The 57,671-nt window shown below is 55.9% G+C and carries 42 protein-coding genes (2 of these 42 only partly in view); 25 read left to right on the top strand and 17 right to left on the bottom strand.

The genetic code is table 11. The features are described 5' to 3' along the window. The 3 genes from VHE34_RS07325 to VHE34_RS07315 all read right to left on the bottom strand — a co-directional run. Nucleotides 1-68, bottom strand: the 5' portion of a protein-coding gene (locus VHE34_RS07325) for an ABC transporter ATP-binding protein (RefSeq protein WP_325586220.1). The gene continues 610 nt to the left of window position 1, outside the view; only the first 68 of its 678 coding nucleotides appear in the window; it begins with the start codon at nt 66-68; its stop codon lies off the left edge, out of view. A 39-nt stretch (nt 69-107) separates the two neighbouring features. Further along, the gene (locus VHE34_RS07320) at nt 108-278 is read right to left on the bottom strand and encodes a hypothetical protein (protein WP_325586218.1); all 171 of its coding nucleotides are present in this window, start codon (nt 276-278) and stop codon (nt 108-110) included. Nucleotides 279-340: 62 nt separating this feature from the next. Continuing rightward, nucleotides 341-1,609, bottom strand: coding sequence for an efflux RND transporter periplasmic adaptor subunit (locus tag VHE34_RS07315; RefSeq protein ID WP_325586216.1), 1,269 nt, complete (start codon nt 1,607-1,609; stop codon nt 341-343). 400 nt (nt 1,610-2,009) lie between these two features. On the opposite strand from VHE34_RS07315, the gene VHE34_RS07310 reads away from it, so the two are divergent. Next, nucleotides 2,010-3,365, top strand: a complete 1,356-nt coding sequence (locus VHE34_RS07310) for a sigma-54 dependent transcriptional regulator (RefSeq protein WP_325586214.1) — start codon at nt 2,010-2,012, stop codon at nt 3,363-3,365. A gap of 12 nt (nt 3,366-3,377) precedes the next feature. Further along, the gene (locus VHE34_RS07305; protein WP_325586212.1) at nt 3,378-4,727 is read left to right on the top strand and encodes a HAMP domain-containing sensor histidine kinase; all 1,350 of its coding nucleotides are present in this window, start codon (nt 3,378-3,380) and stop codon (nt 4,725-4,727) included. Nucleotides 4,728-4,734: 7 nt separating this feature from the next. On the opposite strand, the gene VHE34_RS07300 is transcribed toward VHE34_RS07305, so the two are convergent. Both VHE34_RS07300 and VHE34_RS07295 read right to left on the bottom strand, forming a co-directional pair. Beyond that, nucleotides 4,735-5,529 (bottom strand): LytTR family DNA-binding domain-containing protein, encoded by a 795-nt coding sequence (locus tag VHE34_RS07300; protein ID WP_325586210.1) that lies wholly within the window; start codon nt 5,527-5,529, stop codon nt 4,735-4,737. A gap of 133 nt (nt 5,530-5,662) precedes the next feature. Next, a complete protein-coding gene (locus VHE34_RS07295) occupies nt 5,663-6,697 on the bottom strand; it encodes a sensor histidine kinase (RefSeq protein ID WP_325586208.1) in 1,035 nt (344 codons plus the stop codon). A gap of 755 nt (nt 6,698-7,452) precedes the next feature. Between VHE34_RS07295 and VHE34_RS07290 the strand changes: the two genes are divergently transcribed. The 7 genes from VHE34_RS07290 (at nt 7,453) to VHE34_RS07260 (ending at nt 18,615) form a co-directional block, all read left to right on the top strand. Then, the gene (locus VHE34_RS07290) at nt 7,453-10,764 is read left to right on the top strand and encodes a SusC/RagA family TonB-linked outer membrane protein (protein ID WP_325586206.1); all 3,312 of its coding nucleotides are present in this window, start codon (nt 7,453-7,455) and stop codon (nt 10,762-10,764) included. A 21-nt stretch (nt 10,765-10,785) separates the two neighbouring features. Beyond that, nucleotides 10,786-12,144: a SusD/RagB family nutrient-binding outer membrane lipoprotein gene (locus tag VHE34_RS07285; RefSeq protein WP_325586204.1), complete on the top strand. Its 1,359-nt coding sequence runs from the start codon at nt 10,786-10,788 to the stop codon at nt 12,142-12,144. 379 nt (nt 12,145-12,523) lie between these two features. Further along, nucleotides 12,524-13,858 carry an ethanolamine permease gene (gene eat / locus VHE34_RS07280; protein ID WP_325586202.1) on the top strand — a complete coding sequence of 445 codons (1,335 nt, stop codon included), beginning with the start codon at nt 12,524-12,526 and terminating at the stop codon, nt 13,856-13,858. Continuing rightward, nucleotides 13,833-15,206 carry a glutamine synthetase gene (locus VHE34_RS07275; protein ID WP_325586200.1) on the top strand — a complete coding sequence of 458 codons (1,374 nt, stop codon included), beginning with the start codon at nt 13,833-13,835 and terminating at the stop codon, nt 15,204-15,206. The genes eat and VHE34_RS07275 overlap by 26 nt, the downstream gene beginning before the upstream one ends. Before the next feature lie 9 nt (nt 15,207-15,215). Continuing rightward, nucleotides 15,216-16,514 (top strand): iron-containing alcohol dehydrogenase, encoded by a 1,299-nt coding sequence (locus VHE34_RS07270; protein WP_325586198.1) that lies wholly within the window; start codon nt 15,216-15,218, stop codon nt 16,512-16,514. After that, entirely contained in the window at nt 16,511-17,248 is a 738-nt protein-coding gene (locus VHE34_RS07265; protein ID WP_325586196.1) for a gamma-glutamyl-gamma-aminobutyrate hydrolase family protein, read from the top strand. Before VHE34_RS07270 ends, VHE34_RS07265 begins: the two co-directional genes overlap by 4 nt. Nucleotides 17,249-17,250: 2 nt before the next feature. Beyond that, nucleotides 17,251-18,615, top strand: coding sequence for an aldehyde dehydrogenase family protein (locus VHE34_RS07260; protein ID WP_325586194.1), 1,365 nt, complete (start codon nt 17,251-17,253; stop codon nt 18,613-18,615). 506 nt (nt 18,616-19,121) lie between these two features. Here the strand turns inward: VHE34_RS07260 and VHE34_RS07255 are convergent. From VHE34_RS07255 to VHE34_RS07235, 5 genes are all read right to left on the bottom strand, one after another. Beyond that, complete coding sequence (locus VHE34_RS07255; RefSeq protein WP_325586191.1) at nt 19,122-19,829, bottom strand: NUDIX hydrolase; 708 nt, start codon at nt 19,827-19,829, stop codon at nt 19,122-19,124. A gap of 32 nt (nt 19,830-19,861) precedes the next feature. Continuing rightward, on the bottom strand, nt 19,862-21,568 hold the full coding sequence (locus VHE34_RS07250) for a sodium:solute symporter family transporter (protein WP_325586189.1): 1,707 nt from the start codon (nt 21,566-21,568) through the stop codon (nt 19,862-19,864). A 48-nt stretch (nt 21,569-21,616) separates the two neighbouring features. Then, nucleotides 21,617-23,113, bottom strand: coding sequence for an L-arabinose isomerase (gene araA / locus VHE34_RS07245; protein ID WP_325586187.1), 1,497 nt, complete (start codon nt 23,111-23,113; stop codon nt 21,617-21,619). Nucleotides 23,114-23,188: 75 nt separating this feature from the next. Next, nucleotides 23,189-23,887: an L-ribulose-5-phosphate 4-epimerase gene (locus tag VHE34_RS07240; protein WP_325586185.1), complete on the bottom strand. Its 699-nt coding sequence runs from the start codon at nt 23,885-23,887 to the stop codon at nt 23,189-23,191. 11 nt (nt 23,888-23,898) lie between these two features. After that, the gene (locus VHE34_RS07235; RefSeq protein ID WP_325586183.1) at nt 23,899-25,548 is read right to left on the bottom strand and encodes a ribulokinase; all 1,650 of its coding nucleotides are present in this window, start codon (nt 25,546-25,548) and stop codon (nt 23,899-23,901) included. A 576-nt stretch (nt 25,549-26,124) separates the two neighbouring features. Between VHE34_RS07235 and VHE34_RS07230 the strand changes: the two genes are divergently transcribed. The 8 genes from VHE34_RS07230 (at nt 26,125) to VHE34_RS07195 (ending at nt 41,390) form a co-directional block, all read left to right on the top strand. Next, entirely contained in the window at nt 26,125-26,352 is a 228-nt protein-coding gene (locus VHE34_RS07230; RefSeq protein WP_325586181.1) for a helix-turn-helix transcriptional regulator, read from the top strand. A gap of 156 nt (nt 26,353-26,508) precedes the next feature. Beyond that, the gene (locus VHE34_RS07225) at nt 26,509-28,254 is read left to right on the top strand and encodes a tetratricopeptide repeat protein (RefSeq protein WP_325586179.1); all 1,746 of its coding nucleotides are present in this window, start codon (nt 26,509-26,511) and stop codon (nt 28,252-28,254) included. Beyond that, the gene (locus tag VHE34_RS07220; RefSeq protein WP_325586177.1) at nt 28,251-29,156 is read left to right on the top strand and encodes an EamA family transporter; all 906 of its coding nucleotides are present in this window, start codon (nt 28,251-28,253) and stop codon (nt 29,154-29,156) included. The genes VHE34_RS07225 and VHE34_RS07220 overlap by 4 nt, the downstream gene beginning before the upstream one ends. A 64-nt stretch (nt 29,157-29,220) precedes the next feature. Then, nucleotides 29,221-30,468 carry a Pycsar system effector family protein gene (locus VHE34_RS07215; RefSeq protein WP_325586175.1) on the top strand — a complete coding sequence of 416 codons (1,248 nt, stop codon included), beginning with the start codon at nt 29,221-29,223 and terminating at the stop codon, nt 30,466-30,468. 10 nt (nt 30,469-30,478) lie between these two features. Further along, nucleotides 30,479-32,827 carry a GAF domain-containing protein gene (locus tag VHE34_RS07210; RefSeq protein WP_325586173.1) on the top strand — a complete coding sequence of 783 codons (2,349 nt, stop codon included), beginning with the start codon at nt 30,479-30,481 and terminating at the stop codon, nt 32,825-32,827. A 77-nt stretch (nt 32,828-32,904) separates the two neighbouring features. Then, nucleotides 32,905-33,786, top strand: a complete 882-nt coding sequence (locus tag VHE34_RS07205; RefSeq protein WP_325586171.1) for an SdiA-regulated family protein — start codon at nt 32,905-32,907, stop codon at nt 33,784-33,786. A gap of 13 nt (nt 33,787-33,799) precedes the next feature. Further along, the gene (locus tag VHE34_RS07200) at nt 33,800-37,462 is read left to right on the top strand and encodes a BamA/TamA family outer membrane protein (protein WP_325586169.1); all 3,663 of its coding nucleotides are present in this window, start codon (nt 33,800-33,802) and stop codon (nt 37,460-37,462) included. A 238-nt stretch (nt 37,463-37,700) separates the two neighbouring features. Beyond that, the gene (locus tag VHE34_RS07195) at nt 37,701-41,390 is read left to right on the top strand and encodes a two-component regulator propeller domain-containing protein (protein ID WP_325586167.1); all 3,690 of its coding nucleotides are present in this window, start codon (nt 37,701-37,703) and stop codon (nt 41,388-41,390) included. A 54-nt stretch (nt 41,391-41,444) separates the two neighbouring features. Here the strand turns inward: VHE34_RS07195 and VHE34_RS07190 are convergent, their stop codons facing one another. Continuing rightward, nucleotides 41,445-42,476 carry a LacI family DNA-binding transcriptional regulator gene (locus VHE34_RS07190; RefSeq protein ID WP_325586165.1) on the bottom strand — a complete coding sequence of 344 codons (1,032 nt, stop codon included), beginning with the start codon at nt 42,474-42,476 and terminating at the stop codon, nt 41,445-41,447. 163 nt (nt 42,477-42,639) lie between these two features. Here VHE34_RS07190 and VHE34_RS07185 point away from each other — a divergent pair, with 163 nt between their 5' ends. The 3 genes from VHE34_RS07185 to VHE34_RS07175 are packed head-to-tail and all read left to right on the top strand — an operon-like array spanning nt 42,640 to nt 47,193. Next, nucleotides 42,640-44,124 carry a xylulokinase gene (locus tag VHE34_RS07185; protein WP_325586163.1) on the top strand — a complete coding sequence of 495 codons (1,485 nt, stop codon included), beginning with the start codon at nt 42,640-42,642 and terminating at the stop codon, nt 44,122-44,124. Between the two features lie 18 nt (nt 44,125-44,142). Then, on the top strand, nt 44,143-45,450 hold the full coding sequence (xylA, locus tag VHE34_RS07180; RefSeq protein WP_325586161.1) for a xylose isomerase: 1,308 nt from the start codon (nt 44,143-44,145) through the stop codon (nt 45,448-45,450). Between the two features lie 51 nt (nt 45,451-45,501). Next, nucleotides 45,502-47,193 carry a sodium/sugar symporter gene (locus VHE34_RS07175; protein ID WP_325586159.1) on the top strand — a complete coding sequence of 564 codons (1,692 nt, stop codon included), beginning with the start codon at nt 45,502-45,504 and terminating at the stop codon, nt 47,191-47,193. 105 nt (nt 47,194-47,298) lie between these two features. On the opposite strand, the gene acpP is transcribed toward VHE34_RS07175, so the two are convergent. Further along, on the bottom strand, nt 47,299-47,559 hold the full coding sequence (gene acpP / locus VHE34_RS07170; protein WP_325586157.1) for an acyl carrier protein: 261 nt from the start codon (nt 47,557-47,559) through the stop codon (nt 47,299-47,301). Nucleotides 47,560-47,677: 118 nt separating this feature from the next. On the opposite strand from acpP, the gene VHE34_RS07165 reads away from it, so the two are divergent. From VHE34_RS07165 to VHE34_RS07155, 3 genes are all read left to right on the top strand, one after another. Then, nucleotides 47,678-50,554: an SNF2-related protein gene (locus VHE34_RS07165; RefSeq protein WP_325586155.1), complete on the top strand. Its 2,877-nt coding sequence runs from the start codon at nt 47,678-47,680 to the stop codon at nt 50,552-50,554. A gap of 73 nt (nt 50,555-50,627) precedes the next feature. Beyond that, entirely contained in the window at nt 50,628-51,614 is a 987-nt protein-coding gene (locus VHE34_RS07160) for an ankyrin repeat domain-containing protein (protein ID WP_325586153.1), read from the top strand. A 41-nt stretch (nt 51,615-51,655) separates the two neighbouring features. Further along, nucleotides 51,656-52,672, top strand: coding sequence for a prenyltransferase/squalene oxidase repeat-containing protein (locus tag VHE34_RS07155; protein ID WP_325586151.1), 1,017 nt, complete (start codon nt 51,656-51,658; stop codon nt 52,670-52,672). A 4-nt stretch (nt 52,673-52,676) separates the two neighbouring features. Here the strand turns inward: VHE34_RS07155 and VHE34_RS07150 are convergent, their stop codons facing one another. Then, a complete protein-coding gene (locus VHE34_RS07150) occupies nt 52,677-53,558 on the bottom strand; it encodes a CvfB family protein (protein ID WP_325586149.1) in 882 nt (293 codons plus the stop codon). Between the two features lie 5 nt (nt 53,559-53,563). Between VHE34_RS07150 and VHE34_RS07145 the strand changes: the two genes are divergently transcribed. Then, nucleotides 53,564-54,172, top strand: a complete 609-nt coding sequence (locus tag VHE34_RS07145) for a FecR family protein (protein ID WP_325586145.1) — start codon at nt 53,564-53,566, stop codon at nt 54,170-54,172. A gap of 49 nt (nt 54,173-54,221) precedes the next feature. Here the strand turns inward: VHE34_RS07145 and VHE34_RS07140 are convergent, their stop codons facing one another. The 4 genes from VHE34_RS07140 to VHE34_RS07125 all read right to left on the bottom strand — a co-directional run bounded on the left by VHE34_RS07140 (nt 54,222) and on the right by VHE34_RS07125 (nt 57,412). Beyond that, nucleotides 54,222-54,971, bottom strand: coding sequence for an intradiol ring-cleavage dioxygenase (locus tag VHE34_RS07140; RefSeq protein WP_325586143.1), 750 nt, complete (start codon nt 54,969-54,971; stop codon nt 54,222-54,224). A gap of 135 nt (nt 54,972-55,106) precedes the next feature. Then, nucleotides 55,107-55,802, bottom strand: coding sequence for a LytTR family DNA-binding domain-containing protein (locus tag VHE34_RS07135; protein WP_325586141.1), 696 nt, complete (start codon nt 55,800-55,802; stop codon nt 55,107-55,109). Next, a complete protein-coding gene (locus VHE34_RS07130; protein WP_325586139.1) occupies nt 55,799-56,893 on the bottom strand; it encodes a sensor histidine kinase in 1,095 nt (364 codons plus the stop codon). Before VHE34_RS07130 ends, VHE34_RS07135 begins: the two co-directional genes overlap by 4 nt. A gap of 126 nt (nt 56,894-57,019) precedes the next feature. After that, complete coding sequence (locus tag VHE34_RS07125) at nt 57,020-57,412, bottom strand: VOC family protein (protein WP_325586137.1); 393 nt, start codon at nt 57,410-57,412, stop codon at nt 57,020-57,022. 101 nt (nt 57,413-57,513) lie between these two features. On the opposite strand from VHE34_RS07125, the gene VHE34_RS07120 reads away from it, so the two are divergent. After that, a protein-coding gene (locus VHE34_RS07120) for an RMD1 family protein (RefSeq protein WP_325586135.1) crosses the window boundary here: on the top strand, nt 57,514-57,671 show its start. Its footprint extends 625 nt past the window's final position; 158 of the gene's 783 nt are visible here — the first part of the coding sequence; the start codon lies at nt 57,514-57,516; the stop codon falls past the right edge of the window.

Below are 57,671 nucleotides of genomic sequence, written 5' to 3'. Positions count from 1 at the left end.
TTGTTCAGGGCGATGGTCTCCACCTCTTCCGTGCGATATGATTTCTGGAGTTCAGTGATCTTGATCATACTATGAGCTGTTTAGAGTGTACTATTTTATGTGGCTTTTTAAATAATAAGCAGTTTGTTGACGAGCAGCGTTGAGTTCTCTACTATCACCGAGGAGGCTGGGGTCGGTTTGACCGCTGTCTTCCGGCAGTAGCGGGAGCACTCGTTGGAGGAGGCGATGGTCGCCATACAAAGCACGAGGCCGAGGGTGAGAAGCAGACGCAGGCGCATATAGTTGGTTTTTTGTAATAGACGCTTGTCAGCGGCGTCATGTTACAGTTTGGACAATATAGTTATTTTTTCAGCACTAATTCTTGCATATTTCCATAGTTCTCATAGCTGCTGGTGACGACTTTGTCGCCGGGTTTGAGGCCGGACAGGACCTCGTAATAATCCGTGTTCTGGCGGCCGAGCTGGATATCGACCCGATAGGCGACCTTGCCATCTTCGCTGAGCTTGAAGATCCAGTTGCCCCCGGTCTGTTGGTAGAATCCGCCTTTGGGTACGAGGACTGCCGTGGTCTCATCACTGAGCGCAAGGGTGATCTGGAGGGTCTGGCCTTTGCGGATGCCTTTGGGGACTCTTCCGACGAAGTTCATATCCACCATGAAGCGGCCGTTTGTGACCTGAGTGTATACCTTTACGATTTTGAGTTTATAGGTGGTATCGTTGCCTTGTCCCAGGGTAAAGGTGCCCGTCTGGCCGGTGAAGACGCGGTTGATATAGTGTTCATCCACGTCGGAGAGCCGAACTTTGAAGCCGTCGAGTACGTCGAGCTGGCCCAGGGGGGCGCCGGGGCTCTTCGACTGACCGATCTCGGCGTCGAGGGAAGTCAGCTGACCGTCGACCGGGGCGCGGATAATAAGGCCTTCAACCTTCTTTTTTACGATTTCGAGTGAGGCGCGGGCCCGTTCGAGATTCTGTTTATTCTGTTCGCTTTGCTGTTGCCGGGAGATCGAGTCCTGCCGGAGAATCTCCTGCTGCAGCCCGAGCTGGTATTTATAACTGTTATAGTTGTTCGTGGCCTGGGCCATTTCCTGGGAGCCGATGGCGTGTTGCGCGAACAGCTTCTTATCCAGGTTGTAGATACGCTCAGCCTCGCTGAACTGGAGCTGCATGGCGGCCAGGGAGTTCTGCTTATTAACCGTATTCTGGGCGGCCTGTACTTCGGCGTACTGCATGGTGGCGAGCATCTGCGAAACCTGGGTGGCCTGACCGGACATGGTGAGTTCAAGGTCGGTGTTGGCCAGTTTCAGGATCGGATCGCCTGCTTTCATGATGGCGCCGTCTTCTACAAATCTCTTTTCGACGCGTCCGCCGTCGGTGGTCACCAGGTAAATGGTGGTCAGGGGGAGCACCGTTCCGTTCTGGGGAATGGATTCCTGGAAGGGCGCCTTTGTTATCTCGGATACCGTAATCCGTTCAAGGTCAACATTTAGCCTGGATTTTCCAGAGGTGAAGTAAAAACTTCCAGCGATCAAGAGTACGAGGGCTAGGATGCCTGCAATGGTCATCAGGCGTTTGGTTGTCCATGTTTTTTTCGGTCTGACTATGTCTACCATAAAGAATTTAAATTTGAAGAGGTTCGTTCGTTTTAAAAAGCCCCCCAGTATAAAGATACCGGGAGGACTACACATGAGAAAATTCTTAAAAAATTCTTGTCAGTACAGTTACAAAGACATGCCAGAATATAAGACCAGTGATTTACAGATGGTTAGGTACGTCGGACGGAATTTGTAGTTCATTTTTGATACAAGAAGTGTCCGGTTTTGATACACTTCGGTTTTAGAGGGTTTTTATATAAAAAATTAATTGCCATACTTTTATATTTAAGGTATACTTGTGGGAGGCGGATGTTGCATGAATGGCAAAAAAAATTTGGCCATTCTGCAACATTGTTAATTGATGATGGCTGGCGCGGTCCGCCTGTGGGGGCCTCCGGCATCTGTAAACAAAAAAAATATGAATCTTAAAAATGCCAACATACTGGCTGTCGATGACGATCCGGATGTTTTGACGGCGGTGAGACTGTTATTAAAGACAGAAGCTGCGGACATCGTCACGGAGAAGAATCCTGAGAACATCCGGGCCCTGCTTGCGAAGCGGAATTTCGACCTTATCCTGTTGGATATGAATTTCAACAGCAGTATCAATACGGGGAACGAGGGTCTTTTCTGGCTACGGAAGATCAAGGAGTTCGGTTCTACGGCGGCGGTGATCATGATCACGGCCTACGGGGATATCGACCTGGCGGTGCGTTCCCTGAAGGAGGGTGCGGCGGATTTTGTGGTCAAGCCCTGGCACAATGAGCGATTGATCACGACCATCAAGGAGGCGTTGAAGAAGAACGACCCGAAGAAGGCGGGGTATGAGGCCTTGTCGGATTCGGTGATCGGGAGCGAGCTGCTGGGGGAGTCGGAGGTGATGCGGGATATCTTTTTTAAAATTTCAAAGATCGCGCCGACGGATGCGAATATTTTGATTCTTGGGGAGAACGGGACGGGGAAGGACCTTATCGCCAAGGCGATCCACCAGCATTCGTTGCGGGCGGAGAAGCCGTATATAAAAGTCGATGTCGGGGCCTTGACGGAGACGTTGTTCGAGAGCGAGCTTTTCGGGCATAAGAAAGGCGCCTTTACGGATGCCCGGGAGGACAGGATGGGGCGGTTCGAGTCGGGTAGCGGCGGGACCTTATTCCTCGATGAGATCGGGAATATCTCGCTGCACCAGCAGGCGAAGCTGTTGTCGGTGTTGCAGAACCGGGTGGTGACGAGGCTTGGGGCCAATCAGTCCGTGCCGATAGATATCCGGTTGATCTGTGCGACGAATGTGCCGATGTCCGAGTTGGCGAACGAGAGCCGGTTCCGGAAGGACCTGATCTACCGGATCAATACGGTGGAGATCGTGGTGCCGCCGCTGCGGAAGCGGGAGGAGGATATCGTGCTGCTGGCGCGGCATTTCGATAAGATCTATACGAACAAGTATATGAAGCCGATCCACGATTTCGATCCGAAGGCGGTGGAGAAGCTGAAGTCCTATCATTATCCGGGGAATGTGCGGGAGCTGCAATACACGATCGAGCGGGCGGTGATCATGGCCGAGGGGGATGTGCTGCAGGCGAAGGACCTGATCTTCTCGCCGATAGAATCGGCGCCGGTACAGGCGGATGAGCCGCAAGAGCTGAAGCTGAGCACGATCGAGAAGAATGCGATCCTGAAAGTGATCGAGAAACACAATGGGAATATTTCCAAGGCGGCCAAGGAGCTGGGGCTTACCCGAACGGCATTGTACCGGAGGCTGAGTAAATACGATATTTAATGATCTTTGCGTATGATATTTAAACGCTACCAGGAGAGGATCCTCATCCGGGTGCTCTTTATGTTCCTGACGTTGTCCTGTGCCTCTTTCCTGTTGGTGAAGGGGATGTATGAGAAGCTGGTGCCGGTGCTGGTAGTCGTGGTCTTCCAACTGATAGATTTTTATAATTTCCACCGGAAGGCGCAGCAGGAGGTGGAGCAGTTCGTGGAGTCGATCCATTACCGGGATTTCTCGCGTTATTTCGATGTCAAGGAGGCGCCGGTGGAGCTGCAGTCGCTACGACAGGGTTTTAATGAAATTAATTCCACTTTCAAACTGATCAGCCGGGAGCGGGAAACGCAGTTCCAGTACCTGCAAAAGATCCTGGAGCTGGTGAATACCGGCATTCTTTCGTATGAGCATAAGAGCGGAGAGATCGGGTGGATGAACGAGGCGATAAAGAATATGCTGGGGGTGCCTTATCTGAAGAGCATTTCGTCGCTGGAGCGGCGGGATGCGACGTTGTACCAGGAGATCATGAATCTGCGGCCAGGGGAAAGTAAGATCGTGTCGTTGACGCGGGACAAGCATGTGTTCAAGACCTTGCTGGCGGCGACGGCTTTTCAGACGGAAGGGCGGGTGTACAAGCTGGTTGCTTTCCAGGATGTGAACGAGGCGTTGGATGAGACGGAGGCCAAGGCCTGGCAGCGGCTGTTGAGTGTGATGACGCATGAAATCATGAACTCGGTGGCGCCGATCTCTTCGCTGGCCGAGACGATGTTGCTTAGGCTGCAGGAGTCTGCGAAGTTGTTGAAGGGTGAGGGGCAGGAGGGGGCGTTGGAGGACCTGGAGCTTGGGATCGGGACGATCCGGCGGCGGAGCGAGGGTTTGCTGAAATTTGCGGAGACGTACCGGTCGCTCAATAAGATCACCACCCTTAATCTGAAAAAGGTGTATGTGCGGGACTTGTTCGAGAACCTGCATGTGCTGATGGAGCCGACGCTGGAGCAGAAGCATATCGAGCTGGAGATCATTATGCTCGACCCGGATATTACGCTGGAGGCGGATTCGGCGCTGATCGAGCAGGTGTTGATCAACCTGGTGGTGAATGCCATCGATGCGGTAAAGGAGAAGGAGGAACCGACGATCACGTTGTCGGCGGTGACGGGGCCGAACGGGAAGGCGATCATCAAGGTGGCGGACAATGGGATGGGGATGTCGCCCGAGGTGATGGATAATATTTTTATCCCGTTCTTTAGTACTAAAAAGACGGGGAGTGGGATCGGGTTGAGTCTTTGTAAGCAGATCCTTTTACTGCATAAGGGCAATATACAGGTACAGTCTGTTGAAGGACTGGGGAGTTCTTTCCTCCTGCATTTTTAGGGGTGGTTCAGCTTTGTGCGATCCATTTCTTGAATGACGCGGCGTTCTCCTGGCTGATGATGATCTCTTCGTTGACGGGGAGGGTGAGTTCTACGCTGATCTTGCTACGTTCAAGGGGTTTAAACCGACGGATATAGTTTGCGTTGATGATGTATTTGCGGTTGGCGCGATAGAAGATGTTCTTGTCCAGTTCTTCCTCCAGCTCGCTGAGGTTGCTTTTCTCCGCCATGTATTTCCGGTTGTCTTTGTCTACCAAAAAGATCAGCTTATGTTCGGTGAAGAAATACCCGGTGTCCTCGACGCGGACGGCCTGGAATTCCACGCCTTTTCTGACGAGGATGCGGGACCTGACGCGGTCGGAGTGGTGGGCGGGGTAGGAGTCGCCGTTGAGTTGCGAGCCGTTGAAGGTATGTCCGTTGGGGTGTTCATGGGCTTGGACGAAATGGTTCCGGAGGTTCTTGTATTTCCGGATGGCGCTTTTCAACTTATCCTGGCTAATAGGTTTTAGCAAATAGTCGATGCTACTATATTCGAATGCTTGCGTGAGGTATTTGTCGTAGGCAGTGGTGAAAATGACGGGGCAGGTGATCTCGCAGGCTTTGAAGATATTAAAGGACAGGCCATCGGAGAGCTGGATATCCATGAGGATGAGATCGGGTGTGGGATTCCTGCTCAACCATTGAATGGTCTCATCCACGCTGTAACAATCGGCCACCACGTCAATTTTATCATCAATGGCCTGTAATTCTTCGATCAGGTTCTCTGATGCGGGCTTTTCGTCTTCCACGATGAGGACTTTCATTTGGCTAGGTTTTGATGATCAAAATTAGTCAGGATCTGTTCTTTTTCATTACCGTTTATCCTTCGATCATTCGGATAGACGCAATCCTGCTGGTAAATGTTGCACTTTGCGCTGGTGATTGATATGGCCGGTCTCAAAAGCGGACGATCGGCAACTTCACCGTAAAGGATTCGAAATTGTTTTCCACCTGGATATTTCTTTTTGTGATGAGTTTATAGCGGTTGTCGAGATTGCTCAGGCCGATCTTCGAGGTTTGCTGGGGGTTGCTGCGACGATGGATCACGTTGCGGACGATGACATAGTCGGAGGAGATGGAGACGTCGATGGAGAGCGGTTTCTTCTCACTGAATTCGTTGTGTTTTATGGCGTTCTCCACCAGGGCCTGGAGCGATATCGGGGGGATCAGGAAGTTCTCGGCGGAGAGGTCGGTTATTTCGATGGACATGCTGACGGCGTCGGCGAAGCGGATCTTCAGCAGGTAGAAATAGTTGCTGATGAACTCCACTTCTTCGCGGAGGAGGACGAGGTCCCGTTCTTTGTTGCTGAGGATATACCGGTAGACGCGGGCGAGGGTGTCGTTGTAGAGGCGGGCGCTCTTTGGGTCGCGGGTGATGAGAAAGGACAGGGTGTTGAGGGAGTTGAAGATGAAGTGGGGGTCGATCTGGTTCTTCAGGGCTTCGAGTTCGGCCTGCGCTTTGGCGACGTTGAGTTGTTCGACGCGGGTTTCGTTGTATTCTTTTTCGAGGTTGAGGAAGAGGATCTCATATATATTGGTGATGAAGCAGGCGGCGATGATGATGATCAGGATGGCGTTGATAAGGTGTTGATTTTCTCCCTGGGGTTCATGTGAACAATACTGCCAGAGGTGGAGGAGTACGCCGGAGAGGAGGCCGGAGTAGACGATGTTGGCGAAGAAGAGGGCGATGATGATCTTATAATAGGAGCGTTTGGACCAGGGGAACCGTTGGCGAATAAAGTACATGAGGCGGACGTTGCCTTCCCAGACGAGGAAGGCGACGACGATGAAGAAGAGGTAGCAGGCGGCGAGTTCGGAGTACGAATAGAGGCGATTTGTGATGAGTCCGGATAAATTAGGGATGAACAGGCCGAGGGCAGGGACGCCCACAGATTTTACGAGACGGTCGTTCAAAGCGATCTGATGGTTCATAGCAGGTTCAGGCCCGGTTTGGAGCCGGGTCGATGGTTTTAACTGTTCTGGGAAATGTAGTGACTGGTAAGCGGACTTCGTCGGTGGTGTAGTAGATTGGAATAACGGCAAGTAATTCAATTGTGCTGTATTGGAAAAGTTAATTTATTGCAAAAGGAATTATTGATACATACGAACGGGCGCGATGAGTGTTGAACGGCGCGCAACACGTTCAACCCTTTAATACGACCATTGGAACCGGAAATTTCCCGTTTGAGTCAGTTTACGCGGTTGCGGAATAGAATAGTATCTATTTTCGGGTGTGTGACTTAATAAAACTCATTCCGGGGGAAAGGTATTCTACTAACGGGCAACTTCCCCGGAAACACATACAAGTTGTCCTTAGAAGTTTTCTCATGTGACCCGCAGGTGGTTTCTACCACCTGCTCTTTTTTTTACAGGATACCCCACTTTGTTCATAGACTACTCTGTCTGCTTTTTGCCTGGCCGAATTTCAACGATCTCCCTGTTTTCTTCAATGGTTTTTCCGACACCGGTTATGGATGATCTTTCTTCATCCATTCTACTGGTTTGGTAGGGTGCTAATTCGTCGGATTATAACGTACTTAAAGTGACTATTTTCCTGTTTCGGTAAGAATGAAGGAAATGCGTGCCTCAGGCTCGTTATTTTTCTTGTCTTTTTTGAATTGCGGCAGGCCTATGCCTGTCAGCATTGAGTTAACCTACATTATTACCATTACAAAACCAAACAGCAAATGAGAAAGCTTATTCTGTTTCTTATGGCAGGCCTGCTGTTATCGGTGCTGGCGAAGGCACAATCCCGGGAGGTGACCGGGAAGGTGACCGATTCGGCCGGCAATCCGTTAACCGGAGCATCAATCAATGTTAAGGGGGCGCGTGGCGGGACCAGCGCCGGGCCGGACGGCAGTTTCCGGATAAATGTGCCCGCGGGTCGTACTACTCTTGTCGTCAGTGCGGTCGGGTTTTCGTCACAGGATGTGCCGATTGGGTCGGGCGGGGCATTATCGGTTACGATGATGCGGGACACGCGCAACCTGAATGAAGTGGTCGTGACGGCGCTTGGCATCCGCAAGGAGAAGCGATCGCTGACGACGGCGCAGCAGACGATCAATGGGGACGAGCTGAACAAGTCCGGGACGGGAAATCCGCTTGGCGAACTGGAAGGGAAGGCCTCGGGTCTGACGGTTATCCAGAGTACGGGTGATCCGGGCGGGGGCACTTATCTGCGGTTGCGGGGGGCTACCTCCATTACGGGTAACAACCAGCCTTTGCTGGTGGTCGACGGGATACCGATCGACAACTCCATCAACAATTTCGACGCCACGGCAGGGGCCGGGAATAATTCCAACGGCGCCAATGGCAACCTGATCGGCGGTCAGCAGCCCACCAACCGCGGGAATGACCTTAATCCGAATGATATCGAGTCGATCAACGTGCTGAAGGGGCCGGCCGCTACGGCGCTGTACGGTTTACAGGCCGCCAGCGGGGCGATCGTGATCACGACGAAGAAGGGCGGTGCGGGAAGAAGGACGGCGGTAACCTTTAATTCCTCGGTGACCATGGATAAGGTTGGATTGCTGCCGAAGCTGCAGAATCAATGGTCGCAGGGGAGCAACGGAAAATATTCGCCGCCGGAAGCCGGCGGTTCGACGTCCTGGGGCGCCAAGATCGATACGCTGGCCTGGGACGGGGCGACGGACTACCCGTTCGACAAGCATGGGAATATCGTCGGCAAGTCGAGCCCCAATGCCAAGATCCCGGTGACTCCCTATGACCGGTACAATTTCTTCAAGACCGGGCTGACCTATAATAATAATATCTCGCTTTCGGGTGGGAATGAGACCTCGGGTTACCGGTTGTCGCTGGGTAATGTGTCGCAGACGGGGATCATTCCCAGGGCCAAGTACGAGAAGACGACCCTTAGCCTGAGCGGATCCTCGAAGATCAGCAGCCGGCTGAGCACTTCGGCGAGCATCAACTATATCCACTCGACCAACTACAAGGTACAGCAGGGGTCCAACCTTTCCGGCGTGATGCTGGGTCTTGTCCGGACGCCGGCGACCTTTGATAACTCTGATGGATTCGGGACTGACGCCTACAAGCACCGGGAGTCTTATGAATTTCCTGACGGAACGCAGCGGAACTACCGTGGCGGCGGGGGCTATGACAACCCGTTCTGGGTCGTCAACAATATCCCCACACATTCCAACCTGGACCGGGTGTTTGGCTTTGGCCAGGCCGATTTCACCGTAGCGCCCTGGATCTCGCTGACCTACCGGGTGGGGGGTGATATCTACGCGCAAAACGATAAAACGGCGTATGATATCAATTCCGGCATTTCACCGGCCGGGGCGATCTACCTGAACAACTACAATGTCAACCAGTTCAACTCCGACTTTATCGTTACGTTGAAAAAGAATTTCGGCGACGACTGGCAGACGTCGTTGCTGGTGGGCCATAACTATTTCACTTCGCAGAACAACAACCAGCTGACGACCGGGAACGGCTTTAACGTAAGCGGGTTCTACGATATCTCAAATGCGTTGTCGTATCTCGCGGCGGAAACGGATATCCACAAGCGGACGATGGCCTTCTATGGCGACCTGGAAGTGAATTACAAGCGGATGTTGTTTCTGTCGGTGACGGCCCGGGATGAGGAATCGTCGACGTTGCCGGCCGCGCACAATACGTTCTTCTATCCGTCGGTGAGTGCGGGCTGGGTCTTTACCGAGCTGCCGGGGATGAAGGACAGCAGGCTGCTGTCCTACGGAAAGCTGAGAGCGTCGTTTGCGCAGGTGGGTAAGGATGCACCGCCTTATTCGCTCAACACGCCGTATACCACGGCGGTATTTAATGACGGGTTCACGGGTGGCATTCAGTTCCCGGCCAATGGCAGCGCGGGTTACCAGATAAGTTCGGGTATAGCGACGATCGGCAATACCGAACTGAAGCCTGAGAACACTTATTCCTACGAAGGTGGGGTCGATCTTGGTTTCCTTCGGAACCGGCTGACTTTTAATGCAACGGCCTATTACAGCCGGACGACGAACGGTATCATGCCGGTCTCGCTTCCATTCACGACAGGATTTGCGGGGAAGTTGCTGAATGCGACGACTATAACCAACAAGGGACTCGAGTTGACGTTGGATGGTACGCCTGTCCAGACCAGCTATGGATTGAAGTGGAATGTGATCGTGAACTGGAGCCGTAACATCAGCAAGGTCGTGCAACTTTACCCGGGCATCCAGACCTTCTTTATGGGTGGATTCGGATCGGGTGGCGAAGCGGGGATCTATGCGGTGCAGGGAGCGCCGTTTGGCGTGATCTATGGGAATACGACGCCACACTCGGTGCTCAACGATCTGAAGAGCCCGCTGCTGATTGACGACCGGACGGGATCAAGCAGCTATGCGCAGCCGATCCCGGGCGCGGTGGGTCCCAACCTGGTGCTTGGCAATCCCGCACCGGACTGGACGGGGAGCGTGATCAGCAATCTCTCCTATAAGGGATTTATGCTGGGCGCCCAGGTAGATGTGCGACATGGCGGTGCGATGTGGAACGGTACCCGGGGGGCATTGGCCAACAAGGGTACGGCAGAGGAAACGTCCAATCGCTATCAGCCGACGGTATTCAAGGGTCTTTTGGGCCATTTGGATGACAACGGCAACGTGGTGCACTTCGAGGGTGGCGTAGAGAAGCCCGGACCCGGCGCGGCGAATACCATCCAATCGTCCTTCAACCAGAATTACTGGCAGAATACCGGGAACAGCTTTGGCGGCGGCCAGGAGACGGATATCGAGAACGGTGGATTTACGCGGATCCGGCAACTCAGCCTGAGCTATGAGCTGCCGCGGGCGATGCTGAAGAAGGGTCCGTTCACCAGCTTGTCGCTGACGGTTTTTGCCAATAACCTGAAGGTGTGGACGAAGTATGACGGGGTCGACCCGGAGACGAGCCTTGGAGGTCCGAGCAATGTGCAAGGATTGGATTATTTCAATAACCCCAATACGAAGAGCTACGGACTGCGGCTGAATATGGGTCTTTAGTTAAAATTTAAAATGAGTAACATGAAACTACGATATAAAGCGGGGTTGATGGTGATGGTCTCCGGGCTGTTGGTCGCCACTTCCTGCAAAAAGAGCTTTTTTACCGATCAGAATGTCAATCCGAATGCATTGGCGACGGCGACGCCCGACCTGCTTCTGCCTACTGTAGAGGCCGCGTTGGCTTATACGCAGGGTGGGGATGAAAGCCGGTTCACTGCGCTGCTGACGCAACAGATGTTCGGCGCCAACAGCCAGTCGCAGACGTATTATAACTATGGTCTAAACCCGGGAGTGTTCGATAATCTCTGGCCGGACCTTTACACGTCCACGCTGGAGAATGATTATGACCTGATCCGGATCGCCGACAAGGGCGGGTATGCGCGGTACGGAGGGATCGGGCGCATCCTTATGGCCTATCAGATGCAGGTGGCCGTCGACTTGTGGGGGGACTTGCCGTATTCAACTGCGTTCAAGGGCAACGCCGATCAGGCGATCCTTCACCCGACGTATGATAAGGCGCAGGGGCTTTATGATACGATCGCTTCCCTTATAAATGTAGGGACGGCGTTGTTGCAGTCGGCCAACCCGGGTTCGCTGGTGCCCACTACGCAGGATGTCATCTACGGTGGCGATGCGGCGGCCTGGATCAAATTCGGACATGCCATCAAGGCCCGGCTGGCGTTGCACCAGAGCAAGGGGAATGCGCAGATGGCGGCGACGGCATTGACGGAGATAGCTGCTTCCTTCGGTTCCAGCGCGGACAATGCGCAATATGTGTGGGGAACGACGGAGACGTCCGCCAACCCCTGGTACCAGTTCTACCGCGACAGGCCGGGTGATCAGGACTGGCCGGAGAGTACGCTGGCGGGGTCCATGGCTGCGGATAATGACCCGCGTTATGGGGCGTTGGACCTGGACAGTAGCAAAAATGGGGCTGCCGTGAACTATTATAACCAGATAAATTCCCCGACGGAATTGATCACGTATGAAGAGCTGCTGTTTATGTCTGCGGAGGCGACATTGCGCAATGGCGGGACGGTTGCGGCTGCGCAGGCTTTCTACCAGGCCGCTATCACGGCCAATATGAAGAAACTGGGGGTTGCCCAGGCGGATATCGACGCTTATCTCCTGACGCATGGGACGTTGCCGGCGGGGACGGATGCGGCGATCGCGAAGATCGCTTCGGAGGAATACATTGCGTTGTTTTTGAATCCGGAGGTGTTTGTGCTGTGGCGGCGTACGGGGTCGCCGGTGTTGACGAGTACCACTGGGAATCAGATACCGCGGCGTTTGCTCTATCCTCAAAGTGAGTTGAATTTTAATGCTTCCAATGTGCCGAGCGTGACGCTGTATGCGCCGACGTTGTTTTGGGATAAATAGGGCGGCCACTGGGCGGGCCGGCCGAGTCGGGATGGGCCGGGCCGGGACGTCCTCGCCGGCGCTGCGGATTATCTTGCGTTGGTTTTTTGGATGGTTGTGAAGACCATCCGAGGCGCCTTGCGAGGCATCCCGGCGCCGGCCGTCGCTGAGGGGCGGGTTTTGAGGAGGGGGTGTGGCCCGGAGTTGTTTTCGGCTTTTGTGACGGGATGCTTTCTGAGGGGATGCTTTCTGAGGGGATGCTTTGTGACGGGATGCTTTGTGACGGGATGCTTTGTGACGGGTGGGCTTGCTTTGGTGATCTTTTTGCTGTCAATATTGAGTGTAAGGGCCTCCCGTTCGGGGGGCCTTTTTTATGGGCTGAAAAGCCTATATTGGGGGAATGGAAAAAGCACTTTCGCGGAGCTTGGGGCCGTTGTTGTTGTGGGGGCTTGGGGTGGGGTATGTCATTTCGGGGATGTATTTTGGGTGGAACCTGGGGTTGGCGGAGGGGGGCAGCCTGGGGCTGGCCATTGCTACGGGCGGGGTTATCGTGCTGTACATTACTTTTACTTTCTCTTATACGGAATTGGCTTGTGCGATCCCGCGGGCGGGGGGTGTCTTTGATTATGCCAGCCGGGGGCTTGGGAGGGACTGGGGGTTTGTCGCGGGGGTGGCGCAGCTGATCGAATTCCTGTTTGCCCCGCCGGCGATCGCGGCGGCGATCGGGGCATATTTCCATATTTTCCTGCCTGGCATACCGGTGACGGCGATCGCTATCGCGGCCTATTTTGTATTTACGGCGCTGAATATCTATGGCGTGAAGGCGGCGGCGGGTTTTGAGTTGATCGTGACGGTGCTGGCGGTGGCGGAACTGTTGATCTTTTCGGGGGTCTGTTTCCCGCATTTTTCTTTTGCGAACCTGGAACGGAATGCTTTTCCGCATGGCTGGAAGGGGATCTGGGCGGCGGTGCCTTTTGCCGTCTGGTTTTTCCTGGGCCTGGAAGGGGTGGCGAATGTGGCCGAGGAGGCGAAGCGGCCGCAGCGGGATGTGCTGCTGGGTTTCGGGTCGGCATTGCTGACGCTGATCGTACTGTGCGTGCTGGTGTTTGTGGCGGCGACGGGTGTTGCGGGATGGGAAGCGATCGTTTACCCGACGCCGGGGGTTGCGGAGACTTCGGATTCCCCGCTGCCGCTGGCCTTGGCCCGGATAACGGGAACGGGCGGTTGGATCTATCATCTGCTGATCACGATCGGGCTGATGGGACTGGTGGCTTCCTTTCACGGACTGGTGCTGGCGGCGGGCCGGGCGACGATGGAGTTCGGGCGGGTGCGTTATCTGCCTGCTTCGGCGGGCCGGGTCCATTCGCGACGGGGAACGCCGGCCAATGCGCTACTCATCAATATGGTGGTTGGGATCGCGGCGTTGTTGTCGGGGAAGACGGCGGATATTATTACCATTTCCGTATTTGGGGCGTTGACCTTGTATGTGCTGGCGATGGTCAGCTTGCTGGTGCTGCGGAAAAAGGAGCCGGGGCTGGAGCGGCCGTTCAGGGTTCCGCAGTATCCGATATTTCCCATCGTGGCGCTGGTGATCGCGTCGGTGTGCCTGGTGGCGATGGTGACCCTCAATGTTAAATTATCCATCATTTATTTCTCCCTTCTGTTGGTGAGTTATATTTGGTTTCATTTTTTTGTTAAAAAGATGCTTCATGGGCAACAATCAATCGCTTCCTGAGCTGCTTGCCCGACTGGGTGAGGAGCGGGTTGAAAAAGTCAAGCTGGCTATCGCGGATGTGGATGGCATTTTACGCGGCAAGGTGGTCGCGTATGATAAGTTCGCGGCAATCGCTTCGACCGGTTTTGGATTTTGTGATGTCGTGTTTGGTTGGGATGCGGAGGATCGGGCGTATGATAACGGCAGTTTTACGGGCTGGCATACGGGTTATCCCGATGCAATGGCGGTGGTGGATACGACGACGATGCGGAGGGTGCCGTGGGAGGGGGGATTGCCTTTCTTTTTAGCGGACCTAAAAGGTGCGGGTGTTTGCCCGCGCAGTTTGTTGAAACGCGTGATCGGACAGCTGGGGGAAGCGGGGTATTCGGCGTACTTCTCACAGGAGTTCGAGTGGTTCAATTTTGTTGCGCCTGCGACGGCGGGGGCTGCGCCTTCCGGTGGCGGTGGATGGTCGTTTGGGGATCTGAAGCCGATGACGCACGGGATGTTCGGGTATAGCATTTTGCGGGCGTCCCAGAAGAGTGATTTTTTTCTTGACTTGTTCGACAGTCTGAAGGCGTTTGGAGTGCCTTTGGAAGGACTACATACGGAGACGGGTCCCGGGGTTTACGAGGCGGCTATCCTATATGCCGATGTGCTGGAGGCGGCGGACCGGGCCGTGTTGTTCAAGACGGCGGTGAAGGAGATCGCGCACCGCCATGGTATACTGCCGACCTTTATGGCGAAGCTGAGCCCCGAGCTTCCGGGCTGCAGCGGGCATGTGCATCAGAGCCTGTGGACGGCGGACGGGAGCCGGAACCTGTTTTTTGACAGTGGTTCGCCGACCCGTATGAGTCCGTTGATGGAGAGCTATATTGCGGGGCAGCTGTATTGTCTTCCGTATATCCTGCCGATGATGGCCCCGACGGTGAATAGCTATAAGCGATTGGTGGAAGGCGCCTGGGCGCCGACGACGCTGACCTGGGGGATCGATAACCGGACGGTAGCGTTGCGGGCGTTGCCGGGCGGTGAGAAATCGACGCGGCTGGAGACGAGGGTGGTAGGGTCGGACACGAATCCTTACCTGGCGATGGCGGCTTGCCTGGCGGCGGGGTTATATGGGGTGCGCAATGGGATGCGGCTTTCGACGGCGGCGACGGTGGGAAACGGTTATGCCGACAAAGGCCATGGGGTGTTGCCGAGGAATCTCTGGGAGGCGACGCAGATGATGAAGGAGTCGCCGGTCGCGATGGAGTTGTTCGGGCGGGAGTTTACGGATCATTTTGTGAGGACGCGGGAGTGGGAGTGGAGGCAATTCGGACAGGCGGTGACGGATTGGGAGTTGCAACGGTATTTTGAAATAATATAGACCAATAGTATGATCGACTTTAATAGTGTAAGACAGTACAATTTTCCGACGACGATAAGATTTGGGGCGGGCGCGATCGAGGAACTGCCGGATGATCTGCGAAGTGTGGGGCTGCAGCGGCCGTTGCTGGTGACGGACCCGGTGGTGGAGAAGCTGGGTTTCTTTTGCGATCTGCGGAAGAAGCTCGAGGCCCGGGGGTTATCGGTGGAAGTTTTTTCGGATATCCATAAGAACCCGGTGAAGTCGGATGTGGAGAAGGGCGGGGCCGCGTATCGCGGCACCGGCCGGGACAGTATTATCGGGATCGGCGGCGGGGCGGCCATGGATGTGGCGCGAGCCGTCGCCCTGCGGGTCAATCACCATCGCGATCTGTTTGACTATGATGACCTGATCGGCGGGGATGTCTTAGTGACGGAGGAGGTGCCCTATTTTATCACTGTTCCGACGACGAGCGGGACGGGGAGCGAGGTAGGGAGGAGCGCCATCATATCGGAAGACGACACGCATCGGAAGCGCATCCTTTTTTCGCCAAAGTTGCTGGCGAAGAGGGTGTATGCGGATCCACTTTTAACGATGGAGCTGCCACCCTTTGTTACGGCGGCTACGGGGATGGATGCGCTGACGCATAATATGGAGGCCTACCTGGCGAAGAACTGGCACCCGATGGCTGAGGGGATCGCCCTGGAGGGTATCCGGCTGATCCATCGATCGATCGTGAGAGCGACGAATGAGCCCGACCTGGAGTCGCGGAGCCTCATGATGATCGGTTCGCTGATGGGGGCGGTGGCTTTCCAGAAGGGGCTTGGGGTGGTGCATTCGCTGGCGCATCCGATGTCGTCGTTGCTGGATACGCATCATGGCTTGGCGAATGCGGTGAATCTGCCTTATGGGATGAGATTTAATATTTCCGGATTTGAGGATAGGTTTCGGGTGATCGCGCAGGCGATGGAGTTGCCGGTGGATGGGGGGCAGGGGACGAGGGCTGCGTGGGAGCGGCGGAGCAGGGAGATTGGGGCCGGAGGGGCTACTGCGGGTGGGGTCCCGGCGGGTGAGTTGGGCGGTGGCGTTACCGGTGCTGGGGTTCCTGGCGCGGGGGATATCGGGCGGGCCGCGGGTGAGGCGGTGGTGGAGCGGTTGTTCGAGTTGAATAGATGGTTGGGGCTGCCGACGCGGCTGCGGGATGTGGGGGTGAGAGAGGAGCATTTGGCGCCGTTGGCGGACCTGGCGATTGCGGATTTTGCGCATCCGAATAATCCGAAGCCGGTGAGCCGGGAGGATTTCTTTAAATTATATACGGAGGCTTTATGAGACTGGGGTTGACCTACACGGGGGCGGATTGGAAGCATGAGAATTATGTCCGTTGGCTGAAGGCGGAGGATGCGGGGATCGAGGTAGTGCGGCTGGAGGTGGGTGCGGGGCCGGATGTACCAGCGGGACTCGACGGGCTGGTGTTGTCGGGGGGAGTGGATATAGCGCCGAGTTTTTATGGCGGGACCGATCGATATGTGAAGGCGCCGGCGGATGGCTGGCAGCCGGTGCGGGATGGGTTCGAGCTATCGGTGCTGGAGGAGGCGTGGAAGCGGGGATTGCCGGTGCTTGGGGTGTGTCGTGGATTGCAATTGATCAATGTGGCGCGGCAGGGGAGTTTGTTGCAGGACCTGGGAGTTGTGGGGGATGAAGTGCATGAGAATGTGGCCGGGGTGGATAAGGTGCATGGGGTGGTTTTGGAGGCGGGGACGTTGCTGGAGGAGGTGGTTGGGTTTGCGGGCGAGGACGGTGGCGGACACCGGGCGTTTCGCGGGATGGTGAACAGTGCGCATCACCAGGCGGTGGAGCGGCTGGGGGCGGATCTGCGGGTGAATTGCCGGGCTGAGGATGGGACGATCGAGGGGATCGAGTGGGAGGAGCCGGCGGGGAAGCCTTTTTTGCTGGCGGTGCAGTGGCATCCGGAGCGGATGTTTGTGAATGGGGTGGGGGATTCGGTGTTGTACCGGGCGATCAGGGATCGGTTTATGACTGAAATAAAAAGGAACAAAAAATAATCATGCAAATCATTAATCCGGCTACGGAGGAAGTAATTGAAGAGGTGACCGAGGATACGCAGGCGTCGGCCGAGGCGAAGTATCGGGCGGTGAAGAAAGGGCAGCGGAGCTGGGCGGCGCTGGGAGTGGAAGAGCGGCTGGCTTGCATTGGGAGGTTTTATGAGGCGCTGGAGACGGAGAAGAGGGTGCTGGCCGAGACGTTGACGGCGGAGACGGGGAAGCCTTTGCAGCAATCCTATAATGAATTGAACGGGGCGAGGGGACGGATCAAATTCTTTTTGGAGAATGGGGTGCGGTGGCTGGCGGAGGAGTGGGTGGTGACGGAGGGAGCGACGCGGGAGAAGATCGTTTATGAGCCGCTGGGTGTGATCGCCAATATCTCGGCCTGGAACTATCCTTACCTGGTGGGGGTGAATGTGTTCATCCCGGCATTGCTTGGGGGCAACGGGGTGCTTTACAAGCCGTCTGAGTATGCTACGTTGACGGGTTTGCATATCCAGCGGCTGCTCTACCGGAGTGGGATACCCGAAGACGTTTTTTCGGTTGTGGTGGGGAAGGGGGATGCGGGGGAATGGTTGCTGCAGTTGCCGTTGAACGGCTACTTTTTTACGGGCAGCTACCGGACGGGGCGGCTTATCGCGGAGAGAGTCGCGTCGAAGCTGGCGCCCTGCCAGTTGGAGCTTGGGGGCAAGGACCCGCTGTATGTGATGGATGATATCGACAATGTGGAGCGGGTGGCGGCGGCGGCGCTGGAAGGGGTTGTCTATAACAATGGGCAGAGTTGCTGCGCGGTGGAACGAATCTATGTGCAGGAGGGCGTATATGATGCTTTTGTCCGTGCTTATACCGAGCAGGCGAAGAAGCTGGTGGTTGGCGACCCGATGGAGCAGGCGACGGAAGTCGGCGCGCTGACGAGACCCGGGCAGCTGGAGTTTCTCCTGGGGCAGATCGATGATGCGGTTGCCAAGGGGGCGAGGGTGTTGGCGGGAGGAAAACGAATTGACCGGAAGGGATATTTTATCGAACCGTCGGTGTTGGTGGATGTGAATCATGGGATGAGGCTGATGACGGAAGAGTCGTTTGGGCCGGTGGTTGGGATCCAGCGGGTGAAGGATGATGCGGAGGCGGCTGCATTGATGGAGGATACGGAATACGGGCTGACGGCGGCGGTGTATTCGGCGAGCTTCGAGCGGGCGGAGAAGGTGATGCAGCAGTTGAATACCGGTACTGTGTATTGGAACTGTTGTGACCGGGTCAGCGCGACGTTGCCATGGAGCGGGAGGAAACATTCGGGTCTCGGGATGACACTAAGTTACCAGGGGATACGGGCTTTTGTGCAACCGAAGGCCTATCATATACGGCCCTAACCGGCTGATATTTAAAAGTAGCCGGCTCCGGCCTCTGGCTAATGATGGGCCTTCGGCCAGACCGTCTGTGACGGTCTAAGGGACTGATAATTATGGGGATATAGGTGTTTGCACAGGGCGTGTATAAGCGGTGGTTGGAGATGAGAGAGATGTTGCCTAATATTATGATATCATAAATTTAGTGATGGGGAAGTACAGAATAGGACCCTCGCCTCCGGCGAGGGTTTTCATTTTTTGCAAAAAGAGAGAGGGCAATAGACATTGCCCTCGCGTCACGACTTTGTGACCATTCAAAACTAAAAAGTTAATTGTCAAATTTACCATTCTAATTCAATTAGACAAGCACTCCGGCTTACTATTATACGGATTTAGCAAGAATTTAATGCCTTTGCGTACGGGCTACGCAGTACGGAAACGTTTGCGTGAGCTAAAAATCGTTTGCGAAATTTTAGTAAACGGCCGCGAATTTTTTGCAGATGGTGTTGTGCCGGTTTTTGGGGGAATGTTTACAGAAGAAGTTTGTCGGGGTTGGGAATGAAGTTGAGGAAGGCCTGGAAGTTGGCTTTATACTTTCGTTTGTCGAGTTTGTAGTAGAAGGCGCCTTTTTTTGAGTTGGCTTTGTCTTTTTCCTTTTGCTTGATGAGAAGCTCGGTGGAGAGTACTTTGCGGCTGAAGTTGCGATTGTCGAAGGCCGTGTCGTAGATGCCTTCGTAGAGGATCTGCAGCTGTGGGATGGTGAACTTGGCGGGCAGCAGTTCGAACAGGATGGGGTGGAGTGCGGCTTTATAGCGCAGCTGTTTCTTTGCGGCTTCGACCATGCGTTTGTGATCGAAGATCAGCTCGGGCAATTTCCGGATGTGAACCCATTCGGCGTGGTATTCATTGCTGAGCTGTTTTTCATATTGGTGGATATCGATGAGTGCAAAGTAGGCGATGCTGAGGGTGCGTTCGACGGGGTCGCGGCTGGGTTCGCCGAAGGCGCGCAACTGTTCCATATAAACGCCTTCGAGGCCGGTGAGTTTTTTGAGGATGCGGTTGGCGGCCTGTTCGAGGCTTTCTTCGGGTTGGAGAAAGCCGCCCATGAGGGACCATTTGCCTTTTTCGGGTTTGAGGCCGCGTTGGATAAGGAGAAGTTTTATATCTGATCCGTCGAATCCGAAGATGATACAGTCAACGGCTACCAGCATGCGGGTTTCGCCAGCGTAACGATTCATTTATTGGTCCTTTTTGCGTGAATATAGGGCTTTTACCAGAATTTAACATATAGCCCCATCAGAATGACTAAGGTAACTACGATCAATACCATGGTCGATGGCTGAACTTTGAACATGGACCGGTCGAGCTCGAAGGCGTGTGGGTTGATGCGGGGGCCGGCGAGGCTGATGATCACCATGACGATGACGGTGAAGAGGAAGGCGAGGCCCATGCAGATGAGGAAGGGGATCTGCCAGACGGTTGTCAGAACGCCGTTCTTTGCGACCTGTGTCTGGTAGGCGGTGTAGAGCCAGGTATGGTGACCCAGCACCTGCGGGGCGAATTCGTTGAAGAATGTGCACAATACGAGGCCGGTGACGAGGCCCGCGACTGCGGCGGCGCCGGTGGTCCTTTTCCAAAACATGCCGAGGAGGAACATGGCCAGGACGCCCGGGCTGATATAGCCGGTGTATTTCTGAATGAAGGTGAAGCCGCCGCTGCCGCTGATGCCGAGGAGGTCTTTCCAGGTGAAGATGATGCCGACGAGCATGGCCAGGCCGACGGCGATGCGGCCGGTCCACACCAGTTTTTGTTCGTCGGCTTCCTTGTTGATATACTTCTTATAGATATCCAGGGTGAAGATGGTGGAGATGCTGTTGATCTTGCCGGCGAGGGAGGAGACGATCGCGGCGGTGAGGGCGGCGATGGAGAGGCCTTTCAGGCCGGCGGGGAGGAAGCCGAGGACGGCGGAGTAGGCGTAGTCCTTGCTGCCGCCTTCGAGGTTGAGGTGGCCGTGTTTGTAGAGCACGAAGGCGGCGATGCCGGGGAGCATGACGATGATGGGCATGAGCAGCTTGAGGAAGCCGGCGAAGAGGATGCCGGTGCGGGCGGTTTGGAGGTTGGCTCCAAGGGCGCGTTGGGTGATGTACTGGTTACAGCCCCAGTAGTTGAGATTGACGATCCACTGGCCGGCGGCGTACATGGCGAGGCCGGGGAGAATGAGGTATTTGTCGACTTCGAGCTGGGAAGAGGCGGGTGTGGGTTTATGGAAGATCATCCGGAAGTGTTCCGGGGCGTCCTTCAGCATGGCTGTGAAGCCGGCGAGTGCGTTGGAGCCGAGCCCGAAGTTGTCCGCGACGACGGTAAGGGCGAGGTAGGAGGTGGCGAGGCCGCCGATGATGAGGACGCCGACCTGAATGACATCCGTGAAGCCTATGACCTTCATTCCGCCGAGGGTGATGAGGAGCGAAAAGATGGCCAGGGCGATCATGATGGTGTGGAGATATTGCCCCCCTACGAGGCCATTAATGGCCACAGCCCCCAGGTAGAGGATGGAGGTGAGGTTGACGAAGATATAGAGCAGCAGCCAGAAGATGGCCATGACGAGGGCTACCGTCTCGTTGTATCGCCGCTTGAGGAATTGCGGCATTGTGTAGATCTTGTTTTTGAGGTAGATGGGGATGAACCAGATGGCGATGATGATGAGGGCTATGGCGGCTATCCATTCATAGGCGGCCACGGCGATGCCGGCGAAGAATCCGTCGCCGCTCATTCCGATGAATTGTTCGGCGGAGATGTTGGAGGCGATGAGGGAGGCGCCGATGGCCCACCAGGTGAGGGTGCCTTCGGCGAGGAAGAAGTCCTTGGTGTCGGTGACTGTCTTCTTTTTGCGGCGATAGATCCAGATGCCGTAGGAGGCGACTATGATGAAGTAGACGATGAAGACGACGTAATCAGAGAATACCAGGTTGCGGTTCATGGGCAATCGTTTTGGGAGTTTTTTGGGGAGGGGCAATGCCCCTCCCGGTTATTTTTTATTTTGATAATAGGCTTCGTTCCAGCGGAGCTCGTTGCGGAATTGGTAGAGATCGGTGTTCTTGCCGATGAGGGCGAATTCGATGCCGGCCATATCTGCGAAGTCGCGGAGGTGTTCGGCGGTGAGATTCTGGCTATAGCCGGTGTGATGGGCGCCGCCGGCGAGTATCCAGGCGGTGCAGCCTGTCCGCATGTCGGGGTAGGGTTTCCAGAGGACGCGGGCGACGGGGAGCTTTGGCAGCTGGTGGGTGGGCGCTACGGCTTCGACTTCGTTGACGAGGAGGCGGAAGCGGTTGCCCATGTCGATGATGGAGGCGTTGATGGCTGCTCCTGCGGCGGAGTTGAAGACGAGCCGTACGGGGTCGGCTTTGCCCCCGATGCCGAGGGGGTGGATCTCCGCGGCTGGTTTGCCGTCGGCGATGGACTCGCAGATCTCCAACATATGGGCGCCGAGGACGAGGTTGTTACCCGGTTCGAAATGGTAGGTATAATCTTCCATGAAGGAGTTGCCGCCGGGCAGGCCGCTGCCCATGACCTTCATGGCGCGGACGAGGGCGGCCGTTTTCCAGTCGCCTTCGCCGGCGAAGCCGTAGCCTGCGCCCATGAGGCGTTGGGCTGCGATGCCGGGCAATTGGACCATGCCGTGGAGATCTTCAAAGGTGTCGGTAAACCCTTTGAAATTGCCGGCTTCCAGGAAGGTTTTGAGGCCCAGCTCGATCCTGGCGGCGTCGCGGAGGGAGCCATGTTGGGACTTGCCTTTTCTCAAGGTATCTGCGAGGGTGTATCGGTCTTCGTATTCTTTTATGAGGGTGTCGACGGCGTTGTCTTCGATGGCGTTGATCGTCCTGACGAGGTCGCCGACGCCATAGGTGTTGACGGAGTAGCCGAATTGCATTTCGGCTTCCACTTTGTCGCCTTCGGTGACGGCGACCTGGCGCATGTTATCGCCGAAGCGGACGAATTTTGCGCCTTGCCAGTCGTTCCAGCCGGCTGCGGCGCGGGCCCAGGCGCCGAGGCGATCGAGAGTATCGGGGTCTTGCCAGTGGCCGGTGACGACCTTGCGGTCGAGGCGCATGCGGGACATGATGAACCCGAATTCGCGGTCGCCATGGGCGCTTTGGTTGAGATTCATGAAGTCCATATCGATGTCGCTCCAGGGAATATCGCGGTTGAACTGGGTATGGAGGTGGACGAGGGGTTTTTGGAGGATGCGGAGGCCGCCGATCCACATTTTGGCGGGTGAGAACGTATGCATCCAGGCGATAATGCCGATGCAGTTCTTTGTGGTGTTTGCTTCGAGGAGGGTTTGATAGATCTCTTCAGGGGTTTTGACGGTGGGCTTGAAGACGACTTTGACGGGGATTTGTTTTGCCGCGTCGAGTGCTTTTGCGATGGTTTGGGAGTGGGTGGCTACCTGTTTGAGGGTTTCTTCTCCATAGAGGTGCTGACTGCCGGTGACGAACCAAAGTTCCAGTTTCTTTATGTCCATGTTTATTTGATTTTGTAATGGGGCCTTCGGCCCGTGATTTTATGATGGGCCTTCGGCCAGCGGACCCGTGGTCCGCTACTGTCCGTAATAAGAGTGTGGGCCGTGTTTCCTTTCGTAATGTTTCTTGATGAGGGAATCCTTTAGCCGGGGGCAGTCCTTGCGGAGCTGTTCGGTGAGGTAGGCCATTTGGGCGACCGATTCGAGGACGGCGCTGTTGTAGACGGCCTTTTCGGCGGTCTTGCCCCAGGTGAAGGGGGCATGGTTGCCGATGAGGACCATCTCCACTTCTTCATAGCTGAGATTCCTTTCGCGGAAGATATTGAGGATCTGGAACCCCGTTTGGTATTCGTAGTCGCCGAGGATCATGTCGTCGTTCATCGGCGGGGCGCATGGGATGTCGACGGTGTTATGGTCGGCGTGGGTGGTGCCGAAGATGGGGATATCGCGCTGGGATTGGGCCCAGGAGGTAGCGTAGGTGGAGTGGGTGTGGGAGATGCCGCCGATCTTCTCCCAGTGTTTGTAGAGAACGGCGTGGGTCAGCGTGTCGGAGGAGGGGCGGAGCTTGCCTTTGACGACCTTTCCGTCGAAGTCGACGATGACCATTTTTTCGGGCGAGAGGTCGCTATAGGGGACGCCGCTGGGTTTTATGGCGAAGACGCCCTGATCGCGGTCGGCGGCGGATACGTTACCGAAGGTGAAGAGGACGAGGCCGAGCTTTGGAAGCTGGCGATTGGCATCGTAAGCGGCTTCCTGGATATCTGTGTATTTACTCATAAAAGTGTGTCTTATTCGGTGGCCATTGTTGTGTGTTCGATGTAATGTCCGAGCTGGCCGTACCGGCGGAGGCGCAGCTCGTAGAGGGCGGCGCGGGCGGGGTCGGGAGTATAGGTGGCATCGAAGCCCTGGCCGATGGCGGCCATTGCGGTTTCTACATTGGGATAGAGGCCTGCGGCGGTGGCGGCGAACATGGCGGCGCCGAGGGCGCAAGTCTGTTCGGAGGAGTGGATGCGGAGTGGCCGGTTCATGACGTCGGCCATCATCTGCATGATGAAGGGGGATTTTTTTGCCACGCCGCCGAGGCCGATGAGGCCTTTTACGGGGACGCCTTCGGCGATGAAGCGGTCGACGATCGTGCGGGCGCCGAAGCAGGTGGCTTCCACGATGGAGCGGAAGATGCGGGGGGCGTCGCTGGCGAGGTCGATGCCGGTGATGGCGCCTTTGAGCAGCTGGTTGGCGTCGGGTGTGCGGCGGCCGTTGAACCAGTCGAGGGAAAGTTCCGCGCCCGGGTCTGGGGGGAGGGCGGCCGCCTGGCGGCTTAGTTCGGGGATGATCTTATCTATTGCGGCGTTGGCGATCTCCGGACTAAACTGTTGGAGGGGCCAGGAGATGAGGTTGCGGAACCAGGCGTAGGCGTCGCCGAAGGCGGATTGGCCGGCTTCCATGCCCATCATGCCGGGGATGACCGAGCCGGGGACCTGGCCGCAGATGCCTTTCACCAGCAGGCCTTCCACTTCCCTGAGTGGGGCGACGAGCATATCGCAGGTGGAGGTGCCCATTACCTTGCTGAGGTGGTAGGGTTCGATCTGGCCGCCGACGGCGCCCATGTGTGCGTCGAAGGCGCCGATGCCGACGACGACGTCGGCCGGGAGGCCGAGGCGTCCGGCCCATTCGGAAGAAAGGCGGCCGGCGGGCTGGTCGCTGGTGTAGGTTTGTTTCCCCAGCCGGGCGGCAAAGCCTTTGAGGAGGGGATCGAGGGAGGTGAAGAACTCGTCCGGCGGGTAGCCGTTGAATTCTTTTGCCCAGAGTGCTTTGTGGCCTGCTCCGCAGACACCGCGTTTCAGTGCGGCGGCGCTGCTGCCGCCGGTGAGGAGGAAGGGTATCCAGTCGCAGTGTTCGACCCAGGAATGGGTAGCGTTCCTAACAGATTCGTCTATCCTAAGAATACGGAGCAGCTTTGCCCAGAACCATTCGGAGGAATAGATGCCGCCGACGAACTGCAGGTAATTGACGTCGAAACGGGCCGCGTGGCCGTTTATGGCGGCGGCCTCTTTTACGGAGCTATGGTCCTTCCAGAGGACGAAGAGGGCGTTGGGATTGTGTTCGAAGGCCGGGAGAAGACCGAGAGGCGTACCTGTTTCGTCGACGGCGACCGGGGTTGAGCCGGTAGTATCGACGGAGATGGCCCTGACGGCTTTTGTTACGATGGGGCCTGCCTGGGCGAGGCAGTTCTTTATCGTGTATTCGAGGCCTTCGATGTAATCTTTCGGGTGTTGGCGGAAGACGTTCTCCGCGGGGTTGCAGTAAAGGCCGTCGCGCCAGCGGGGGTAATAGAAGACGGAGGATGCGATCTCGCTGCCGTCGGCTGCGTTGACGAGGAGCGAGCGGACGGAATCTGTGCCGTAATCTACTCCTATGACAAAGTTATCCAATTGCATATGGCTGGGTGGGTTATCGTGTGGTCTCCTGTTGATCAAGACTTGTCAAAGTAACATTTAATTTTTTGTTTTTTAAAAAAATTTCGGGGTGGTTTGGGGTAAATTCCGGGGCGGTTCAGGGGCGGCGGCCCGGGGTAAATTTTGAGGCGTTTGGGGTAAATTTCGTGGTGGTCTGTGTTAAATCCGGTTGAGCGGGGGTGTGTCGAAAAGGTATACTCTTTTGGGGGAGTGATGGCGAGTGGGTGTGGTCGAATGGGGCGAGTGGGTAAAAAATGCTGCGGGCCGAAGTTTTGCAAGGATGAAAGAGTCAGGTGATAAATCCGGCGGGGCGGACGAGGGGTCGTCCGGCCGGACATATTACGCAAAATAAAAATGTCAGCGCTTTGCCCAAATTTTCTCGTGCCTATTGTAAGATACGTAAGGATTATTTTATAATACGACACACTGATCTATAGATACGCTGAGGGTATACGGGCTGTGCGGAAGGCATTGATTCAGAGAAGATTATCTTCGTTTTTGCGTATGGGTTACAGGAGAAATAGCCTAAATTGTCTTACCCCTCAAACCGCCGGAGAAATGGAAAACAAGATTAAAATCAACAGGATCAAAGCCGTCTTAGCAGAAAAAGATGTATCGCATAAGGAATTGGCGATGAGAGTCGGCATCGCGCCTAATAGCGTGACCAGAATCTGCAACAATGAATTTCAGCCCACTCTAAAGTTATTGCGGGAGATCGCGCTTGCGTTGGATGTGGATATCCGGGAGTTGCTGATCTCCACCCGGGTCCCCCAGTCTTCCCAGTAGTTATCTTATTTATTGTTTGGTGGAACTACCGTTCCCGTTTCCGGTCCGCCCGGGGCGGAATGGGGAATTGGGGAGAGGAGTGTGGAAGAAGTGCCATTTTTTTATAATGTGATGAATTGCAGCCTGATCTTTTAAGGAGGATGGTATCTTTAGGGCATGCGACCCTTATTCTTTCTTCTTTTTCTTATTGCCGGGCTGCGGGTATATGCGCAGGGACCTGATGATTTTTTTACCGATAGTCTTAAGAAGCGGCTTGCGGAGGCGCGAACGGTGCCGGACAAGGTGCATTTCCTGATGGAACTGGCGTCGGTTGTGGCCGATTCGGCGCAGCAGGAGGTGTATGCCGGTGAGGCGCTGATGGATGCCGAGCTGAGCCGGGACCGCCTGGTCATGGTGGGGGCGTATATCCGGAACGGCGAGCGGTATGGTAATAACCAGGGGCTTGCGGGCAACCTGGAGAAGGCGCAGCGCAGCTTTGAGCAGGCGGCGCAGCTGGCTAAGGAAGCGGGGCTTTCGAGGCTGCTGACCGACAGCTATGCTTCGCTTTCCTCGGTTTGGCGCAACAAGGGCGATAATGAGAAAGGCTTGGCTTACAGCAACATGGCGCTGGCCGTAGCGATCAACACGGACAATGATACGGCGAAGGTGCGGGCGTATGTTTCCCTGGCGAGCGCTTATCAGGAGATGAAGAACATGCCGCTGGCCTACGAGAATTATTCGGAGGCGATGGCCATCGCGGAAGAAGGCAAAAATGACAAATTATTACGGAGCGTATACTGGGGATTGAACTTTTTCTATGGGGCGATGCATGAGTACGGGAAGGCCATCGATGAGACGATGAAGGCCTATGCGCTGGATCGAAAGCTGTGGAGTGGCTACGAGATGCTCAGGGATCTCAACAGGGTGGGTGAGCTGTTTGGGTTCAGCAAGCAAGATGATCTCGCGCTGAAGGTGTATGAACACTCGCTTGCGCTTGCGGATACCCTGCATTATGGTGTTTTCAAGATCTACAGTTATTTCCGCATCTTCAACCTTTATTATGGGAATAAGCAGTATGTGAAGGCGGAGCAATATCTTCTTTCGAGGCCTGAGATGCAGAATTACCTCGTTCATTTCGGCTTTCGTTTTTATCCGCTTCAAATCCGGGCGGCGGCCTTGACCGAAGAGGGGCGGTATGACAGTGCCTTTTATTATTTCCGGGAGGCGGAGCCGTTGGTGCTTGCAGGAGCCAACACCGATGTAAGGATAGGCTTCTATCAATCCTTTGGGGATTACTTTATCAAGCGAGATCAGTATCCGGCGGCGATCGGCTATTATAAAAAGGCTTATGAGCTGGTTACTGCCGCGGAGGACCTGGAGTACCAGCAGATCCTTGCCGACACGTTGCGTAAGCTGTATGAGCGGGCGGGGGATTGGAGGGCTGCACTTACCTATACCCGGCTGGCGGGGGACGAGCGGGACAGCTTGCGGGCGAAGACGCAGGAGACGGAGCTGATGAAGCTGGAGGTGGAGACGGAGAACCGGCGGAAGGAGCGGGCGGCGCGGGACGAGGAGCTGAATACGGAGCGGCGGCACAATATCCAATATATGGGTTTTACGGCCGGGCTGGTGTTGCTTTTTATCAGTGTGGTGCTGTTGGGGAGGTTGCGGGTGCCGGTGCCGGTGATCCGGACGGTGGTGTTCCTTTCCTTTATCTTTCTTTTTGAATTCATCATTCTGTTACTGGACCGGAGTATCCAGGCCTGGACGCATGACGAGCCCTGGAAGGTGCTTTGTATCAAGATCGTGCTGGCGGCGGGGCTGGTGCCGTTGCATCACTGGCTGGAGCACCAGGTGATCCATTATCTCAGCCAGCGGCATAAGCCGGCGGTAGTTCCCACGCATAAAAAGAGTATTGTATGAGGGTGGTGATCGCGTTTGCCATTGTGTATATCGTTTGGGGGTCGACCTATTTCTTTATCCGGCTTTCGGTGCAGCATATCCCGCCGATGATGGTGGGGGTGTTGCGTTACCTGGTGGCAGGTGTGCTGATGCTCGCCTGGTGCCTGGTGCGGCGGGAGCCATTGTTCACGAAGGGGGTGATCGGTCCGGCCTTCGTGTCGGGGTTCCTGTTGCTTTGCGGGGGGAACGGCATCCTGATCTGGTCCGAACAGTATGTTCCGAGCAGCCTGGCGGCGGTGCTGCTGGCATCGGGGCCGATCTGGTTCGTGTTGCTGGACCGGAGGCAGTGGGGTGTGAATTTCCGGAGCAAGAGCACGCTGCTGGGACTTTTCGTGGGATTTATAGGGGTTTTGCTCCTCTTTTTGGAGCGGCTGCGGGGCGTTTCGGGGGTGAAAGGGAAATCCACGGTGGCGTTGCTGATGTTGATCGTTGCGTCGATCTCGTGGGCGGCGGGTTCCCTGTATTCCAAGTACCGGAGTGCGCCGGTGTCCAATTCTGTGAATGCGGGTTGGCAGATGTTGCTGGCGGGGTTGGTCTTTGTTCCCGCGAGCGGGATCAGCGGCGAGTGGGTGAGCTTCCATTTCCGGGAGGTGCCGTTATCTTCATGGCTGGCGATCGCTTACCTGGTGACGATGGGGTCGCTGGCGGGTTATAGCGCCTTTGTCTGGCTGCTGCAGGTGCGGCCCGCCACGCAGGTGAGCACCCATGCCTATGTCAACCCGGTAGTGGCGGTGCTGCTGGGGGGCTTTTTCGCCGGCGAGAGCCTTTCGCCGATGCAGCTATCGGGTCTGGCGGTGATCCTCACGAGCGTGCTGCTGATCAACCTTGCGAAGTACCGGGGAAAACTTCTTATGTCTAAGTAACAGATATTGTTGTCAAATGTCCCGATTTCAAACAGAATCGGCTATAATTTGTTAATTTTCTGCCATGGATCATCGAAGTCTTTTGGAGCAGGCCGAGCATTATGTCAGGAGTAGTTACGACACGAATGTGAACGAGAAGCTGTATTACCACAATCTGCGGCACACGGAGAAGGTGGTGGAGGCGGCGACCCAGATCGCGCAGCATTACCAATTGAGCGATGTGGATTTTTTTACCGTATGTGTGGCGGCCTGGTTCCATGATCTCGGGTACCTGACGGGGGGCGCCCAGGGGCATGAGGAGCGGGGTGCGCGGATGGCGCAATCGTACCTGGAAGGAACCCCGGTGGAATTCGGGGTGATCGAGGCGATCAAGCGGTGTATCGTTGCGACCCAGCTACCGCAGCGGGCGGTGGGTCTGATGGAGCAGATCGTCTGCGACGCCGATCTTTTTCACCTGGGGACGGACGAATTTACGGAGCGGAACAAGCTGATGCGGAAGGAAGCGGAGGCGGTGCAGGGGAAGAAGATAAGCAAGGAAGAATGGCGGCGGAACACGATCCGGTTCCTGGAATCCCACCAATATTACACCGACTACTGCCGGCTGCTGCTGAATGAAAAGCAGCATGAGAACCTGATGAAGCTGAGGGCGAAGGACCCGGAAGCGCCGGAGAGTGGGATCAACCCGATCAATTCGCTGTTGCGGGAGCATGGGCTGGAACGAAGCGAGGATGAGGAGGTGCAACCGGTGGACAAGAAAAAGAAGGATAAGAAAAAGGACCCGGGCCGGGGGATCGATACGGTTTTCCGGATCACGTCCAACAACAACCAAAAGCTGAGCTCCCAGGCCGACAGCAAGGCGCATATTCTCATCCAGGTGAACGCGATCATCATCTCGGTGTTGCTGAGCCTGCTGTTGCGGAAGATCGAGGACCATACGAATCTTGCCATTCCTGCAACGCTATTGCTCGGGGTGAACCTTGTGACGATCGTCTTTTCCATCCTGGCCACGCGGCCGCATATTCCGCCGGGTACTTTCAACCAGGCCGATCTCGATGAGAAGAAGGTGAACCTGCTGTTCTTTGGGAATTTCTACAAGATGAGCCTCGAGCAGTATGCCAATGGGATGCTGATCATGATGGACGACCGGGATTTTCTTTATGGCAGCCTGATCCGGGACGTGTATTTCCAGGGGATCGCACTGGGGAAAAAGTATCGTTGGTTGCGGCTTTCCTACAATGTGTTCATGTACGGGCTGATTGCATCCGTGCTTGCTTTTTTGATCGCGGCGCTTGCTTTTCCGCAGGCGAAGTAAAATTATCAGCGTGCAAAATTCAGTCATTCATATCGTCAAGGAGCTGGAGGGGGCGGGGAAGGTAGATTCGCGGCTTTCCTTCGACGGGTTTATTCATTTTCTGAAGCGGCGCCGCCAGGCGGACCGGACGATGCGGGTCAAGTTCCTGGATTTTGTCATTCATTATTTCGAGGAGCGGCTGCAGGGGAAGCAATTCCTCGACGTGGAAGAGATAGGCCAGTACAGCGATCTTTTCGAGTTGGTGTATACCGTGTGTTTCCCGCCGGTGGCCGACGAGCGGGAAACGGCCTGGGCGCTGGGGGTACCGGTGAAGCCGATCATCATTTACGGCACCGACTTTTTTTACAACCAGCTGCGCGATCCCGAGACCCATGCGGTAAAGGCGTGTATGATCGATGAGCAGGACCAGGTGCGGACGAAGGTAAACCTGGAGCTGATCTATTCGATGATCCTGCTGCAATGTTACAATTATACGCTGCCGGCGGGCAGTACGGTGATCCGCAGCCTTCGCAACCAGGAGACGGGATTGCCCGGGTATTACCGGCTGAACATCGACAGCAGATTCGTCGAGGTGTCGGCCAAGAACAAGCTTCCACCGTTTGACCCATCGCAGCTGGACACGAAGCGGCCGGTGAAAGAGGTGATCGACCGGCTGTTGGAGCATCTGCCGTTGGAGTGCTTTGTCTTTTCGGGGATCTCGGCGCTGACGGTGACGGATGTCACCGAGGAGTATGTGGTCGACAGTGTCAAGAATCTCATCCTGAATCCCGATGCCTGTGACGAAAGCAATCATCATTCGGAGGTGCTCCGATACCTGACTGTCCTTGCCGGCACCAAGGACGTGAGCTTTGGGCTTTTGCCCTTGTTGCAGGTGAACGGGCGGGCGGTGTACTCGGAGAGCAGCTGTTATCACAGTATCATCGGCGAGTCGGCCGAAAGCGGGGAGGAGGATACGGAGAAGATCTATCTGGCGCTGATGGATGAATATTTCAAGCATCCGAAGCAGGTGTTGTATGAGACCCTGCCGGAACCGGCGGCGGGTGAACACTTCTTTTTCGGGACCTTGAGGCAGGCGGGCGTCGTGTCTTATGCGATGGTGCCGGTGTATTATAATAACCGCGTGGCGGGGGTGCTGGAAGTGTCTGCCCGGAAGGCGGGCGTCCTGACGGCCGATCTGCTGGCCCGGCTGGATGTGCTGATCCCGTTGCTGGCGCAGCTGCTCCAGCGGGGTATCGACGAGTTCGAGGCCGATCTGAAGGCGATTGTGAAGGAGAACTTCACGTCGATACAGCCGGCGGTGGAATGGAAGTTCAACGAGGCGGCCTGGCATCATGAGCGGATGCGGGAAATGGGGAAGGAACCGGCGAGGATCGAGACGATATATTTCAAGGACGTATATCCCCTGTATGGGGCCGTCGATATCCGGAATTCGACGATCGAGCGGAACAGTGCATTGCGCCGGGACCTGCAAACGCAATTCCGCCTGTTGACGGAGACGTTGTCGTCGTTGCAGAAAGTGGTGGAGTTGCAGCTGCTGGACGAGCTGCTGCACCAGGCGCAGAAGTGGGAGCAGGCGATGAATGGGGCGTTGACGACGGCCGATGAGCTGAACCTGAACAGTTTTCTGCGGGACAAGGTGGATTTTTTCCTCCGGCATTTCCGGGAGACGAGACCGGATCTTGCCGATCTGATCACGCCGTACCTGCAAGCGACGGAGGAGGCGGAGGGGGAGGCTTTTGTCAACCGGCGGGAACTGGAGACGTCTATCCAGCTGGTCAACCGGACGGTGAACAGGTGGCTGGAGGAAACGATCGCGGAATTGCAGAAGTCCTATCCGTTCTATTTCGAGAAGTTCAGGACCGATGGGGTCGAATACGATATTTATATCGGGCAGTCTATATCGCCGATGCGGCCTTTCGACCTGTTGTACCTGCGTAACCTCCGGCTGTGGCAGCTGAAGTCGATGGCGATGATCGCGAGGGAGACGCATAAGCTGTTGCCCGAGATGGCGACGCCTTTGCAGACGACGCAGTTGATATTCGTGCATTCGACGTCGATAGATATCAGCTTCCGTAAGGACGAGCGCAGGTTTGACGTGGAGGGGGGCTATAATATCCGCTACCAGGTGGTGAAGAAGCGGATCGACAAGGTGCGGGTGCAGGATACGAATGAGCGGCTGACGCAGCCGGGGAAGATCGCGATCATTTATTTCAATGATCGGGAGGGGGAGGAATATGAGGGGTATATTAAGTATTTGCAGGAGAAGGGGGTGTTTGCGCTGGAGGTGGAGCATTTGGAATTGGAGGAGCTGCAGGGGGTGAGCGGGTTGCGGGCGTTGAGGGTCGGGGTGCTATGGTAGGGGGGCGGGCTTGCGCGGGGCTTGGATGCGGCCGCCAGCTCGCGGTGGGCTTGGATGGGATGATGATGAATAAATCTATGATACTTGTGGTTGCTTTGTCTTGTGTGGCTACCGTCTCGTGTGGTGGGGGCCAGCAACCCAAGGTGAAGGAGGATGCGAATGCGGTGAAGTCCGGCGCGCCGGCTGTGCCGTCGCCGCGGGGGTATGATCTTGGCGCGCCGAAGAAGACGGTGCTGCCTGAATCGTTGCATGAGATCTCGGGGATCAGTTTTTTGCGGAGCGACCTGGATACGTTGTATGCGATCGAGGATGAAACGGGGCGGCTGTTCTATTTTCACCTGGGGGATGGGCGGTATCGGAGCTGGAAATTCGGCAAGCATGGCGACTATGAGGATGTGACGGTGCTCAACCATTCCGAATTCGTGGTGTTGCGAAGCGATGGGAGTCTTTTCGTCTTCCCGGCCAGTATGGTCCGGAGTGCGGATAACAAGGGGGTGAAGGTGTATGAGCATATCCTGCCGAAGGGGGAGTATGAGGGGCTGTATGGCGATGAAGGAAAGCTGATCGCGCTTTGTAAGAATTGCCCCGGGGATGATCAGCGGGACGAGGTATCGGGGTATGTATTGCAGTATGACGAGAAACATGTGTTGAGGGTGAGCGACCATTTTCTTGTGGAGGTTTCCCGGAAACATCTGAAGAGTATCCATAAGAAAGTAAAATTCCATCCGTCGTGTATCGCGAGGCACCCCGTGACCCATGAGTGGTATATCATCTCCTCGGTGAACAAGGTGTTGCTGGTGTTGGATGACGGGTGGAAGGTGAAGGAGGAGTTTGCTCTCAATCCCGACCTATTCAAGCAACCGGAGGGGCTGGCTTTCGATGTGAGGGGGAATATGTATATTTCGAACGAGGGGGTGCAGGGGAATGCCAATATCCTGTACTTTCCTTACAAGCCTTAGACAATTCACGATCATGAGAAGAATAGTACGAATCATCAGCCTGGCGTTAGTTGCGGGTGGGGGGATATTAACGGGGTACGGCCAGTCCGACCCGGTCGTTCAGCGGATGTTCCTTGTCGGGGATGCGGGGGAGCTGCGGGATGGGCATCATCCGGTGTGCGACTGGCTCAAGCAGCACGTCGACTGGAATGACAGCAGCAATGTGCTGGTGTATCTTGGGGACAATATCTACCCGCACGGCATGCCGGCCGATGGGGCTGCGGACCTCGACATGGCCCGGAGGATACTGGACTACCAGGTGTCGGTGGTGGCCGGGAAGGCGGCTAAGGCCTTTTTTGTCCCGGGCAATCATGACTGGAAGCAAGGGAAGATCGGCGGCTGGCAGCAGGAGAGGAACGAGGAGGCGTATATCAACGGGCTGGGGATGCCGAATGTCAGGCTTCTGCCTGGCGATGGCTGTCCGGGTCCGGTTGCGGTGCCGCTGGGCAATAAGATGGTGCTGGTGTGCATGGACAGCCAGTGGTGGCTGCAGGAAAAGAAGGAACGGCCGGGTCCTCAGTCGGCATGCGATTGTAATGACCCAAAATCGATCGTCAATGGTTTGCGGGATATTGTGAGCTTGTACCCGGACCGGCTGATCGTGCTGGCTATGCATCACCCCTTTTACACCCACGGCGAGCATGGTGGCTATTACACGCTGAAGCAGCATATCTTTCCCCTGACCGATCTGAAGCCGGGGTTATATATTCCGCTGCCGGTGATCGGCTCGATCTATCCTGTGTCCAGGGGGGTCTTTGGGAATGTCCAGGATACCCGGAACCCAAGGTATAAGGAGATGAGGGATGCGCTGGAAGAGGTTATCCACGGGCATTCGAATATCGTTCATGTTGCGGGCCATGAGCATACTCTACAGCTGTTGCAGCATGACAGTGTGTACTACGTCGTGAGCGGGGCGGGTTCAAAGAATACGCGGGTGAAGATGGGAGCGAATTCATTGATGGCCCGGGAGGAGATCGGGTTTGCGACGATCGAGCTTCATGCCAGCGGCAAGAGCGAGATCAGATTTTATAATGTGGGTGCGGGAGGGCTTGACCAGTCCTTTTACTCGGCCGCGGTACCGCAGTTGCTTCGACATGTCGATACGACGGCGATCGTCCGGAATTTCCCGGATAGCGTAACCGCGGTAGGTGACCCGGAGTTCCTGGCCGGGGGGTTCAAGCGCTGGTTGCTGGGGCCCAATTACCGGAAGGAGTGGGCGGCGCCGATAAAAGTAAAGGTCTTCGATATGACCGGCTGGACTCCCTTACAACGGGGCGGGGGCAGTCAGACGAGATCGTTGCGGATACTTGCTCCTGACGGCAAGCAATATGTCCTGAGAGGGGTGAAGAAATATGTCGACGACCGGGCGCTACCGGAGGCGGTGCAGGGGGATGCGTTTGTCCGGGATATCGTAAATGATGGGGTATCTGCTTCTTATCCGTATGCTTGCCTTTCGATACCACCATTGGCCCAGGCTCTAGGGGTACCGCATGCGACACCCCGGCTGGTGTATATTCCTGATGATCCCCGGCTGGGAAGGTTCCGAGCCGACTATGGCAATCTATTTGCTTTCCTGGAGGAACATGAGCCGGGGAATGGAAAGAAGACCTATAACATGTGGGACCTCGAGCGACTGTTAAAGGAGGATAACGACAATGTAATCGATCAGCAGGCGACGCTGCGAGCCAGGATGCTGGACATGTTTGTCATGGACTTCGACCGGCATGAAGATCAGTGGCGGTGGATGGCTGTGGATAACGGTAAAGGGAAGACGTTGTCGCCAGTACCGCGGGACAGGGATCAACCTTTCTTTATCAACAATGGTTTTCTCAGCTATATCGTAGGGTCAGCATGGGCCGTCCCGCAGTTACAAGGTTTCCGGGCGAAGGCCAGGAATATCATCGCTTTTAATTATGCGCCGCGCAATTTCGACCGGAATTACCTAAATGAGCTGGGGGAGAAGGAATGGCGGGATATGGCGGAGGAAGTCGTCGCGACGATGACCGATACGTTGATCGGGTCGGCGTTGCGCCTGCAGCCATCGACTATTCGAGGGTATTCATTGGACTGGATCATCGCGCAATTAAAGGAGCGGCGGAAATATTTTGTCGGGGAAATGATGAAATATTATACGTTTCTTTCCAAGAGCGTCAGCATATACGGCAGCGACAAGCGGGAATTGTTCGATGTCGAACGGCGCAACGGAGATTCGGTGATCGTGAATGTCTACAAACTGAGCAAGGAAGGCAATCCCGGAAAGAGGCTGTATAGCCGGAGTTTTGCTTCGGACGTGACGGGAGAGATACGGCTCTATGGGCAGGGCGGGGATGATCAGTTTCATATACATGGCGAAGAGGGAGGCAGAACGATCGTGCGGATCATCGGCGGGCCGGGGAATGACGATTTCCGAAATGAGGTGCGGGCTCCGGCCGGCAAGACAAGGATCTATGACCTCAATACGGAAAAGAATTCCTTTGAGGGCACCGGGGCTGAGCGGAAGTTCCTGTCGGCGAGCCCTTCGGTCAATGAAGTCGTCCGGATGGGCTATGTCGGTAACTCGGGACTGGGATATCATTATAATGTGCTTGCCCCGTTGCTCAGCTTTGCCTACAACCCCGATGACGGCGTATTCATCGGCGCGGGATTCCGGTATACAACAAATGGGTTCCATAAGGATCCTTATAAGACCTTGCAGATATTTACGGCAGAACATTCGCTGTCGACAAAAGCGTACGCTTTTAAATATTCGCTGGAGGCCATCAAGGCGATCGGTTCGCTCGACCTGTTGGTCAACGCAAGGGTGCTCGCTCCGAACAATACGATCAATTTTTTTGGATTTGGGAATGAATCGGGTTTTGACAAGCACACGAAAGAGGGGATACGATATTATCGGGCGCGGTATAACAGCTATGATCTCGACGTGCAGCTAAGGAAGCGATTTGGATCGGTATTCTCGTTCTCCGCCGGTCCGGCCGTGCAATATTTTAAGCTGGACAGCACTGATAACTTCGACCGATTCGTCAACCAGACGGCCGTCAACGGGTTGGATGCGAGCCAGCTTTATCGCGACCGGGCCTACGCCGGCGGCCGGGCGACGGTGGTGATCGATGACCGGAACGACAAACTATTTCCTTCGAGGGGTATTCTTTGGGAAACGAAATTCGGGTCTTATGGGGGTCTGAACGACGCCAGCCGGGAGTATTCGCAATTGAACACCGACCTGGCCTTGTATACGAGCTTTAATACCAGGGCCAATTTTGTCATCGCCAACCGGGTAGGTTGGGGCAAGAGTTTTGGCAACTATGAATTCTACCAGGCGCAGACCCTTGGAGCCCTGGAGAATCTGCGGGGGTATCGCAAGGACCGGTTTACGGGCGGGGAGGCTTTTTATCACAATATCGATCTGAGGATCAAGCTGGCGGAGTTCAATACCTACCTGTTCCCGGGTTCTTTTGGGATGGTGCTTTTCAACGATGTGGGGCGGGTATGGCAGGCCGGGGAGACGAGTCGCCAGTGGCATGACGGGTATGGGGGAGGGTTCTGGATCAGCCCGTTAAGCCGGTTGGTGTTCTCGGCGAGCTATGGGCAGGGGACGGATGGGGGTGTGGTATTAGTCAAACTTGGTTTTCAATACTAATGGCGCCTGGGCGCGATTTGGCTAATGATGGGCCTTCGGCCGGCGGACCCTTGATCCGCCAGGGATGGGTTTGGGCCATCCGCGCTGCGTATTAACATATAAGGAACGATTACAATAAATTAGACCCGGGTTTCGTTCAGTACGGAACCCGGTTTTTTATCAAATTATGTTGTGGTCGACCCTTAAATCCTGGTGCCTTTTGTGCTTGCTCCTTCCGGTCTTTGCATTTCCTCAAAATATGCATCTTTCTTTTGAGCATCTGGGGACTACCAGGGGGCTTTCGCACAGCAACGTGCTATGCGCGTTGCAGGACAGCCGTGGGTTTATGTGGTTTGGGACGCGGGAGGGGCTGGACCGGTATGATGGGTATTCCTTTACCGTATACAAGAACAAGGCAGGCGACGACAAGAGCCTCGCCAATAACGTCGTGAACGCCATTGCCGAGGATGGCAGGGGATACCTCTGGATCGGCACCTGGGGCGGCGGGGTGGACCGGTATGACCGGAAGACCAACACTTTTACCCATTTCCGACATGATCCGGGCAATCCTGCGAGTCTTTCGAGCAACCTGGTGCTTTGTCTTATCCGGGACAGCTGCGGGACGATCTGGGTAGGTACCGAGGATGGAGGGTTGAATAGCATCGACTCGACGGGGCGTTGCGTCCATTATGTTCACCGCAGTGGGGATGCGGCGAGCCTGGCCAATAACTGTGTCAAGACCCTTTGCGAGGATCAGAACCACCGGCTTTGGGTGGGGACCGTCGGAGGCGGGCTTGATGCGTTTGACCGGGGTACGGGCGCTTTCGAGCATCATGTATATGACGCGAAGAACCCGGGAGCGATCGGCAATAACTCCGTCTCTTCCCTTTTCGAGGACAGCCGTCACCGGCTATGGGTGGGGACCTATACGGGGCTCGAGCGGTATGACCGGGAGGCGAATGTGTTTGTGCATTACCGGAAGGATGCCCGACGCGGCGATGCCGGCGCCGGGATCACGCATAATATGATCAATTCGCTGAATGAGGATGGGGACGGCGATCTCTGGGTAGGGACGGAGAATGACGGGCTGATCATCCTCGACACTGCGGGCGTGTTGCATCATTTCCTGCATGATGATGTGGACGCCTCGAGCATCGGGACCAATTCGCTTTACGGCATCTATCGCGATTCGAAGAACAATATGTGGATGGGGTCCTTCTCGGGGGGTGTGGATTTTGTCAATTCGGATACGCGGCGGTTTGCGTTGTACCGGCATAATTCCTCTCCTTACAGTCTTAGCGACAATCATATCCTGCGCATTTTCGAAGATTCGCGGAGCAATCTATGGATCGGGACGGACGGGGGCGGGGTGGATCTTTATGACCGGAAGACGGACCGGTTCACGCATTTTCGGCATGATCCGGTCAATCCGCAGAGTGTGTGCGGAGATCATATCCTGGATGTGATGGAAGATGACAGGGGGAACCTCTGGTTTGGCAGCTGGGCGGATGGGTTGACCATTTACAATCGCAAGACCGGCCGATATACAAACTTCAGGGCCGATCCGGACCGGGCCAACAGTCTTAGCAGCAACAATATCTGGGACATTTGCGAGGACCGGCAGCATCGGGTCTGGGTGGGCACCTATGAAGGCGGGCTTGACCTGTATGATCCCGCGCATGGAGGCTTTATCCGATACCGTCATAAGGATGATGATCCGCGGAGCCTGTCCAACGACATGGTGCATTCGGTGATGGAGGACAGTAAGGGGCGTCTGTGGATCGGTACGGATGGGGGCGGCCTCGATCTGCTCGATCCGTTGACGGGAACCTTTGGCCATTACCGGCATTCGACCGATGGAAACAGCATCTGCAGCGACTATATCAACAACGTCGTGGAAGGCAGGGACGGCGCATTGTGGATCAGCACGACGGAAGGGTTGTGCCGGTACGAGGTGAATGCGAATCGATGGACCACCTATACGACGAAGGACGGGTTGCCCGACGATGTGACCTTTGGCGTGATCGAGGAGTCGAGTGGCGTGCTCTGGATCAGCACGAACAAGGGCATCTGCCGCTGGGACCGGAACCATCACCGGATACAGAATTTCGGCGTGTCGGACGGTTTGCAGGCGAACGAGTTCAAGGAGCAGGCCTATTGCCAGAGCCGCGAGGGGCTGCTTTATTTCGGGGGTATCAACGGTTTTAATGTCATCGATCCGCGGCATGTCGAGACGGCGTCATTCGATCCACCGTTGGTCTTGACCAATTTCCAGGTGTTCAACCGGGAGGTGCCGATCGGCGGAAAGGGTGGGCCGTTGAGAACGGCCATTACGGAAGCGCAGCAGATCGTGCTGCCTTACAAGAGCAGTGTGTTCAGCTTCTTCTTCGCTTCGTTGAATTATACGAGCGCGGACAAGAAGCAATATGCCTATATGCTTGATGGGTTCGATAAGAACTGGAACTATGTCGGGGGCGAGCGGAGCGCGACGTATACGAATCTCGATCCGGCCACCTATACCTTCAAGGTAAAGGGGCTGAACAATAACGGGGAATGGTCGGACAAGGTGCTCAGCCTGCAGGTGCAGATCACGCCGGCCTGGTATATGACCTGGTCGTTCCGGCTGTTGCTGGTGTTGATCATCATCGGGACGATCTTTGTGTTCTACCGCTTGCGGATCAATACCATGAACTCCCTGACGCGGGAGCTGGAGCGGCAGGTGCAAGAGCGGACGGAGCGGCTGACGAGCCTTACCCTCGAAGAGACGAAGGCGAGAGAGGAGGCCGAGCAGGCCAATAAGGCGAAGAGCATTTTCCTGGCCACCATGAGCCATGAGATACGTACCCCGATGAACGGCGTTATCGGCATGGCTTCGCTGCTGGCGCAGACCTCGCTGACGCCGCAGCAGCGGGAGTATAATACGACCATCCTGAATTGCGGCGAGAGCCTGTTGAATGTTATCAATGATATCCTCGACTATTCGAAGATCGATAGCGGGAAGATGGAGATAGAGCAGCGAAGCTTCGAATTGCGGCAATGTATCGAGGGGGTGCTGGACCTTTTTTACGAGAAGGCCTCCAAGTCGGACTTGCGACTGCGATATCATATCGGTCCCGAGGTACCGCCGTTTGTGGTCGGGGATGCGTTGCGGCTGCGGCAGGTGCTGATGAACCTTGTGAGCAACGCCGTGAAATTTACGCATCAGGGAGAGATCTCGCTACGGGTGCATTTGCCGGCGGGGGATGAATCCGGAGATATGCGGCTGTGTTTCGAGGTGAAGGATACGGGGATCGGCATTCCCGAGGAGAAGATCGGGATGTTGTTCAAGTCTTTTTCGCAGGTGGATTCCTCTACGACCCGGAAATATGGTGGAACGGGACTGGGGCTGGCCATTACCGAAAAGCTTGTGTTGCTGATGGGGGGGCAGATATCGGTGAAGAGCCGGCCGGGACAGGGTACGGTGTTCAGTTTTACGATCCGGAGCCGGCGGGGTGATGCCGGGACTTTGCCTGAGAAGGAGGAAGTGGGTGGCCAGGAGCGGATGTCGACCGACTTTGCGGAGAACTACCCGTTGCGGATCCTGGTGGCGGAAGACAATATCATCAATCAGCAGCTGATCCGGCAGATATTGGGTAACCTGGGTTATGATGCCGACTGTGTGGAGAATGGGGTGCTGGCGGTGGAGGCGTTGCGGGGGAAGGAGTATGATATGATCCTGATGGATGTGCAGATGCCGGAGATGGATGGACTGGAGGCGACGCGGCGGATACGGTTGCGGAAGGGTGTGCAGCCGGTGATCGTTGCGTTGACGGCCAATGCGATGCGGGGGGACCGGGAGGATTGTATGGACGCGGGGATGGATGATTATATCAGCAAGCCGGTGCGGTTGGATGAGTTGATGCGGTTGTTGCGGAAGTGGGCGCAGCCGAGGGCGCGGAGGGTTGTGTAGTTTGTGGCAGGGCTTGTTGGCGACAGGCTTCGTTTGGGCGGGGCTTGTTTTTGCTTAAACTTTACGGTGGAGGGATGATTCGCGGATGATGAGTTCGCTGCGGATAATGATCGTGTCGGTGGTGCGGGCGGAGGTGAGGCCGGCGAGCTGGTCGAGGAGGCTGCGGGCGGCTTGTTCGCCCATTTCTTCGCCGGGATAGTTGATCGTTGACAGCTTTGGCTGCATGACCCTGGAGATGGCGTCATTGTTGAAACCGACGATGGCGATGTCTTCGGGTATTTTTATTCCTTCTTCTTTGAGGCTTTGCAGGAAAACGGCGGCGAAGAAGTCGTTGGTGGCGAAGACGCCGTCGGGGCGGTTGTTCATGGCGGTGACCTGTTTTGCGGTGCGGATGGCGGCGGACTCGCTGAGGTCGTTGACGAGGACGAGATCGGGGTCGAAGGGGAGGTTGTAGTCGGCCAGGGCTTGCTGATAGCCTTTGAGGCGGCCGGCGTATACGTTACGGGCCAGGTTGGCGGTGATATGGGCGATGCGGCGGCAGCCTTGTGCGGCGAGATGGGCGGTGGCTTCGTAGCCGGCGCGTGTGTTATCGATGATGACGCGGGTGCCATAGGGGAAATCTTCGACGCGATCGAAGAAAACGATCGGGATGCCTTTTTTTACGAAGGGGTCGAAATGATCCATGTCCTTTGTGTCGAAGGCGAGGGAGGCGATGAGGCCGTCGACGCGTTTATGAAACAGGTTGTGAGCGTTGGCGGCTTCCTTGCGGTAGGTTTCGGAGGAGTGGCCGATGATGAGATCGTAGCCTGCTTCCGTAGTGACTTTCTCGATGCCGGCGAGAACGGAGCTGATGAACTGGCTTTTGAGCTCATGTACAATGATGCCGATGGTGTTCGTCTTCTGCATCCGGAGGTTGGAGGCGAAGCTGTTGGAGCGATAGCCCATCTCGCGGGCGGTGTCCATGATGCGCTTACGCGTCTTTATGTTTATAGCGGGATGGTCTTTCAGACCGCGGCTGACCGTGGCTGGAGAAAGGCCGAGGACTCTGGCGATGTCGTAAATGGTGATATCCTTTTTTCCGGTCATAAGTAGCTGGCAGGGGGTGGCCCCCGGGGGACTAAAAATAAGTGCTTAAAATTAAGGATTTTAAAAAAAATTATGCAATCGGTTACATTTATTGGAAAACAGGGGTATATTTACCCGCCCAATCCCATTTTCAGGTGTGGTGGTGGGTTTAAATGATTGCGCCATGTTGTTATTAGGCATTGACCTTGGTACTTCTTCCATTAAAGTTTCTGTGACGGATGCGGATACGCACCGGGTGCTTGCTTCGGCGCAATATCCGGACGAGGAGGCTGTTATTGTCGTCCGGGAGCCGGGATGGGCCGAGCAGTCGCCTGAGGGCTGGTGGCAGTATGTGCAGGAGGCGATCCGGCGGGTGAATGGTTCGGGGGCATACGATCCGCAGGATATTGCGGCGATCGGCATCGCCTACCAGATGCATGGGCTTGTATTGGTGGACAAGGATCAGCGGGTGCTGCGGGACAGCATCATCTGGTGTGACAGCCGGGCTGTGCCTTATGGGGACCGGGCTTTTGCGGGCATCGGCGAGAAGCGGTGCCTGGAGCGGCTTTTGAATTCGCCGGGAAATTTCACGGCGGCGAAGCTGGCGTGGGTGAAAGAAAATGAACCGTCGCTATACGAACGCATCGATCGGGTGTTGCTGCCCGGGGATTTTATTGCGTTGCGGCTGACGGGGGAGGCGACGACCTCGATCCCGGCTTTATCGGAGGGTATCTTCTGGGATTTTGCTTCGAATGAATTGTCGGAGGATGTTTTTACCTTCTTTGGTTTCGACCGGGCATTGATCCCTGTGGTGCGGCCGTTGTTCTCGGCGCACGGCGGCGTGCGCGCGGAAGTGGCTGCGGCCTTAGGACTGAAGAAGGGGATTCCTGTCACTTATAAGGCCGGCGACCAACCCAATAACGCTTTGTCTTTAAATGTTCTCGAACCTGGTGAGGTGGCGGCTACGGCCGGTACTTCGGGGGTGATCTATGGGGTGAGCGACGCGCTGACGTATGATCCGGGGTCGAGGGTGAATAGCTTTGCGCATGTGAATTATTTGACTTCGTTGCGTCGGGTAGGCGTGCTGCTTTGCATTAACGGGACGGGTATCATGAACCGTTGGGTGCGGGATCTTATTCGTGGGGGTTCCGGCGATAGCCGCGGGGCGACCTATGAAGAGCTGAATGCGGCGGCTTCGCGGGTTTTGCCCGGATCGGCGGGATTGAGTGTGTTGCCTTTTGGGAATGGGGCGGAGCGTATCTTCTATAATAAAATATTGGGTGCGCAGGTGCGGGGTCTGGATCTGAATGTACATGGTGCGGCGCATCTTTACAGGGCGGGACAGGAAGGGATCGCTTTTGCTTTCCGGTATGGACTGGATATTATGCGGGAGAATGGGATGAATCCGGGGGTGATCCGGGCGGGGCGGGCGAATATGTTCAAGAGTCCTGTGTTTGTGGATGCTTTTGTCAATTCCACGAATGTGCCGGTGGAATTGTATGAGAGCGACGGAAGTGTGGGGGCGGCGATTGGTGCGGGGATCGGTGCGGGGGTATATCGGGACGGGCGGGAAGCGTTTGCGGGTTTGCGTCCGGTGGAATTGATCGAGCCGGCGAATGCCGGGGTGTATGACGGGTTTTACAACGAATGGAAGCGATATTTACCTTAAATAATAAATAATAATTGTATGGAATTTTTTAAAGGAATCGGGCCTGTGAAGTACGAGGGGCCGAAGACGGATAATCCGCTTGCTTATCGATATTATGATGCGGAGAAGGTGGTTGCGGGGAAGCCGATGAAGGATCATCTGCGTTTTGCGGTGGCGTATTGGCATTCCTTTGTCGGGAACGGGGCTGATCCATTTGGGGAACCGACGCATATTTATCCCTGGAACGAGAAGAGCGATGCGATCGGCAGGGCGAAGGACAAGATGGATGCGGCTTTCGAGTTCATTACGAAGTTGGGGATGCCTTTTTATTGTTTCCATGACGTCGATGTGGTCGACTATACGAATGATGTGGCCGATAATGAGAAGCGGCTCCAGGCGCTTGTCGACTATGCTAAAGAGAAACAGGCTGCCAGCGGGGTGAAGCTGCTGTGGGGTACGGCGAACCTGTTCTCGAACCGCCGGTATATGAATGGCGCGGCCACCAATCCCGATTTTCATGTGCTGGCCCATGCGGGTGCGCAGGTGAAAGCGGCGCTGGATGCGACGATCGCGCTGGGCGGTGAGAACTATGTCTTCTGGGGTGGCCGCGAGGGTTATATGAGCCTGCTCAATACCAATATGAAGCGGGAGCAGGAACATCTTGCGCGTTTCCTGCATGTGGCGAGGGACTATGCGCGGAAGCAGGGTTTCAAGGGCACTTTCTTTATCGAGCCGAAGCCCTGTGAGCCGACCAAGCACCAGTACGACTATGACTCGGCGACGGTGATAGGTTTCCTGCGGCAGTACGACCTGTTGAAGGATTTCAAATTGAATATCGAGGTGAACCATGCGACGCTGGCGGGGCATACTTTTACACACGAGCTGCAGGTGGCGGTGGATGCCGGGATGCTGGGTTCGATGGATGCCAACCGCGGGGATTACCAGAACGGCTGGGATACGGACCAGTTCCCGAATAATATCAATGAACTCGTTGAGGCGATGCTGATCATCCTGGAGGGTGGCGGCTTCCAGGGTGGGGGGATCAATTTCGACGCCAAGCGGCGGCGGAACTCTACGGATCCCCAGGACCTTTTCTATGCGCATATCGGGGGGATCGATTGTTTTGCAAGGGCTTTGCTGGTGGCGGACACTATTCTGCGGGAATCGGATTATTTCCGGGTCCGGGCGGAGCGGTATGCTTCGTTTGACGGCGGAGAAGGGGCGGCGTATGAGAAGGGGAAGGTGAGCTTGGAGGAATTGAGGAATTATGCTGTCGCCAAGGGAGAGCCGAAAACCATTAGCGGGCGGCAGGAATATCTGGAGAATCTTATAAATCGCTATATTTAGAGTTCATTGGCTCCCCGCGACAGCGGGGAGCTTTGTAATACAGTTTGCTATATGAAGATGCTACAAAGCCAGGACTACATCGTTTTCCTCTTTTATTTCGTGATCGTTGCTTGCTATGGGTTTTGGATCTATAACCGGAAGAAGACGGCGCAAACCAACTCGAAGGATTATTTCCTGGCAGAGGGGGCGCTGACCTGGTGGGCGATCGGGGCTTCGCTGATAGCGTCCAATATTTCGGCGGAGCAGATGATCGGGATGAGCGGATCGGGCTTTAAGCTGGGGCTGGCCATTTCGACGTACGAATGGATGGCTGCGGCGACGCTGCTGATCGTGGCGATCTTTTTTATCCCGGTGTATCTGAAGAATAAGATCTATACGATGCCGCAATTCCTTTCGCGGCGCTATAACGATACGGTGGCGATGATCATGGCGATCTTCTGGCTGGCGCTGTACATTGTGGTCAACCTGATGTCCATTCTTTACCTTGGCGCCCTGGCGGTGAGCAGCATTTCGGGCGTCAATATCGTGGTCTGTATTATTTTACTGGCGGTTTTTGCCGTGGTGATCACGCTTGGCGGGATGAAGGTGATCGGCTATACGGACGTAATCCAGGTGTTCTTCCTGATCCTTGGCGGGCTTGTCGCGACCTATATTGCGCTGCACCTGCTGGCGAAGCAATCCGGGGAGACGGGGCTTGTGGCGGGGTTCAAGATCATGACCTCACAGGCGAGCGATCACTTCCATATGATCTTCCACAAGGATTCGCCGAACTATGTGAGCCTTCCGGGGCTTTCGGTGCTGATCGGGGGGATGTGGATCGTCAACCTGAATTACTGGGGCTGTAACCAATACATCACGCAGCGGGCGCTTGGCGCGGACCTGCCAACGGCCCGCAGCGGTATCCTTTTTGCCGCGTTCCTGAAGCTACTGATGCCGGTGATCGTGGTATTGCCGGGGATCGGGGCGTATGTCCTTTATCAGCATGGGATGTTTCACACGGAGATGCTGAGCTCGTCGGGAGCGGTGGATGTGAACAAGGCCTATCCCAACCTGATGACCCTGCTGCCGGCCGGTTTCAAGGGGCTGGCTTTTGCCGCGTTGACGGCGGCCATTGTGGCTTCGCTGGCGGGCAAGGCCAACAGTATCGCGACTATTTTTACACTGGATATCTATAAGAAGGCGATCAGCAAGGATGCCGACGAGCGTCATCTTGTGAGGACGGGGAAGATCACCGTGATCGTTTCGATGCTGCTGGCGGTGTTGCTGTCGCTGGTGATCGGGGAGCAGCTGATGGGTGAGGGCAAGCAAGGGTTTACGTATATCCAGGAGTATACCGGCTTTTTCTCCCCGGGTATCCTGGCGATGTTTCTCCTCGGGTTCTTCTGGAAACGGACGACGTCCAATGCGGCGTTGTTTGCGACGATCGGTGGATTTGTGCTGTCGGTGATCCTGAAGTTCCTGCCGAGGTGGGTGAACCTGGACTGGCTGACGCCCTATGGATTTTACCAGGCCAACCCGGAAAACAAGGGGGCCTTCGAGATCCCCTTTATCGACCGGATGGGGTTTGTGTTCGTGTTCTGCTTCCTGGGGATGGCGCTGATCAACTTTTTTGAGAACCGGCGTGGGGTCGAGAAGAAGGGGCTGGAAGTGGACACGAGTATGTTCCGGGTGAGCCGGAGCTTTGCGATCGGGGCGCTGGTGATCGTGGGGTTGCTGATCACTTTATATACGGTGTACTGGTAGACGCCTCAACTATTCACTGCCTGGGGCAAAGTGATGGGGATGAAATTTATTTACAACAGTCCTTCTTACGGATGAAGATAGCTTTCAATATGCGGAGAAGGACCTTCATCTACGGGCGTGTTGGGTGATGTAGTCGATGACGGAGCCGACGGTGGTGAGCTTTTCGGCGTCTTCGTCGCCTATTTTTATTGAGAATTCTTTTTCCAGGGCCATGAAGGTTTCCAATACATCGAGGGAGTCGAGGCCGAGATCGGAGGAGAACGCGGCTGTGTCGACGAGGGCGCTTTCTTCCACGCCCAATTTTTCATGAATTATTGTCTTTATTTTTGCCGCGATCTTATCGTGCTTGCTGACAGTTGCATTCATAACATTCCATTTTACATTTAATGGCAAGCGTCTACAAAGGTAATATTATTTTATTTTTGCGGCGGCGTTTTTGGATATAACTTATGGGCTTTTAAGCCTTTGCAATTTATTAACAAAGTTGAGTACAACAAAGAAAACCATCATTTTAGCAGGTACTCCCGTCACGGGACTCCTGCTGAATTTCAACCAGGAAAAAAGGGGCGGGATCGCGCTGGAATTGTTGCTGGTGCTGGAGAAAAAGGAGGGGCGGAGCTATCAGCGGATCCCACTGGGGGGGAACCATTATAAATCTTATTTGCAGACTCTTCCGGGACCCGTTGGGGCGGTTTTGCGCCGCGCTTCGGACGAGGTGCTTGTGGAGCAGCTGGTGAGGGGTGGATTTGGCTGGCTGCGGGATGCGGATAAGCCGTTCGAGCAATTGGACGAGCGGCATTTGCCGATTTTGCGGCGGTGGATGGAGGATGTGCTGCAGGAGCTGAAGCCGTTGACGCCGGCGATAAAATATCTTTTCTATCTGCCGCCGACGGAGGCCTATCATTCAACGGCGGTGAGACCGGCAGCGATCAGCGCGGCGAGCCCGGGGCTGCACTTTGTGCTTGAGAGGCGGGAGGGGAAAGTGTATTTGCGGGTTCTTGTGAAGATAGATAACGGGTTATTCCCGGTGGATGATTTTCATTCCTGGGCCTGTTTCCTGCGAAGCGGGAATGAGTTCTTCCTGTTGAAGAAGGAGGACCTGCGGGTGCTGGACCGGTACCGGGCGGGCGACCTGGAGGTGCGTGAAGAGGGCCTGCCGAGGTTTATGGCGGAGGTGGTGCGGCCGTTGGCCGAGCGGTACCCGGTGAATATGGATGCGGTGATCCGGTTTGAACGAGTCGATGAGGCGCCGCAGGGGCGGGTGTATGTGAGCGAGCTGAACGAGAACTTTCTCATGATCCGGCCGAAATGGCTTTATGGGAGCGAGGAGCTGGATGACGATGAGGAGCTGGAGACGCGGGTGGAGCGGGAGGACCGGGTGGTGATTGTGGCCAGGAAGAAGGAGGAGGAGGGGCGGCTTACGGCTGCTTTGCGGGGCTTGCACTCGAAATTCGAGGGACAGAGTAACGGGTACTACTATCTGAACTTTAAGGAGGCGTTGGAGAAGAGCTGGTTCCTGCGATTTTACCAGCTGATGCAGGAGATGGATATCCCGGTGCTGGGGATGAACCAGCTGCGGAAGTTCAAATACAATACGAATGTGCCGTCGTTTGAGATGGTCGCGGGGAAGGGGATCGACTGGTTCGATCTGACGATTCGCGTGAGCTATGGCGATCTTGTGGTGCCGCTGGCGGAGTTGCGCAAGGCGATCCTGGGTAAGCAGGAGTTTATTTTACTTTCCGATGGAAGCCTGGGGCTGCTGCCGAGGGAGTGGCTTGAAAAATATTCGCTGTTGCTGCGGATGGGGCAGGTGCATTCGGGCGGGATCAGGTTGCCGGCGTTGCATTGGACCGTCCTGGCTGAGGCGGGCGGTACGGCGGACGAGGCCTTGCGGGTAGAGCTGGAGGAGAAGAAGCGGCGCTGGGCCTCGCTGGATAAGGGGAAAGAATGGCCGGTGCCGGCGGCGGTGCGGGCTTCGCTGCGGGATTACCAGGTGGCGGGTTTTCAATGGATGTGCCTGTTGGATGAGATGGGTTGGGGTGGCTGCCTGGCGGATGATATGGGGCTTGGAAAGACCTTGCAGACGCTGAGCTTTTTGCAGCATGTGGTAGAGCGGTATCCTACGGAGACGCATTTGGTGGTGTGCCCGACCTCGTTGTTGTACAACTGGGAGGGGGAGCTGCGAAAATTCGTGCCGGGGTTGGATTACTATCTGCATTATGGGGCGGACCGGGAATTGGATGAAGACAGGTTCCGGCAGGCGCATGTGATCATTACCAGTTATGGGATGGTGCGGAACGATATCGATCATTTTTCTGCCTACCGGTTCGGGTATGTGATACTGGATGAGAGCCAGGCTATCAAGAATCCTGCTTCGCAGGTGCGCAAGGCTATTCAGCAGCTTCATGCGCGGAACCGGATTGCGTTGAGCGGGACGCCGGTGCAGAATAATACGTTCGACCTGTATGCGCAGATGGATTTTCTGAACCCGGGGATGCTGGGTGGGGCGGATTTTTTCCGGGCGGAGTTTGCGGGGCCGATCGACCGGAATGGGGACAAGGAGGCGGCGTTGCGGCTGAGGAAGCTTATTTATCCATTTATCCTGCGCCGTACGAAGGAGCAGGTGGCGAGGGATCTGCCGGATAAGACGGAGATGATCCTCTGGTGCCAGATGGGGGACGAGCAGAGGAAGATCTATGACAGTCATAAAGATCACTATAGGGAAAGTCTTTTGGAAAGGATCGCTTCCGAGGGGGTGGGGAAGAGCAGTATTTATATTTTGGAGGGGTTGACGAAGCTGCGGCAAATTTGTGATAGCCCGGCTTTATTGTCGGAGCCATTTCCCAATGTGAGTGTGAAGTTGGAGGAGCTGGTTCGGGAGGTTACTGAAAATACGGGGAACCATAAGTGTTTGGTGTTTTCTCAATTTACGTCCATGCTGGGGTTGATCCGGGAGTCACTGGATGCGGTGGGCATTGACTACCTGTACCTGGATGGGAGTGTGGCGGCGGAGGAGCGGCGGCGGTCGGTTGAAGCGTTCCAGGAGGAAGGGTCTGCGCGGGTGTTCCTTATCAGCTTGAAGGCGGGTGGGGTTGGATTGACGTTGACGGCGGCGGATTATGTGTACCTGGTGGATCCGTGGTGGAATCCCGCGGCAGAACAGCAGGCGATTGACCGGAGTCACCGGATCGGGCAGGTGAAGAAGGTGTTTGCGTACCGGATGATCTGTAAGGATACGGTGGAGGAGAAGATATTGCAGCTGCAGGAGAAGAAGCGGAGCCTGGCGGCGGACCTGGTGGCGGATGAGGCGGGGTTTGTGAAGCAATTGACGGGGGAGGATGTGGCGTATTTATTCAGTTAAAATACTACCTACGGGGTATTGGAGGTGGGGGGAAAAGGGCTACTTTTAGAGTAATCTCCTTAATTCCCAATCTATGACCTTTATTTCCGGGTCCCTGCTGCGACGGGGTTTTTGTCCTTTCCCCTTCATTCGACCGGGGATTTGTGTATTTCTATTCCTTTTATCGGGGTTTATGGCTCGGTCGCAGGGGCCGGATGCTATTCTTTCGGCTATTCAGCGAAATGATGTTGCGGCTGTGCGGAGCTTGCTGGACAAGGGGGTGAGTCCCGCGGCCGAGGATTCGGATGGAGACAATGCGTTGTTCTATGCGGCTTTGTATTCGTCGCCGGAGTGCATGGAGTTGTTGCTCAGCCGGGGCGCTGATGTCAATGGGCGAAATAGAGGCGGTCAGACGCCGCTGATGTGGTGTGCGCATGACACGGCCAAGATGCGGTTGTTAATCCGGTACAAGGCGGATGTGAATGTGGTGGGGCGAAGTGGAAATACTCCGCTGTTGGTTGCCGCCGTAGGAGTGGATACCTACGATGCGATGAAGCTGTTGCTGGACAACGGCGCGGACGTACATGCGGTGAATAAGAAGAAAGAGACGGTGCTGATGCGGGCAGCCTGTTTTGGGAACGCGCGGAGCGTCGGTTTGTTGCTGGGAAGGGGTTTGAAGATCGATGCGCAGGAGGCGCAGGGGATGACCGCGTTGTATCTCGCGCTGATCAATGAGAACAAGGACGCTTTCCGATTGCTTTTGGACAGCGGGGCGGATGTGAATGTGATCTCCCGGTCAGGCTGGAGCGGGTTGACGGCCGCGATGATCGACGATCCGGAGCTTTTTCAGGCCGTGCTGGACAGGACGCGGGATGTGAACCATGCCGACAACGACGGGATGACGCCGCTGATGTGGGTGGTGTATAACGAGCATGACCGGCCGGAATTTGTGCGGGCCTTGCTGGATAGGGGGGCGAGGGTAAATATGAAGGCCAAGGATGGGAGTACGGCCCTGATGTGGGCGAGGAAGAAGGGGAATACGGCAACCGTTGCGGTGTTGGTAAAGGCAGGGGCGAAATAGTGGTGGGCGATTGGGATCGACAGAACTAAATGCTACTATATATGAAAAAATGGATGGTGGGTGGAGCGATCGTGCTTTGCGGTGTGGCGTGGCATGGTATGATGCTGCCTGTCGGGCAGGAGGAGATCCGGGCGGCCGTCGGGAAGAGCCTTCCCCTGCTGGCGAAGAGCAGCCATATTTTCCTGGAGAATGCCGGAGGGTGTCATTCCTGTCATGGACAGGGAATGGGGTTGATCGTTTTCGGGATGGCGAAGGAGAAGGGATTTGCCGTCAATTTGGCCGCTTTGCAGGAGGCGATAGACAGTGTAAAGAATGATCTGAACGGTTTTCGGTTCACCTGGGCCGAGGCTACGGACCCGCAGGCGTTGGTGATCGGGGGCGGTTATGATATCTGGGGGTTATCTGTCAATCACTATCCCATTAATAAGCAGCTTTTGCTGTGCGTGCGCGATATGATGGAGCGACAGGGAGCTACGGGCAACTGGATCCCGCCCGGGTTGCGGCCGCCGTTGGAATATTATCCTGTTTCGGCTACGGCCATGGCGGTACGGGCGATGCGAATCTATGCCGCGGCGCAATGGCCTGATGAGGTTGCCCGGAGGACGCAGCGGGCTGCGGACTGGCTGGCGCATAGTGTTGCGCGGACGAATGAGGAGCGGGTTTTTCAGTTGTTGGGTTTGAGCTGGGCAGGTTGGCGGCCGGAGCAGATGGCGTCCATGGCAAAGGGCTTGCTGGCACGGCAGCGGGCGGATGGCGGTTGGGCGCAGCTGGATTCGCTGGAGAGCGATTCTTATGCGACGGGTCAGAGTTTGTTCGCTCTGGATCAGTCGGGGCAGTTGGCGGTGGAAGCGCCGGCGTATCAGCGAGGTGTGGCTTTTTTATTGAGAACGCAGTTGGAGGATGGGTCGTGGGAGGTGAAATCGCGGACGATCCCATCGGTGCCATTTGTTTCGAGTGGGTTCCCGCATGGGGACAACCAGTTTATTTCGGCTGCGGGGACCAACTGGGCGGTGATGGCGTTGGTGTTGGCGGCGAAGCCGGGAGTTGCGGGGCGGTAGGGAGTTATTGGGCCAGCTCGATGCCGGCGTCGGTGATAAGGATCTTCTTTTCTTTATAGAGGCGACCGGTGGTCATTTTGAATGTCTTTTTGCTCATGCCAAAGAAGGAGTAGATGGCTTCGGGCGCGGATTTGTCGTGGTAGGGGAGGTGGCCTTTATTCTCTTTGAGGAGGCGGATGATCTTCTCGGCGGCATCGTCCGTCTTTTCATAGCCGGGGCGGCCGGCGACGACGTCGATCTCGGTGGTGCCGGAGGCGGAGCGGTCGGGGCCGACGATGTTCTTGATGAACCCGGGGAAGCGGTCGCCGGGTTTTATGTCGCGGAAGATCTCGTCGGAGTGGAGGACGCCGGTATGGCGGTTATTGATGATGACGAGGTAGCCGATATCGGTGCGGCGAAGGACGGTGAGATTGACGAGGTCTTTTTCCTTCAGGGTAACGTTTAGGTTGTTGAGGAAGGCTTCGATCTTTTCGGTGGCGGCGAGGCGGCCCGTCTGTTCGTCGAGGTATATTTTAACCAGATAGTCGCCGCCGAGGCGCATGCCGGTGAGCTGTTTCGATTTGGGCACGAACAGATCTTTCATCAGGCCCCAGTCCAGGAAAGCGCCTTGTGGGGTGAGGCTGACGACGCGGAGCATGACGATGTCGCCGAGTACGCCTTTGGGCTTTTGGGTGGTGGCGATGGGGCGGTCTTCGCCGTCATGATAGATGAAGACGTTCAGTTCGTCACCGGGTTTGGCGCCGCGGGGTACGAATCGTTTTGGCAGCAGGATTCCTTCCTTGCCATCATCGAGAATGAGGCCAAAGGCCAGTTCCTTTTTTACTTTTAGCTTGTTGTATTCGCCGATGCGGATCATGGCCGCAAAGGTAAGATTTTGTAGCTTCATGGCTTATGAAGTATCTGAAGTGCTGTTTTGCGGCTTTCTGTTCTGGGGGTTTCTGTTCTGGGGGGTTCTGTTCTGGGGCTTTCTGTTTTGCGGCGTGCTGTTTTGCGGCGGCGTTGGCGTTGTCGGGCTGTCATGGGAAGTCTGAGCGGGTGCTTGGGGAAGGGGCCAATTATCATGTCGGGGCGGGGTATCCCCGCAGTTTCCGGCTTTCCGACGGCAGCACGGTGCTTGTTCTGCCGAACACGACGGTGGCTACGGCGAAGGGTTTTGGAAGGGATAACCGGGACCTGGATGTGGACGGCGAGGTGATGATCGAGGTCTCGGGGGCGGCGGGACCGCCGTTCGTGGTTCATACGCGTGACCTGGTGATCGAAGTGTTGCAAGGCGGGGCGCGTTTTCATGTCGACGCCAACCGGGCGCGTCCGGGGGAGGAGACGGATTTGTTGGAGGGGCGACTGCGGGTCCGGAAGTCGTATCATTCCGACACCGACAATGAGGTGGAAGAGCTGGGTGGTGGGGAGATGGTGATGATCAACCGGGATATCGACCTCATGGAAAAAGAGAAGCTCAGTCCTGCTGAGCTGGACAAGGTGAAAGAAAAGGTTGGTAACTGACGACTGGGATGTTTTTACGGCCCGGCCCCGAAGGGGCCGGGCCGTTGTTTTAGAGGGGCACTCCCACTTTGAAGGTGGCGGTGTAGCCGTCGGTCGTATTGCCGCTGATGGTGAGGAGTTCGCTTGTGTAGGAGTCTTTCATGATGCCGTCGGCGGTATTGGTAATGCTATTCTGTCCGTGGGCCGAGTAGAGGGAGGTCTTGTAGACGGTTGTGTTCAGGCTGTCGGGGAAGGCCAGCTGGGTGGTGAGCTTGAGCACCGAGTTGACGAATACTTCGACGTGGATATGGGTGACGCGGCCGGTGTACCAGCCGGGATAGATGGTGGTGAATTTTACCTGGCCGTTCGTGTCGCTGAGCTGGATGCCGCGGAGGAAGGTCTTGCCGGTGTTGTCCTGGGTGCCGAGGTAGCCGGGTTCGCTGTATTCGGAATAATAGCCGTCCTTGTCGCAGTGCCAGATATCGACGCGGGCTCCGGAGATGACGGCGCAGTTGTTATTGGAGTTGACGATGGTGAGGGTGAGACTGAGAGGGATGCCGGTTTTCCCTTCGGTGATGTCGGTGCGGAAGATGGCCGAGTTGCTGCTGAGGTCATAGGGATATGGGCCGGCCGTTTCGGTGGGGGAGGCGGCGCAGGTGCCGCTGCCGGCGCCGGTGTAGGTGCTGTCGCTTCCGCTGGTGGTGGAGCTGCTGCTGCCCGAGCTGCCGCTGCTTTTGCTGCAGGCTTCGATGAGGACGGGGATGGAGGTGGCGCCGATGAGGAGGCCTTTTAAGAATTTTGCACGGGTGTTTTGTTCCATGGTATCGTTTTTTTAGGTTACGGGGGCTTGCTGCGGCGAGTTGCCGTCTTAACACCCTGGATGAGGCGAATGGCAGGAATGTTGAGGTGAAAGGGGCCGTGCGGCTAGGCTGAGCGGTGGCTTTGTTGGCTGTGGCTAACGGCCGAATTGTTTGAGGAAGGCGGCTTCGTAGTTGGTTCCGATGGGGAGGTCGCGGCCGTTGACGGAGACGAGCTTGTTGCGGACGTTGTCGATGCGGCGGAGGGCGACGATGTAGGAGCGGTGGATGCGCATGAAGGTGTTGGGAGGAAGCATGGCGCCGATGCTTTTCATGGTCATGCGGACGGTGAGCGGGGGTTTGTTCTCGCGGTGGATCTTGAGATAGTCGTCAGCGGCCTCGACGAAGAGGATGTCGGCGGTGTCGATGCGGACGAGGCTGTAGTCGGCGCGGATGAGGAGGGCTTCGGCGAATTGTCCCTGTTGCCGGACGTTGCGGAGGGCGAGGTATTCGGCGGCTTTGGCGACGGCCTGCTGGAAGCGTTCGAGGGTGAAAGGCTTTAAGAGATAATCGACGGCATTGAGGTTGAATCCTTCGACGGCATATTCGCTGTGGGCGGTGGTGAAGATGGCGAGGGTGTGGGGGCCGATGGTCTTGTAGAGCTCGAGGCCGGACTGGGAAGGCATCTGGATGTCGAGGAAGACGAGGTCGACGGGGTTCTGGCGCAGAAAGCCGAGGGCTTCTGCGGGTCTGCGGAAGGTGTGTTGCAGCTGAATGGTGTTTGTCCGGGCGCAAAAATTCCCGATCACTTTCAGGGCCGGTGCTTCGTCATCTATGGCGATGGCTTTGATCATGTCAGGCGTAAAGTTAGCAAAACATCGAAATCATCTGCTCCATCGGTGATGGAGAGGGTATGTCTTCCGGGGTAGAGGATGCCGAGGCGTTGCCGGGTGTTGTCGATGCCGAGTCCTGCCGGGGCGGAGGGCAGTGTTTTGGCGACTACTTTCTTATTGGCGACGTGCAGGCGGATCTCCGATGCCCCGATGTCAATACGGATGAGAATGGCGGAGGGTTGTTCGGGGTTGACGCCGTGTTTAAATGCGTTCTCTACGAAGGGGATGAGGAGAAGGGGGGCGATGGTTTTGCCGTCGGGCCGGCCGGTGACGGAGAAGTCGAGGTCGAGGGCGTCTTCGAAGCGGGTTTGCTGGAGGAGGGTGTAGCCGGTGAGATAGGCGAGTTCCTGTTCGAGGGGGACGCGATCACGGCCGGCTTCGAGGAGGACGTAGCGCATCATCGAGGAGAGTTTGACGACGGCGCCGGCCGTGCGTTCGGAGCGTTCGAGGGCGAGGGCGTAGATGCTGTTGAGGATATTGAAGAGGAAGTGGGGGTTGATCTGGGCTTTCAGGTAAGCCAGTTCGGCGTGGAGCTTTTCTTCTTCGGCCCGTCTGAGGCGGTCGCGGATTTTCAGCAACAGGGCGAGGAAGAGGACGACGAGGAAGAGGAAGAGATGCTGACTGAGGTCGCGAAAACGATAGGGTTGGAGGCTGCCTGGGGGATTTGGGGGTGGGTTGGTGAAGGTGGTGGGGTTGGGCGGATTGGAGGGACCGGGGGAGGTGTTCTGGGGTGGAGGGATGAAGCGAAGGTATCGGGGGGTGGGATGAGGGATGAGGACGAGGGGTATGAGGATGAGGAGGGAGAAGCAGAGGGTGTTGAGGAAGATGAAGGGGGCGTATTTGCGGGGAAAGTAATATTTGGGGATGAGGAAGAAATAGTTGGCGTAAAAAATAGCGAGGACGAGGATATAGATAATGAGATCGCGCTGGGTCGGGGGATTGGTCAGGTAGGCACGGAGGGTGAGGGATTCAGGGGAGAGGAGGATGGGCAGGGACAGGAAGAGTACGCATCCTGCGAGGTGGAGCAATAGGGGGTGTATCCGGCCTGTCATGCCGTAAAGCTAGGGGATTTTGCGGGGACCGTGACGAGGGGGCCGGCTGTGCGTGGGGATAGTGGATGATGCGTTGGTTGGGGCCGGGATCGCGACTTGCTGCTTGCCGCTGACCGCTTCTGACGGCTATTCGTGTTCGGCGAAGGTGAGGACGTAATTGTTGTTGTCAAGGATGGAGAATTCGGTGGCGCCGTAGAAGGTCCTTTCGAGGCCCTTGAGAACGGTGACTTTGTCCTTTATCGACTCAAAGAAGCTGCGGATATCCGTCAGATTTATATACAGCAGCAGGGACCCGCCGTCGGTGCGATGGATGGCGGGGAGTGTATCGCCGAGGCTTTCGATGGTTTGAAACATTATCGTGACCTTTCCATTGGTCATCATTGCCCAGACGAGAGGACCGTTTGGACGCCTTTCGCCTTGTTCGGGGACGGACATTGCGAGCTGGAAGCCGAGGCGGCTGTAAAAGTCGAGGGTGGCGTTGATGTCTTTGACGAAGAGGTTGGGAGTGAGGGATTCCATGGTGGTTATTTTTTGCCCTAATGTACTAATAATTTTAGTTTTACCGACAAGTTGTTTAGTATTTTATTTTGGGGGTGTCAAATGGCTTAACTTGAATGGCTATGTTACACGTCGTGTCTTACCAGATAGCGGATAGTATTGATGTAAAAGGCTTTCGATCAAGCTATAAGGAGGGTATCTATCACTATGACGCGGACGAACTGTTCTATAAGACGGGGGAGCTTTCCTTTGTTTATGTTTTCAAATATGGGGTGGTCTG

This window comes from Puia sp., from assembly GCF_035546395.1.
Classification (GTDB): domain Bacteria; phylum Bacteroidota; class Bacteroidia; order Chitinophagales; family Chitinophagaceae; genus Puia.
Note: the sequence above shows the minus strand (reverse complement) of the source record. Positions and strands in the feature narration are given on the sequence as shown.

Coding starts and splice junctions, on each gene's coding strand:
- VHE34_RS07320 (WP_325586218.1), bottom strand. CDS start 278: ATGCGCCTGCGTCTGCTTCTCACCCTCGGCCTCGTGCTTTGTATGGCG.
- VHE34_RS07315 (WP_325586216.1), bottom strand. CDS start 1,609: ATGGTAGACATAGTCAGACCGAAAAAAACATGGACAACCAAACGCCTG.
- VHE34_RS07310 (WP_325586214.1), top strand. CDS start 2,010: ATGAATCTTAAAAATGCCAACATACTGGCTGTCGATGACGATCCGGAT.
- VHE34_RS07305 (WP_325586212.1), top strand. CDS start 3,378: ATGATATTTAAACGCTACCAGGAGAGGATCCTCATCCGGGTGCTCTTT.
- VHE34_RS07300 (WP_325586210.1), bottom strand. CDS start 5,529: ATGAAAGTCCTCATCGTGGAAGACGAAAAGCCCGCATCAGAGAACCTG.
- VHE34_RS07295 (WP_325586208.1), bottom strand. CDS start 6,697: ATGAACCATCAGATCGCTTTGAACGACCGTCTCGTAAAATCTGTGGGC.
- VHE34_RS07290 (WP_325586206.1), top strand. CDS start 7,453: ATGAGAAAGCTTATTCTGTTTCTTATGGCAGGCCTGCTGTTATCGGTG.
- VHE34_RS07285 (WP_325586204.1), top strand. CDS start 10,786: ATGAAACTACGATATAAAGCGGGGTTGATGGTGATGGTCTCCGGGCTG.
- eat (WP_325586202.1), top strand. CDS start 12,524: ATGGAAAAAGCACTTTCGCGGAGCTTGGGGCCGTTGTTGTTGTGGGGG.
- VHE34_RS07275 (WP_325586200.1), top strand. CDS start 13,833: ATGGGCAACAATCAATCGCTTCCTGAGCTGCTTGCCCGACTGGGTGAG.
- VHE34_RS07270 (WP_325586198.1), top strand. CDS start 15,216: ATGATCGACTTTAATAGTGTAAGACAGTACAATTTTCCGACGACGATA.
- VHE34_RS07265 (WP_325586196.1), top strand. CDS start 16,511: ATGAGACTGGGGTTGACCTACACGGGGGCGGATTGGAAGCATGAGAAT.
- VHE34_RS07260 (WP_325586194.1), top strand. CDS start 17,251: ATGCAAATCATTAATCCGGCTACGGAGGAAGTAATTGAAGAGGTGACC.
- VHE34_RS07255 (WP_325586191.1), bottom strand. CDS start 19,829: ATGAATCGTTACGCTGGCGAAACCCGCATGCTGGTAGCCGTTGACTGT.
- VHE34_RS07250 (WP_325586189.1), bottom strand. CDS start 21,568: ATGAACCGCAACCTGGTATTCTCTGATTACGTCGTCTTCATCGTCTAC.
- araA (WP_325586187.1), bottom strand. CDS start 23,113: ATGGACATAAAGAAACTGGAACTTTGGTTCGTCACCGGCAGTCAGCAC.
- VHE34_RS07240 (WP_325586185.1), bottom strand. CDS start 23,887: ATGAGTAAATACACAGATATCCAGGAAGCCGCTTACGATGCCAATCGC.
- VHE34_RS07235 (WP_325586183.1), bottom strand. CDS start 25,548: ATGCAATTGGATAACTTTGTCATAGGAGTAGATTACGGCACAGATTCC.
- VHE34_RS07230 (WP_325586181.1), top strand. CDS start 26,125: ATGGAAAACAAGATTAAAATCAACAGGATCAAAGCCGTCTTAGCAGAA.
- VHE34_RS07225 (WP_325586179.1), top strand. CDS start 26,509: ATGCGACCCTTATTCTTTCTTCTTTTTCTTATTGCCGGGCTGCGGGTA.
- VHE34_RS07220 (WP_325586177.1), top strand. CDS start 28,251: ATGAGGGTGGTGATCGCGTTTGCCATTGTGTATATCGTTTGGGGGTCG.
- VHE34_RS07215 (WP_325586175.1), top strand. CDS start 29,221: ATGGATCATCGAAGTCTTTTGGAGCAGGCCGAGCATTATGTCAGGAGT.
- VHE34_RS07205 (WP_325586171.1), top strand. CDS start 32,905: ATGATACTTGTGGTTGCTTTGTCTTGTGTGGCTACCGTCTCGTGTGGT.
- VHE34_RS07200 (WP_325586169.1), top strand. CDS start 33,800: ATGAGAAGAATAGTACGAATCATCAGCCTGGCGTTAGTTGCGGGTGGG.
- VHE34_RS07195 (WP_325586167.1), top strand. CDS start 37,701: ATGCATCTTTCTTTTGAGCATCTGGGGACTACCAGGGGGCTTTCGCAC.
- VHE34_RS07190 (WP_325586165.1), bottom strand. CDS start 42,476: ATGACCGGAAAAAAGGATATCACCATTTACGACATCGCCAGAGTCCTC.
- VHE34_RS07185 (WP_325586163.1), top strand. CDS start 42,640: ATGTTGTTATTAGGCATTGACCTTGGTACTTCTTCCATTAAAGTTTCT.
- xylA (WP_325586161.1), top strand. CDS start 44,143: ATGGAATTTTTTAAAGGAATCGGGCCTGTGAAGTACGAGGGGCCGAAG.
- VHE34_RS07175 (WP_325586159.1), top strand. CDS start 45,502: ATGAAGATGCTACAAAGCCAGGACTACATCGTTTTCCTCTTTTATTTC.
- acpP (WP_325586157.1), bottom strand. CDS start 47,559: ATGAATGCAACTGTCAGCAAGCACGATAAGATCGCGGCAAAAATAAAG.
- VHE34_RS07160 (WP_325586153.1), top strand. CDS start 50,628: ATGACCTTTATTTCCGGGTCCCTGCTGCGACGGGGTTTTTGTCCTTTC.
- VHE34_RS07155 (WP_325586151.1), top strand. CDS start 51,656: ATGAAAAAATGGATGGTGGGTGGAGCGATCGTGCTTTGCGGTGTGGCG.
- VHE34_RS07150 (WP_325586149.1), bottom strand. CDS start 53,558: ATGAAGCTACAAAATCTTACCTTTGCGGCCATGATCCGCATCGGCGAA.
- VHE34_RS07145 (WP_325586145.1), top strand. CDS start 53,564: ATGAAGTATCTGAAGTGCTGTTTTGCGGCTTTCTGTTCTGGGGGTTTC.
- VHE34_RS07140 (WP_325586143.1), bottom strand. CDS start 54,971: ATGGAACAAAACACCCGTGCAAAATTCTTAAAAGGCCTCCTCATCGGC.
- VHE34_RS07135 (WP_325586141.1), bottom strand. CDS start 55,802: ATGATCAAAGCCATCGCCATAGATGACGAAGCACCGGCCCTGAAAGTG.
- VHE34_RS07130 (WP_325586139.1), bottom strand. CDS start 56,893: ATGACAGGCCGGATACACCCCCTATTGCTCCACCTCGCAGGATGCGTA.
- VHE34_RS07125 (WP_325586137.1), bottom strand. CDS start 57,412: ATGGAATCCCTCACTCCCAACCTCTTCGTCAAAGACATCAACGCCACC.